At 61.6% G+C, this 54,879-nt stretch carries 57 protein-coding genes and 1 pseudogene (1 of these 58 cut by a window edge); 33 read left to right on the forward strand and 25 right to left on the reverse strand.

Annotation, left to right across the window (positions count from 1 at the left end):
* Positions 1–75: 75 nt before the first annotated feature.
* Together yghU and NCHOL11_RS04995 are read right to left on the reverse strand one after the other, a co-directional pair.
* On the reverse strand, positions 76–948 hold the full coding sequence (yghU, locus tag NCHOL11_RS04990; RefSeq protein ID WP_097091331.1) for a glutathione-dependent disulfide-bond oxidoreductase: 873 nt from the start codon (positions 946–948) through the stop codon (positions 76–78).
* A 94-nt stretch (positions 949–1,042) separates the two neighbouring features.
* Entirely contained in the window at positions 1,043–1,468 is a 426-nt protein-coding gene (locus tag NCHOL11_RS04995; protein WP_097091332.1) for a universal stress protein, read from the reverse strand.
* A 389-nt stretch (positions 1,469–1,857) separates the two neighbouring features.
* Here NCHOL11_RS04995 and groES point away from each other — a divergent pair, with 389 nt between their 5' ends.
* The 3 genes from groES (at position 1,858) to NCHOL11_RS05010 (ending at position 6,224) form a co-directional block, all read left to right on the forward strand.
* Positions 1,858–2,145, forward strand: a complete 288-nt coding sequence (gene groES / locus NCHOL11_RS05000; protein ID WP_022681207.1) for a co-chaperone GroES — start codon at positions 1,858–1,860, stop codon at positions 2,143–2,145.
* A 130-nt stretch (positions 2,146–2,275) separates the two neighbouring features.
* Complete coding sequence (groL, locus tag NCHOL11_RS05005) at positions 2,276–3,922, forward strand: chaperonin GroEL (protein WP_097091333.1); 1,647 nt, start codon at positions 2,276–2,278, stop codon at positions 3,920–3,922.
* Positions 3,923–4,232: 310 nt separating this feature from the next.
* The gene (locus tag NCHOL11_RS05010) at positions 4,233–6,224 is read left to right on the forward strand and encodes a putative bifunctional diguanylate cyclase/phosphodiesterase (protein WP_255254718.1); all 1,992 of its coding nucleotides are present in this window, start codon (positions 4,233–4,235) and stop codon (positions 6,222–6,224) included.
* A gap of 4 nt (positions 6,225–6,228) precedes the next feature.
* On the opposite strand, the gene NCHOL11_RS05015 is transcribed toward NCHOL11_RS05010, so the two are convergent.
* Positions 6,229–7,185, reverse strand: coding sequence for a crotonase/enoyl-CoA hydratase family protein (locus NCHOL11_RS05015; RefSeq protein ID WP_097091335.1), 957 nt, complete (start codon positions 7,183–7,185; stop codon positions 6,229–6,231).
* A gap of 238 nt (positions 7,186–7,423) precedes the next feature.
* Here NCHOL11_RS05015 and NCHOL11_RS05020 point away from each other — a divergent pair, with 238 nt between their 5' ends.
* Positions 7,424–7,603 (forward strand): hypothetical protein, encoded by a 180-nt coding sequence (locus NCHOL11_RS05020; protein WP_097091336.1) that lies wholly within the window; start codon positions 7,424–7,426, stop codon positions 7,601–7,603.
* Between the two features lie 64 nt (positions 7,604–7,667).
* The gene (tgt, locus tag NCHOL11_RS05025) at positions 7,668–8,798 is read left to right on the forward strand and encodes a tRNA guanosine(34) transglycosylase Tgt (RefSeq protein ID WP_097091337.1); all 1,131 of its coding nucleotides are present in this window, start codon (positions 7,668–7,670) and stop codon (positions 8,796–8,798) included.
* A gap of 3 nt (positions 8,799–8,801) precedes the next feature.
* Here tgt and NCHOL11_RS05030 read toward each other — a convergent pair whose 3' ends face one another.
* Entirely contained in the window at positions 8,802–10,352 is a 1,551-nt protein-coding gene (locus NCHOL11_RS05030) for a sensor histidine kinase (protein WP_255254719.1), read from the reverse strand.
* A 195-nt stretch (positions 10,353–10,547) separates the two neighbouring features.
* Positions 10,548–10,772 (reverse strand): NepR family anti-sigma factor, encoded by a 225-nt coding sequence (locus NCHOL11_RS05040; RefSeq protein WP_141397809.1) that lies wholly within the window; start codon positions 10,770–10,772, stop codon positions 10,548–10,550.
* 24 nt (positions 10,773–10,796) lie between these two features.
* Between NCHOL11_RS05040 and NCHOL11_RS18000 the strand changes: the two genes are divergently transcribed.
* The 6 genes from NCHOL11_RS18000 to NCHOL11_RS05060 all read left to right on the forward strand — a co-directional run bounded on the left by NCHOL11_RS18000 (position 10,797) and on the right by NCHOL11_RS05060 (position 14,767).
* Entirely contained in the window at positions 10,797–11,033 is a 237-nt protein-coding gene (locus NCHOL11_RS18000; protein WP_141397810.1) for a hypothetical protein, read from the forward strand.
* 37 nt (positions 11,034–11,070) lie between these two features.
* Complete coding sequence (locus NCHOL11_RS05045) at positions 11,071–11,865, forward strand: response regulator (RefSeq protein ID WP_097091340.1); 795 nt, start codon at positions 11,071–11,073, stop codon at positions 11,863–11,865.
* 95 nt (positions 11,866–11,960) lie between these two features.
* Positions 11,961–12,101 (forward strand): hypothetical protein, encoded by a 141-nt coding sequence (locus NCHOL11_RS18145; protein ID WP_176502184.1) that lies wholly within the window; start codon positions 11,961–11,963, stop codon positions 12,099–12,101.
* A 107-nt stretch (positions 12,102–12,208) separates the two neighbouring features.
* A complete protein-coding gene (locus NCHOL11_RS05050; RefSeq protein ID WP_097091341.1) occupies positions 12,209–12,877 on the forward strand; it encodes a sigma-70 family RNA polymerase sigma factor in 669 nt (222 codons plus the stop codon).
* Positions 12,878–12,928: 51 nt separating this feature from the next.
* Positions 12,929–13,201, forward strand: coding sequence for a hypothetical protein (locus NCHOL11_RS05055; RefSeq protein WP_369680234.1), 273 nt, complete (start codon positions 12,929–12,931; stop codon positions 13,199–13,201).
* A gap of 177 nt (positions 13,202–13,378) precedes the next feature.
* Positions 13,379–14,767 (forward strand): TIGR03013 family XrtA/PEP-CTERM system glycosyltransferase, encoded by a 1,389-nt coding sequence (locus NCHOL11_RS05060; RefSeq protein ID WP_097091343.1) that lies wholly within the window; start codon positions 13,379–13,381, stop codon positions 14,765–14,767.
* 31 nt (positions 14,768–14,798) lie between these two features.
* Here NCHOL11_RS05060 and NCHOL11_RS05065 read toward each other — a convergent pair whose 3' ends face one another.
* Positions 14,799–15,143 (reverse strand): GntR family transcriptional regulator, encoded by a 345-nt coding sequence (locus tag NCHOL11_RS05065; RefSeq protein ID WP_097091344.1) that lies wholly within the window; start codon positions 15,141–15,143, stop codon positions 14,799–14,801.
* Between the two features lie 72 nt (positions 15,144–15,215).
* Positions 15,216–15,794 carry a nitroreductase family protein gene (locus tag NCHOL11_RS05070; protein ID WP_097091345.1) on the reverse strand — a complete coding sequence of 193 codons (579 nt, stop codon included), beginning with the start codon at positions 15,792–15,794 and terminating at the stop codon, positions 15,216–15,218.
* Between the two features lie 107 nt (positions 15,795–15,901).
* Between NCHOL11_RS05070 and NCHOL11_RS05075 the strand changes: the two genes are divergently transcribed.
* Complete coding sequence (locus NCHOL11_RS05075) at positions 15,902–17,482, forward strand: peptide MFS transporter (RefSeq protein WP_097091346.1); 1,581 nt, start codon at positions 15,902–15,904, stop codon at positions 17,480–17,482.
* A 4-nt stretch (positions 17,483–17,486) separates the two neighbouring features.
* On the opposite strand, the gene NCHOL11_RS05080 is transcribed toward NCHOL11_RS05075, so the two are convergent.
* Positions 17,487–17,957, reverse strand: a complete 471-nt coding sequence (locus tag NCHOL11_RS05080; RefSeq protein WP_097091347.1) for an SH3 domain-containing protein — start codon at positions 17,955–17,957, stop codon at positions 17,487–17,489.
* 125 nt (positions 17,958–18,082) lie between these two features.
* On the opposite strand from NCHOL11_RS05080, the gene NCHOL11_RS05085 reads away from it, so the two are divergent.
* The 3 genes from NCHOL11_RS05085 to NCHOL11_RS05095 are packed head-to-tail and all read left to right on the forward strand — an operon-like array spanning position 18,083 to position 21,749.
* A complete protein-coding gene (locus NCHOL11_RS05085) occupies positions 18,083–19,081 on the forward strand; it encodes a 2-hydroxyacid dehydrogenase (protein ID WP_097091348.1) in 999 nt (332 codons plus the stop codon).
* Positions 19,082–19,098: 17 nt separating this feature from the next.
* On the forward strand, positions 19,099–20,841 hold the full coding sequence (locus NCHOL11_RS05090) for a copper resistance system multicopper oxidase (RefSeq protein WP_097091349.1): 1,743 nt from the start codon (positions 19,099–19,101) through the stop codon (positions 20,839–20,841).
* Positions 20,838–21,749 carry a copper resistance protein B gene (locus NCHOL11_RS05095; protein ID WP_097091350.1) on the forward strand — a complete coding sequence of 304 codons (912 nt, stop codon included), beginning with the start codon at positions 20,838–20,840 and terminating at the stop codon, positions 21,747–21,749. The genes NCHOL11_RS05090 and NCHOL11_RS05095 overlap by 4 nt, the downstream gene beginning before the upstream one ends.
* 1 nt (position 21,750) lies before the next feature.
* Here the strand turns inward: NCHOL11_RS05095 and NCHOL11_RS05100 are convergent, their stop codons facing one another.
* Positions 21,751–23,214: an NAD-dependent succinate-semialdehyde dehydrogenase gene (locus tag NCHOL11_RS05100; protein WP_097091351.1), complete on the reverse strand. Its 1,464-nt coding sequence runs from the start codon at positions 23,212–23,214 to the stop codon at positions 21,751–21,753.
* 138 nt (positions 23,215–23,352) lie between these two features.
* On the opposite strand from NCHOL11_RS05100, the gene NCHOL11_RS05105 reads away from it, so the two are divergent.
* Both NCHOL11_RS05105 and NCHOL11_RS05110 read left to right on the forward strand, forming a co-directional pair.
* Positions 23,353–23,538, forward strand: coding sequence for a DUF1328 domain-containing protein (locus NCHOL11_RS05105; RefSeq protein WP_062120434.1), 186 nt, complete (start codon positions 23,353–23,355; stop codon positions 23,536–23,538).
* Positions 23,539–23,542: 4 nt separating this feature from the next.
* The gene (locus NCHOL11_RS05110) at positions 23,543–23,746 is read left to right on the forward strand and encodes a DUF5818 domain-containing protein (protein WP_097091352.1); all 204 of its coding nucleotides are present in this window, start codon (positions 23,543–23,545) and stop codon (positions 23,744–23,746) included.
* A gap of 26 nt (positions 23,747–23,772) precedes the next feature.
* Here NCHOL11_RS05110 and NCHOL11_RS05115 read toward each other — a convergent pair whose 3' ends face one another.
* On the reverse strand, positions 23,773–24,051 hold the full coding sequence (locus tag NCHOL11_RS05115) for a hypothetical protein (protein ID WP_255254720.1): 279 nt from the start codon (positions 24,049–24,051) through the stop codon (positions 23,773–23,775).
* A 378-nt stretch (positions 24,052–24,429) separates the two neighbouring features.
* On the opposite strand from NCHOL11_RS05115, the gene acnA reads away from it, so the two are divergent.
* From acnA to NCHOL11_RS05130, 3 genes are all read left to right on the forward strand, one after another.
* The gene (gene acnA, locus NCHOL11_RS05120) at positions 24,430–27,099 is read left to right on the forward strand and encodes an aconitate hydratase AcnA (RefSeq protein WP_097091353.1); all 2,670 of its coding nucleotides are present in this window, start codon (positions 24,430–24,432) and stop codon (positions 27,097–27,099) included.
* Between the two features lie 143 nt (positions 27,100–27,242).
* Positions 27,243–27,500, forward strand: coding sequence for a CBU_0592 family membrane protein (locus tag NCHOL11_RS05125; protein ID WP_097091354.1), 258 nt, complete (start codon positions 27,243–27,245; stop codon positions 27,498–27,500).
* Positions 27,501–27,572: 72 nt separating this feature from the next.
* On the forward strand, positions 27,573–28,274 hold the full coding sequence (locus tag NCHOL11_RS05130; protein ID WP_097091355.1) for a glutamine amidotransferase: 702 nt from the start codon (positions 27,573–27,575) through the stop codon (positions 28,272–28,274).
* A 29-nt stretch (positions 28,275–28,303) separates the two neighbouring features.
* Here the strand turns inward: NCHOL11_RS05130 and NCHOL11_RS05135 are convergent, their stop codons facing one another.
* Positions 28,304–28,960, reverse strand: coding sequence for a glutathione S-transferase (locus NCHOL11_RS05135; protein WP_097092741.1), 657 nt, complete (start codon positions 28,958–28,960; stop codon positions 28,304–28,306).
* Positions 28,961–29,085: 125 nt separating this feature from the next.
* Here NCHOL11_RS05135 and NCHOL11_RS05140 point away from each other — a divergent pair, with 125 nt between their 5' ends.
* Positions 29,086–30,309, forward strand: a complete 1,224-nt coding sequence (locus NCHOL11_RS05140) for a polyhydroxyalkanoate depolymerase (protein WP_097091356.1) — start codon at positions 29,086–29,088, stop codon at positions 30,307–30,309.
* A 7-nt stretch (positions 30,310–30,316) separates the two neighbouring features.
* On the opposite strand, the gene NCHOL11_RS05145 is transcribed toward NCHOL11_RS05140, so the two are convergent.
* The 5 genes and pseudogenes from NCHOL11_RS05145 to NCHOL11_RS05165 form a co-directional block, all read right to left on the reverse strand.
* Complete coding sequence (locus NCHOL11_RS05145; RefSeq protein ID WP_097091357.1) at positions 30,317–30,676, reverse strand: YbaN family protein; 360 nt, start codon at positions 30,674–30,676, stop codon at positions 30,317–30,319.
* Entirely contained in the window at positions 30,676–31,980 is a 1,305-nt protein-coding gene (locus tag NCHOL11_RS05150; RefSeq protein WP_097091358.1) for a sensor histidine kinase, read from the reverse strand. The genes NCHOL11_RS05145 and NCHOL11_RS05150 overlap by 1 nt, the downstream gene beginning before the upstream one ends.
* 180 nt (positions 31,981–32,160) lie before the next feature.
* The gene (locus NCHOL11_RS05155; RefSeq protein ID WP_097091359.1) at positions 32,161–32,826 is read right to left on the reverse strand and encodes a response regulator transcription factor; all 666 of its coding nucleotides are present in this window, start codon (positions 32,824–32,826) and stop codon (positions 32,161–32,163) included.
* Positions 32,827–32,862: 36 nt separating this feature from the next.
* Positions 32,863–33,199, reverse strand: a pseudogene (locus NCHOL11_RS05160) (hypothetical protein).
* A 47-nt stretch (positions 33,200–33,246) separates the two neighbouring features.
* On the reverse strand, positions 33,247–33,978 hold the full coding sequence (locus tag NCHOL11_RS05165; RefSeq protein WP_097091361.1) for an SIMPL domain-containing protein: 732 nt from the start codon (positions 33,976–33,978) through the stop codon (positions 33,247–33,249).
* A gap of 142 nt (positions 33,979–34,120) precedes the next feature.
* Between NCHOL11_RS05165 and NCHOL11_RS05170 the strand changes: the two genes are divergently transcribed.
* From NCHOL11_RS05170 to NCHOL11_RS05185, 4 genes are all read left to right on the forward strand, one after another.
* Entirely contained in the window at positions 34,121–35,902 is a 1,782-nt protein-coding gene (locus NCHOL11_RS05170) for an ABC-F family ATP-binding cassette domain-containing protein (RefSeq protein WP_097091362.1), read from the forward strand.
* A gap of 16 nt (positions 35,903–35,918) precedes the next feature.
* Positions 35,919–36,653 (forward strand): VIT1/CCC1 transporter family protein, encoded by a 735-nt coding sequence (locus NCHOL11_RS05175; RefSeq protein WP_097091363.1) that lies wholly within the window; start codon positions 35,919–35,921, stop codon positions 36,651–36,653.
* A gap of 40 nt (positions 36,654–36,693) precedes the next feature.
* Positions 36,694–37,239, forward strand: coding sequence for a glutathione peroxidase (locus NCHOL11_RS05180; protein WP_097092742.1), 546 nt, complete (start codon positions 36,694–36,696; stop codon positions 37,237–37,239).
* Positions 37,240–37,307: 68 nt separating this feature from the next.
* Positions 37,308–37,946: a trimeric intracellular cation channel family protein gene (locus tag NCHOL11_RS05185; protein WP_097091364.1), complete on the forward strand. Its 639-nt coding sequence runs from the start codon at positions 37,308–37,310 to the stop codon at positions 37,944–37,946.
* Between the two features lie 66 nt (positions 37,947–38,012).
* On the opposite strand, the gene sppA is transcribed toward NCHOL11_RS05185, so the two are convergent.
* Entirely contained in the window at positions 38,013–39,896 is a 1,884-nt protein-coding gene (gene sppA / locus NCHOL11_RS05190) for a signal peptide peptidase SppA (RefSeq protein ID WP_097091365.1), read from the reverse strand.
* 151 nt (positions 39,897–40,047) lie between these two features.
* Here sppA and gpmA point away from each other — a divergent pair, with 151 nt between their 5' ends.
* The 8 genes from gpmA (at position 40,048) to NCHOL11_RS05230 (ending at position 47,894) form a co-directional block, all read left to right on the forward strand.
* Positions 40,048–40,734, forward strand: coding sequence for a 2,3-diphosphoglycerate-dependent phosphoglycerate mutase (gene gpmA / locus NCHOL11_RS05195; protein WP_097092743.1), 687 nt, complete (start codon positions 40,048–40,050; stop codon positions 40,732–40,734).
* An 81-nt stretch (positions 40,735–40,815) separates the two neighbouring features.
* On the forward strand, positions 40,816–41,307 hold the full coding sequence (gene purE / locus NCHOL11_RS05200; RefSeq protein ID WP_097091366.1) for a 5-(carboxyamino)imidazole ribonucleotide mutase: 492 nt from the start codon (positions 40,816–40,818) through the stop codon (positions 41,305–41,307).
* 1 nt (position 41,308) lies between these two features.
* Positions 41,309–42,379 carry a 5-(carboxyamino)imidazole ribonucleotide synthase gene (locus NCHOL11_RS05205; protein WP_097091367.1) on the forward strand — a complete coding sequence of 357 codons (1,071 nt, stop codon included), beginning with the start codon at positions 41,309–41,311 and terminating at the stop codon, positions 42,377–42,379.
* Entirely contained in the window at positions 42,376–42,876 is a 501-nt protein-coding gene (locus NCHOL11_RS05210) for a dihydrofolate reductase (protein WP_097091368.1), read from the forward strand. The genes NCHOL11_RS05205 and NCHOL11_RS05210 overlap by 4 nt, the downstream gene beginning before the upstream one ends.
* Positions 42,877–42,919: 43 nt before the next feature.
* Positions 42,920–43,861 carry a bifunctional riboflavin kinase/FAD synthetase gene (locus tag NCHOL11_RS05215; RefSeq protein WP_097091369.1) on the forward strand — a complete coding sequence of 314 codons (942 nt, stop codon included), beginning with the start codon at positions 42,920–42,922 and terminating at the stop codon, positions 43,859–43,861.
* 113 nt (positions 43,862–43,974) lie between these two features.
* Positions 43,975–46,827, forward strand: a complete 2,853-nt coding sequence (gene ileS / locus NCHOL11_RS05220; RefSeq protein ID WP_097091370.1) for an isoleucine--tRNA ligase — start codon at positions 43,975–43,977, stop codon at positions 46,825–46,827.
* A 141-nt stretch (positions 46,828–46,968) separates the two neighbouring features.
* A complete protein-coding gene (gene lspA, locus NCHOL11_RS05225; protein ID WP_176502251.1) occupies positions 46,969–47,481 on the forward strand; it encodes a signal peptidase II in 513 nt (170 codons plus the stop codon).
* Positions 47,481–47,894 carry a DUF3035 domain-containing protein gene (locus tag NCHOL11_RS05230; protein ID WP_097091371.1) on the forward strand — a complete coding sequence of 138 codons (414 nt, stop codon included), beginning with the start codon at positions 47,481–47,483 and terminating at the stop codon, positions 47,892–47,894. Before lspA ends, NCHOL11_RS05230 begins: the two co-directional genes overlap by 1 nt.
* 11 nt (positions 47,895–47,905) lie before the next feature.
* Here NCHOL11_RS05230 and NCHOL11_RS05235 read toward each other — a convergent pair whose 3' ends face one another.
* The 8 genes from NCHOL11_RS05235 to purT all read right to left on the reverse strand — a co-directional run.
* Entirely contained in the window at positions 47,906–48,235 is a 330-nt protein-coding gene (locus NCHOL11_RS05235; RefSeq protein ID WP_097091372.1) for an ArsR/SmtB family transcription factor, read from the reverse strand.
* Positions 48,222–48,677 (reverse strand): SRPBCC family protein, encoded by a 456-nt coding sequence (locus NCHOL11_RS05240; protein WP_097092745.1) that lies wholly within the window; start codon positions 48,675–48,677, stop codon positions 48,222–48,224. The genes NCHOL11_RS05235 and NCHOL11_RS05240 overlap by 14 nt, the downstream gene beginning before the upstream one ends.
* A 65-nt stretch (positions 48,678–48,742) precedes the next feature.
* Entirely contained in the window at positions 48,743–50,668 is a 1,926-nt protein-coding gene (gene dxs / locus NCHOL11_RS05245) for a 1-deoxy-D-xylulose-5-phosphate synthase (RefSeq protein ID WP_097092746.1), read from the reverse strand.
* 58 nt (positions 50,669–50,726) lie between these two features.
* The gene (locus NCHOL11_RS05250) at positions 50,727–51,191 is read right to left on the reverse strand and encodes a Fur family transcriptional regulator (RefSeq protein WP_097091373.1); all 465 of its coding nucleotides are present in this window, start codon (positions 51,189–51,191) and stop codon (positions 50,727–50,729) included.
* 46 nt (positions 51,192–51,237) lie between these two features.
* A complete protein-coding gene (locus NCHOL11_RS05255; protein ID WP_097091374.1) occupies positions 51,238–51,564 on the reverse strand; it encodes a DUF423 domain-containing protein in 327 nt (108 codons plus the stop codon).
* A complete protein-coding gene (locus NCHOL11_RS05260; protein ID WP_097091375.1) occupies positions 51,561–53,381 on the reverse strand; it encodes a cation:proton antiporter domain-containing protein in 1,821 nt (606 codons plus the stop codon). Before NCHOL11_RS05260 ends, NCHOL11_RS05255 begins: the two co-directional genes overlap by 4 nt.
* Positions 53,381–53,800, reverse strand: a complete 420-nt coding sequence (locus NCHOL11_RS05265; protein ID WP_097091376.1) for an iron-sulfur cluster assembly scaffold protein — start codon at positions 53,798–53,800, stop codon at positions 53,381–53,383. Before NCHOL11_RS05265 ends, NCHOL11_RS05260 begins: the two co-directional genes overlap by 1 nt.
* A 46-nt stretch (positions 53,801–53,846) precedes the next feature.
* Positions 53,847–54,879, reverse strand: the 3' portion of a protein-coding gene (gene purT / locus NCHOL11_RS05270; RefSeq protein WP_097091377.1) for a formate-dependent phosphoribosylglycinamide formyltransferase. The gene runs 134 nt beyond the window's last position; 1,033 of the gene's 1,167 nt are visible here — the last part of the coding sequence; the start codon falls outside the window, past its right edge; it ends in the stop codon at positions 53,847–53,849.

A 54,879-nucleotide genomic window follows, 5' to 3' on the forward strand; every position in this document is an offset into this window, starting at 1 on the left:
CATCTCAGGAGGGTAGGGCGCAGGGCGAGGGAGACCCCAGCTTTCGCTGGGGTGACAGAATGGATGCTGTCGGAGTCAACCCGCCGCCTCAACCTTGTCCTGCGTCTTGGTATCGAAATCGCTCGCATCATGCCGCTCATGCAGCTGCTCTTCCAGCGGCCCATTGGCGCGATTGACGATCCTGCCCCGCTTTACCGCAGGCCGGGCATCCACCTGCTTCGCCCAGCGCTGAACATTGGCATAGCTCTGCACGTCCAGAAATTCGCCAGCGCCGACATAGGTGCGGTCTAGCGCCACCCCGCCATACCATGGCCAAATCGCGATATCGGCGATCGTGAACTCATCCCCGGCGACATATTCATTCTCGCCAAGCTGCCGGTCCAGCACGTCGAACTGCCGCTTCACCTCCATCGTGTATCGGTTGATGGCATATTCGATCTTTTCAGGCGCATAGGCGAAGAAATGGCCAAAGCCGCCGCCCAGCAACGGTGCGCTGCCTATCTGCCAGAACAGCCATGACAAGGTCGCGGTGCGTTTGGCCGGTTCGGTAGGCAGGAACGCGCCGAACTTCTCGGCCAGATAGACCAGGATCGCGCCCGACTCGAACACCCGCTGGGGCGGCGAAACGCTGTGGTCCATCAGCGCCGGGATCTTGCTGTTCGGATTGACGGAGACAAAGCCGCTTCCGAACTGGTCGCCTTCGCCGATGTTGATCAGCCAGGCGTCATATTCCGCGCCGTGATGACCCGCCGCCAGCAGCTCCTCCAGCATGATCGTCACTTTCTGCCCGTTGGGCGTGCCCAGCGAGTAGAGCTGCAATGGATGCTTGCCGACCGGCAACGCCTTGTCATGGGTAGCGCCTGCGACCGGCCGATTGATGTTGGCGAAGGCGCCACCATTATCCTTGTCCCATGTCCAGACCCGGGGCGGAGTATAGCTGTCGGTCATTAGGCGATTTCTCCCACGGTGCGATGTCGCCTCGCAGGTAGGAAGTTGAACGGCGCGCCGCAACCGCTCGTCCCGCCCGTTTTACCGATCCGGTCTATGCCCGCACGACCAGCACGCTGACAGGCGACTGGTGGACGATGGCCGACGCGTTCGATCCCAGCAGCTTTGAGGATAGCGATGGTTGATGCGATCCGATGACGATCAGGTCGGCGCCTTGCCGTTCGGCCTCCGCCAGCACTTCGTCGCGAACACGGCCCCGCCGCGTCGCTATTTCCACCTGATCATCGCCGATGCCAAGATCGCCGCACCATTGTCGCATGGCCGCCAAAGCGTCCTCCTGTTCCCGCGCATCGAAATCGCCCGCCAAAAGGTCTGAATAGCGGGAGGGCAGGTGATAGCGGACATAGAGCAGCCGCAGCCGTCCCTGCGGTCCTGCAATCGCGCTGGCCCGCGCCAACGCCGCCCGGCCATTGTCGGGATCGCTGACGTCTATCGCAACGATGATCGTGGAAAACTGCATCCTTCGCTCCTGTTTCTGCGGTCTGCTAGCCAAGGCAACGTTGGCAGAAGGGTGGGGATGCGGCCGACATGAAAGAACGCGCACCGGCAACGGCAAGGCGATAGTCGCAACAATCCCGCAAGCTGGCGCTCCGCGCGTGACAAAGCCGTCGATCAGGCGCAACAACGCCGCCGGGCTCTGAAGGGGCCTTCAATCCTAAAAAAATATGCCTCCTTGTCTTGACGGTTATTTTCACCGCTCCATATTCCGCAGCGCTGGCACTCTCTAACCAGGAGTGCTAACAGCAACTGGTTCATACGGGAGAAGGAACGGCATCAGGCAGATTCGCTGGGGGATTTTCCCGCGATCGCCCGCCCGACCAATCCCAAAAAGAGGGAAAGGTACTCAACATGGCATTTCGTCCGTTGCATGACCGCGTTCTCGTCCGTCGCGTAGAGGCGGAAGAGAAGACGGCCGGTGGCATCATCATCCCCGACACCGCCAAGGAAAAGCCGCAGGAAGGCGAAATCGTCGCTGTCGGCACCGGCTCGAAGGCTGAAGATGGCAAGGTGACGCCGCTGGACGTCAAGGCTGGTGACCGCATCCTGTTCGGCAAGTGGTCGGGCACGGAAGTGAAGGTCGACGGCGAAGACCTGCTGATCATGAAGGAATCGGACATCCTGGGCGTTGTCGCCTAAAGGCGACGGGCTCGGGTTCGTTGCGTAAAGCTGCGAACCGGACCGCTATTCCAATTTCCCGCGGATTTCAGCCACTCAGAACGGTGTGAACTTCGCAAGATTTGCAATTCTCAAAGAGAGGTAAAAGATCATGGCAGCGAAGGACGTAAAGTTTTCGCGTGACGCTCGTGAGCGCATCCTGCGCGGCGTCGACATCCTGGCCGACGCGGTCAAGGTGACCCTGGGCCCCAAGGGCCGCAACGTCGTCATCGACAAGAGCTTCGGCGCGCCCCGCATCACCAAGGACGGCGTCAGCGTCGCCAAGGAAATCGAACTGAAGGACAAGTTCGAGAATATGGGCGCCCAGATGGTCCGCGAAGTCGCTTCGAAGACCAACGACATCGCCGGTGACGGCACCACCACCGCGACCGTTCTGGCTCAGGCCATCGTTCGCGAAGGCATGAAGTCGGTTGCTGCCGGCATCAACCCGATGGACCTGAAGCGCGGCATCGACCTCGCCGTCTCCAAGGTGATCGAGGACGTCAAGGCCCGTTCGAAGCCGGTCGCCGGTTCGAACGAAGTCGCTCAGGTCGGCATCATCTCGGCCAATGGCGACGTCGAAGTCGGCCAGAAGATTGCCGAAGCCATGGACCGCGTCGGCAAGGAAGGCGTGATCACCGTGGAAGAGGCCAAGGGTCTCGACTTCGAACTGGACGTCGTGGAAGGCATGCAGTTCGACCGTGGTTACCTGTCGCCCTACTTCGTCACCAACCCGGAAAAGATGCAGGTCGAACTCGCTGACCCCTACATCCTGATCCACGAAAAGAAGCTGTCGAACCTGCAGTCGATCCTGCCGATCCTCGAAGCCGTGGTGCAGTCGGGCCGTCCGCTCCTGATCATCGCTGAGGACATCGAAGGCGAAGCGCTGGCGACCCTGGTCGTCAACAAGCTGCGCGGTGGCCTGAAGGTCGCTGCGGTCAAGGCGCCTGGCTTCGGTGACCGCCGCAAGGCCATGCTGGAAGACATCGCCGTCCTCACCAAGGGCGAAGTCATCTCCGAAGACCTCGGCATCAAGCTTGAGAACGTCACGCTCGGCATGCTCGGCACCGCCAAGCGCGTCACCATCGACAAGGACAACACCACCATCGTCGATGGCGCCGGTGATGCCGAATCGATCAAGGGCCGCACCGAGCAGATCCGCGCTCAGATCGAGACGACCACGTCCGACTACGACCGCGAAAAGCTGCAGGAGCGTCTCGCTAAGCTGGCTGGCGGCGTGGCCGTCATCAAGGTCGGCGGTGCTTCGGAAGTCGAAGTCAAGGAGCGCAAGGACCGCGTCGATGACGCGCTGCACGCAACCCGCGCAGCCGTTGAAGAAGGCATCGTCCCCGGTGGTGGTACGGCTCTTCTCTACGCGACTAAGGCTCTCGAAGGCCTGAAGGGCGCCAACGACGACCAGACCCGTGGTATCGACATCATCCGCAAGGCAATCGAAGCGCCGCTGCGCCAGATCGCCCAGAATGCGGGCGTTGATGGCGCCGTTGTCGCTGGCAACCTGCTGCGCGAAAATGACGAGACCAAGGGCTTCAACGCCGCGACCGACACCTATGAGAACCTTGTCGCCGCTGGCGTCATCGATCCCACCAAGGTCGTTCGCGCTGCTCTGCAGGACGCGGCTTCGGTCGCTGGCCTGCTGATCACCACCGAAGCGACGATCGCTGAACTGCCCGCCGACGACAAGGCGCCGATGGGCATGCCCGGCGGCGGCATGGGTGGCATGGGCGGCATGGACTTCTAAAGCGATCGTAGCAGTCGGGCTTCGGCCCGGCTGTGGTTCGATCGCGATGGCAAAGTCCCTCGCTCAAGCGAACAGGGAAGGGCCGGGGAGCAATCCACCGGCCCTTCCATTGTAGGCTGGAGAAATTTTCAGCCTCCGATCGCCCCCCGCCTCCGTCATGCCAGCGGAAGTCGGCATCTCAAGCGCAAAGCTCGGCCCAAACCTGAACTATCGACCCCCATCGGGCGGCCACCCGATAGCTCCATTTTGGGCATCTTCCCCTTCCAAATTTACCAAATGGAAATCATGTTTAGCCAAAGGTGGCGGAGACGTGTCGTGCCTCTTCCATCATTGGAGCGCAAAACTGCGCGCGCATCTTGCGCCCGATACTCAGCAAAGCGCTGAGGTGCAGGACAGCCTTGTCAAATCGCTCTACGCGTCACCTGCATCACTGATGATCGGCGCTTTGGCTGGCGGCGCGCTTAGCTTCGTCGTCGCCTATCATGCTGGCCGCGCCGAAATCACGACGATCGCGACCTTGATTTTCCTGGTCGCGGTCAGCCGATCCATCTCTGCCGTCTACTTTCTGCGACAACTGGCTCATCATGAGGGGCCAACGCAGCAAGCCTGGGGACTGGCCTATGAACTGGGCGCGTGGGGCTATGCCGCATTGCTCGGTCTGCTCGCTTTCTCGACGCTCATCTTAACCGGAGACGCGTCGCTGCATATTTTAAGCGTCTGCCTTGTCGCGGCCTATTCAGGTGGCATCGCCGGACGCAATGCCGGGCGCGTGCATATCGCGGTTGGCCAGACCTGCTTTGCGCTGCTTCCGACCTCGCTCGGCCTCTGCATCGCGGGTGGGCTGGGCTATTGGGTGCTGGCGACGATGTTGTTCCTGATGATTTTCGCCATGGCGGAAATCACCCGCACGACCCACCGGATCGTCGTCGAAGCGTTGCAGGGCAATTACGAAAAATCGCAGCTGGCCACCAAGTTCGAGAGGCTGGCGCGGTTCGACAGTTTGACCGGCGTGGAAAACCGCATGGCGATGCAGATGCGGTTGCGCGAACTGTTCGACAAACGCCGGTCCGATCAGGATTCGATGGCCGTCTTCTGGATGGATCTTGATCGCTTCAAGGAAATAAATGATTCGCTGGGGCACATCATCGGCGATCAACTGCTCTGCACCGTTGCGGCGCGTCTTTCGCACGCGCTGGACGGTCGCGGCCATGTCGCTCGCTTCGGCGGAGATGAGTTCATCCTGATATGCCCCGGGACCGATCGCGCCGTGGCCGGGGAGATTGCGCACGATGTGATGGCTGAGTTCGGCCATGACTTCGATGTCAGCGGCTATCATCTGACGGTGACGGCATCGATGGGCATCGCTGTCGCGCCCGAAGATGGGTGCGACAGCGAAGAGTTGCTGCAACATGCCGATATGGCGCTGTATCAGGCAAAGCGTGCGGGACGGAACCGCCATGCCCATTTCGACTGGGCCATGAAAGAGCGGCAAAATCGTACCTATGAGCTCGAGATGGGCCTTCGCAGCGCCATGGCAAATGGCGAACTTTTGTTGCACTACCAGCCGATATTCGACACGGTCACTGGCAAGATCGCCATCTGCGAAGCGCTGATGCGGTGGGATCATCCCACCATGGGCCGCATTTCGCCGGCCGAGTTCATTCCGGTGGCGGAAAGCTGCTCTCTCATCGAACCGATAACCGCCTGGGCGCTGGAACAAGCGTGCCGGGATGCGATGCAGTGGGAGGAACATGTCCGCGTCGCCGTCAATATCTCGCCCGCGCTCATCAAGAGCGACGGGCTTCCGCGCGCGGTCATCGCTGCGCTCATGGGATCGGGCTTGAAAGCCAAGCGGCTCGAACTTGAAGTGACCGAATCGATCTTCCTGGAAGATAGCGGCCGCACCAGCCTGATCCTGTCAGAGCTGCAGCGTATTGGACTACGCCTTGCCTTGGACGATTTCGGAACAGGCTATTCCTCGCTCGGCTATCTGCGTGATTATGCGTTCGATACGCTCAAGGTCGATCAAAGCTTCATGCGAAGCGTCGGCGAAGAAGGGCGCGACCGCGCCATCGCCCAATCCGTCGCATATCTGGCGCACTCACTTGACGTGGAGACGGTGGCAGAGGGCATCGAGACGGAAGAACAGCTACGCTATGCGCGCGAGCTGGGCTTTAGCAATGTGCAAGGCTTTGTTCTAAGCCGCCCCATGCCTGCCGCAGATCTGCTCACGATGATGGCCGACATGAAACGTGAGAAAAGCAACGTCGTCACGTTGATGCAGAACCGCCGCCGAGCCTGACCGCTTACTTGGTCAGCCGTGTCTGCGCCGAGGCAAGGCGCCGCATCATCCGCAGATCCTTCGGATCGAGCTTGAGCGCCGTCGCCGCCCAATTTTCAACGATGTCCTTCAGCTCGGCATAATCGAGCGGATCGACGCGGCGTCCGGCTTCGAAGACGCCGACATGGCCGGCATGGTGCGGACGGTTGCCGGTGATATAGTCACGCACGGCCTGCTCGCCTTCGCCATCCTCGGCAAGGATGGTGACGACGCCCATGTCGTACATTTCTTCGGCGGTGTAGACCTTGCCGGACAGGATCATGCGCTCTGCCATGCGGCGTCCAAGCTTCCGCGCCAGGATGGAATAGGCCCCCATTCCGGGGAAAAGGCCGAAAAGCATTTCGGGAAGGCCGAAACGGGCGCTTCGCTCCGCGACGACGACATCGAAACAAAGAAGAGCCTCAAACCCGCCCCCCAAGGCATCGCCCTGCGCCAAGGCGATGGAGATGAGCGGCATGTCGGCATTGCGCCATGCGCGATGAACCACATCGATGCACGCATGACCATATTTAACCAGGCCGGGCAGGTCGCCGCGCTCGATGCACGCCGCGAACAGCTCAAGGTCTCCACCCAGATTGAAGACGCCGGGAAAGCGGGAACCAAGTACCATATATTTGAGCGGCAATATACCCTCGTCGAACAGCCGCTTCGCCTCTGTCTGCCAAAGCCGGATGTCGCGCAGCATCGGCAGATTATAGTTCGGCCGATTCGCCGGGGTCATGAAGGCCCAAAGGGTGTCGATCGGTTCATCGAAAGTGACATCGACCTGTCCCAGGTCGAACAGCATCGAATGTCCGCTTTCGCGTGCCTGGAGCGCTGCATCCGTAGCGGCAACGGCGTGAATGTTTTCGACAGGCAGGTGCATTGGCGAAGCGTCCTCCACCTCATCGCGTGCCGGATTAAACCGTCCGGAATCAATCATCTGTGCCCCCGCATTTCGATCCATGCTGAGGAAAACAACATTGTTCCTTCGATGCAACCGTCAGTGGATCAATCGGCGCCTCGTTAACCCTTTTTATTGCGTACTGTTGCTGCTAAGTCGCCAAAAAGACGCGCCTGCCATGGTTAACGTTGCATTAATGCAACAAAGGCCGTTAAGTAAGTTTCAGGCGATTTGGTTGTCAGGTCTTTGTTAACCTTTATTAATTATGACATGGTGCATGGACAGACATCGCACCGATCCCCAGATTGTGACGCTCCTGCTTCATGATGAAGAGGGGAAAAGCTGGCGCCTCAACATCGCTGCCGATTGCCTCTGCTTCATCGGCAATTACCGCCGGGTGAAGGGCTTTGACATCGACGCGGTGGTTGCCTTCGACGGTTTGCGCAAGGCGGGCTGATCCGGGCGGCCAATCGATAAAAAGCGGTTCCCTCTTGTCCGTGCGATGTTCTAGAGCGCGCAACGTGACTCAATCCCGCTTTTCCTTCACGATCGCCGCAACCGACGGCAAGGCCCGCACGGGCGCGATTCAGATGCGCCGCGGCGAAATCCGGACGCCTGCATTCATGCCGGTTGGCACCGCCGCCACGGTTAAGGCGATGCGCCCGGCGGAGGTCCGCGCCACCGGCGCTGATATCATCCTCGGCAACACCTATCATCTGATGCTTCGTCCGGGCGCGGAGCGGGTCGCTCGGCTGGGAGGCTTGCACAGATTCATGGGTTGGGACCGGCCGATCCTGACCGACAGCGGCGGCTATCAGGTCATGAGCCTGTCCGCGCTCACCAGAATGAGCGAGGATGGCGTCGCCTTCGCCAGCCATATCGACGGTTCCCGTCACATGCTGACGCCCGAACGCTCGATGGAGATCCAGCGTCTGCTCGACAGCGACATTGTCATGGCCTTCGACGAGTGCACGAAAAACGGCTGCACCCATGATGAGGCGGCGCACAGCATGGAGCGATCCATGCGCTGGGCGAAGCGATCCCGTGATGGCTTCAATGCCGGTGGCCAGCATGCCGAACGAGCGGCGCTTTTCGGCATTCAGCAGGGATCGCTCGACGAAAATCTGAGGCGCATCTCTGCGCAGAAGCTGACCGAAATCGGTTTTGACGGATATGCCGTAGGCGGCCTGGCGGTAGGGGAGGGGCAGGAGGCCATGTTCGCATGCCTCGATTACGCTCCCGGCATGCTGCCGAGCGAAAAGCCGCGTTATCTGATGGGCGTGGGCAAGCCCGACGACATCGTCGGGGCTGTCGAACGCGGCATCGACATGTTCGATTGTGTCCTGCCGACCCGCAGCGGCCGAAATGGTCAGGCCTTCACCTGGGCAGGCCCGCTCAACATCCGCAACGCGCGTTTTGCCGAGGATCTTTCGCCGCTCGATCCCCGCTGCACCTGTCCGGTCTGCGGGATGTGGAGCCGCGCCTATCTGCATCATCTGGTGAAATCTGGCGAAATGCTCGGCGCCATGTTGATGACGCAGCACAATATCCACTTCTACCAGGCGCTGATGCAGGCGATACGGGACAGCATCGCACAAGCCCGGTTCGCAGCCTTCGCATCGGACTTCCGCCGCGATTATCAGCGGGTCTGAGAATCAGGGAATGACATTGATCGCGATGGCATAATCGCCAGCGACCGGATCATGGTTGAGCGGCGCGCGCAGCTGACGGGAAAGGCCTGTCAGTACGCGCCCATATCGTTCTTCGATCCGCGCGCTCATCAGCTCCGATCCGCGCAACGCGGGGGAACTCAGATGCAGCACGGCCCGGTCGTCACGTCCCGGTTCCAGCTGCACGGATATGCGCATGCCCGTCCGGGGATCGGACAGCATCGCCAACTCCACCAATTCCGTCAGCAGGAATGCGATCGGCACGGCCACATCCTGGCTGATATGAAGATTGTCGCTGTCGATCTGAATACCGAACCGCCGTGCTTCCGCGGGAGCCGTGCCCCGCAGGCTTGCGGAAAGCTCGCTCACCAGTGAGCGGACCCCGACACCGCGATGCTCCTCCAGCTCCGCATAATGATTGCGGTGCACGACTGAGAGGGCATCGACGCGGCGCTGGATTGATGCATAGGCCTCGACCGCTTCGGGTTCATGTGCGGCACGGGCATGCAGGCTGATGAGGCTGGCGATGATCTGGAGGTTGTTCTTGACGCGGTGATGAACTTCGCGCGTCAGTTTGCGCTGAGTATCCAGCCCCTCCGCCATCTCGGCCTCATGGGTCGCCACATCTTCGCTGATTTCGCGGAAGGTTTCGCCGAGCGCCACGATCTCCTGCGCCGGGGTACGAATGCGGCGCATGGGTTCCAGCACTTCGCCGGGATGATAGGCGGCCACCGTACGCCTCAGCACGACGAGCGGGCGGATCAGCAACCGGTTGACGACGAACCATCCGATCGCCGCCGCCGCGAACCACATGACGAGAGGCAGGAACAGCGAAAGCATGCGCGCGAGCGTCACCGGCGGGTCACGCAGCGTCATGGTGAGCAGGATATCCGGCGGATCGAGCCGAGCCGACAGACTGGTGCTTTTGCCGTGCAAGTCGTTTGACGGCTGGCTGACCACCAAGATGTGATCGCCCTGCTGAAGGCTCAGCTGCCGGTTTTGCAGGGCTGTCGTCGGGCTCGCTATCGTTTCCAGATACGTACGCGAATAATAGGCAAGCGCAACGACTTGCCTGTTGTCACTGACTACGCGGCTGACAAGATAGCCGGATGCCGGAAGCAGCATCGCTGGCGCGCCATGGAATCGAGCGGTTTTCGTGAGTCCTCGCGGTTCAGGCTGAGAAGACCCGCAAATACGCTCGCCTTCGCGATTGTAGATGTAGTAGCGGCCGCCTTCCCGATCGTGGGAGGTCAGGAAAATGGAAAGCCGCTGACACATTTCCGGCCCTTCGCTGCCGGTCGACAGCGCGTTGGCGGTCAGCATCAAAGCGGTTCGATCGGAAGCCAGATCTTCGGTTAGCTTGCGTGCGCTCTGTGTCACAGACACACGAAGCAGCGCTTCCTTCTCCAGATCGGAAGTGCGGATCGCCTGAAGCGAAGCTACAAGCGCAATAAGGCCCAGAGGTAAAAGGGCCAGCGTCAGGATGAGGAACATCTTGACGCCCGTGGACTGGATCAGGCTGTTTAAGTTGCGCATGAGCAATCAACTGGTTGGGACGCAGCCGCCCCGTTCATGCGATGATCAGATGTGCGTTGATCCGTTCGGGATCAGGAATTTCAGCGATCTCAGTCAAAGCCAAATCGCCTTGCTCCGCACCTGTGCCAGTATCGAAAAGCACCAATCTGCCCTCCGCCCGGGACACGCCAATTCGGCGACCCTCAAGGCCGATGCTTAATCCAGCTTTCTAAGAAGGTCGAGCATCTCGGCAGGAATGTCTTCGTCCACGGCGCGCTGGTATACAGAGCGCAGCACATTGGCGACGTTCCCATCCCCCTTGGCAGGGGCAGAGCGCCGCTTGCGGGAGGCGTTGCCAGTCACGCCCGAATCCGGGGTGTTGGCGCCGACATCTTTCCTGTCCCCTCCCTTCACATCCCGTTCCGTCGTTGAAGCAACCAAAATACGCCCCTCTGCAACGCTACCATGTCAACCGGCTTTTCTTTTGCGGCTTTCCCGCGTGACGTCAATCGACCGCCAGCGGAGCTTTACATCAAAATCCAGATTTCAGTTAAAAAACCGAACGGCAGTGAAACAAATCTTTTTCTCGTTGGTTCCACTCCCCGAGCATTTTTTGCCACCGTCCGCAGGGCGGCTGAAAAGGGGGCGGGGGCTTGCCACATCGGCATTGGCAATCCATCCTTCCGCGCAGCGAATGTTTAGTAGCAATGCGCCCTATGGGCTGGGAGAAGATTTACAGATGTCGCTTGGACAGCAACTGCACCCCCATCTTCCTTTCTTGCGCCGCTATGCCCGCGCCCTGACGGGCAGCCAGGGGCATGGCGACGCCTATGTGCGTGCGACGCTGGAAGCGATCGTGGCCGCGCCTGAAGAATTCCCGTCTGACGTCGATCCTCGCCTTGGTCTTTACAAGACGTTTCACGCGATCTGGTCGTCTTCCCATCTGGAAGATGGTCCGGTGCTGACGGGCAGCGATGGGCAGGAAGCGGTAGCGCAGGCGCGGCTTGCGCGATTGACGCCGCTGCCTCGCCAAGCCTTGTTGCTCACGGCATTGGAAGGTTTCACGGTCGACGACGTCGCTTACCTGATCGGTCTTGACGCCGCCGATGTCGAGGCGCTTGTGGAAGAGGCGCTCAGCGAGATCGAGGCTCAGACGCGGGCGAAGGTCTTGATCATCGAGGATGAACCCATCATCGCGATGGACATCGAAACCATCGTCCGTGACCTTGGCCATGAAGTGACTGCAATCGCCGTAACGCGCGAGGATGCGGTTCGTGAAGCGATGGCAGAGCGTCCCGGCCTGGTACTCGCCGACATTCAACTCGCGGACGATTCCAGCGGCATCGATGCCGTGAAGGATATTCTCGCGGAATTTTCCGTGCCCGTGATCTTCATCACCGCATTCCCAGAACGTCTGCTGACCGGTGAGCGTCCTGAACCGACCTTCCTCATCACGAAGCCCTTCCAGCGTTCGACCGTCAAGGCGGCTATTTCGCAAGCCTTGTTCTTTGACGAAGCTACGGCTCCGGCCTGACGATCTGCACGAGTTCCGCCGCAAAAGACTGAAGGAGCGGCGGAACCCGAGTCATGCCTCCGCGTTATTGATGCGTAACGATCGGGAGGTATTAAATGGCGGAACAGGAAAAGCACGTTGCTACCGAAGACGCCCGCTCAGGATCGACGCCACACATAGTCCGGTACATTCTGGGCATATCGCTGCCGCTGGTCATCATTGGCATGCTGATCGTGCTGTGGAGCTATTACGGGTAAACATCATTGGTTCCGTTGAACAATGAGTATAGGATGCGGACGCAAATATGGCTTTGACGGCTTCGGTTCATGAGGCGAGGGCGACAGCCAGTAAGAGGGTTGTTCCCATGAGCGAAGGGCTTGGCCAAGAGGCGGAGCACCAGGAAGTAGAGCGGCAGTCGCTCTCCGATTCGGATTTCAAGCGTGAGCTGGCTGCGGTGATCCCGCATCTGCGCGCTTTCGGCCGATCGCTTTCCGGTAATCGCGATGTGGCGGACGATCTCGTCCAGGAAACGCTGTTGAAGGCATGGGCGGCGCGCGGCCGTTTCCAGGCCGGAACCAACATGCGTGCGTGGACTTTCATCATTCTGCGCAACCATTATCTGTCGCAGATGCGGCGCTCTCGCTTCCGTGGCGATTGGGATGACTTGACCGCGGATCGCCTGCTCGCGGCTCCGGCAGGGCAGGACAAGCATGTCGAACTTTCCGACATGCAGCGCGCCCTGCTGCAACTGCCTCAGCCTCAGCGTGAAGCGCTGATCCTCGTCGGTGCTGGCGGTTTCGCTTATGAAGAGGCGGCGGAGATTTGCGGCGTAGCGGTTGGCACCATCAAGAGCCGCGTCGCGCGCGGCCGCGCGGCGCTCGAGCAGATACTCGACAGCGGCGACCTTCCGTCACGGCGGACGCAGGAAACGACTGACACGGCTGTGCTGGACGAGATCATGGATGATGTCGACCGCCTCAGCCGGGGCCGCGAGACCAGGCAGGAATCCGATCTGGATGCCAATGATGTTTAAGACCGGTTCCTGCGAACCTTCCCAGATGGGGAGGGCGATGGGAGAGGGAGGATGGTTGAGGTTGGAGGGAGAGGCGACCCTCCTCAGGACGAGGAGCGGCCGGACGATATGATCCAGGCGGAAAAATCACGCGGCAGCGGCGTGATTTTCGCGCTGGTAGCTATCGCCCTGATCCTGGCCATCGGTTTCTTCTACCTCACCAAGGAACGCGAGGACAAGGAAAGCCGCGTCATAACGGAAGCCGCTGAATCGGCGGACAGCGCCACGCGGGTCATCGAAAACGCTGCGCATGATGCGGCGAGCAGCTTGCGGCGGCAAAATTGAAACTTGTAGTCCTGCTCTCCTGACCGCGCTTTTGCTTTTGCGCCGAGCCATCTTCAGAGAATCTTTGGGAATTTCCTTCACAGTCGTGCACGATCGGTTCTTCGCAGCCGCGGTGAGCTGATCCGACTCCAACAAGGTTACCAATTCAAGGGTAGCAGCGAGAAATACGCGCGACTGATGATCAGGCTCTTCAAACATTATGTGCCGCACGCCGTCCTGCTGCTGGGCCTGCTTGACCTTGTCCTGCTTTTAGGTGCGGCCGAAGCAGGATGGATATTGAGAGCGCGCCAGATCGGCATGGATGTCGATGAGATCACGACCCGCGCTGCCCCGCTGCTAAGCTTCGCGCTGGCGATTCAAACGGCGATGATCGCGGTGGGCGTCTATGGCACTGAAGCGCTTCAGTCGATCCGCTTTGCCTTGGCACGCCTGCTCGTTGCCATTTCGCTGGGCGTCATATTCCTTTCCGTCATGCATTTTGTGCTGCCGGACCTCACGCTTTGGCGGTCCAATTCCCTTTATGCGATGGGCCTGGCGGTGACGTTGCTGCTTGCGGTCAGGCTGCTGCTGGGTTCGATGCTGGGTGGGGAAGCGTTCAAGCGGCGCCTCGTCGTACTGGGCGCAGGCAATCGCGCTAACCGCATCCGCGAGCTTGAACAGCGCAAGGGTTCCGGCTTTCTCGTGGTCGGCTACATCGCGATGAACGATGGCGCGCAGGTCATCCCTGAAGCGATCAACCGCAGCGCCATCTATAATCTCGCCGATTTTGTGGTCCGGCTGGGTGCGAGTGAGGTCGTTCTGGCGCTTGAGGAAAGGCGCAACGCATTGCCCTTGTCCGACCTGCTGCGCATCAAGACGACCGGCGTGCATGTGAACGAAATTTCGACGTTCCTCGAACGCGAAACGGGACGCGTTGACCTTGATAGCGTGAACCCAAGCTGGCTGATCTTCTCCGATGGTTTTTCCGCTGGCCGCCGTCTGTCCAGCATTGCCAAGCGCTTGTTCGACATCATCGCCAGTTCGATCCTGCTGCTGCTGACCGGCCCCATCATCCTGATCGCTGCGATCCTGGTGAAGCTCGACAGCAAAGGTCCGGCCTTCTACCGCCAACAACGCGTGGGCCTTTTCGGCGAGGAATTCTGGATCGTGAAGCTGCGCACGATGCGGCAGGATGCTGAAATCAGCGGGCAGGCGGTTTGGGCGGAAAAGGACGACCCGCGCATCACGCGCCTGGGCTACTGGCTCCGCAAGCTGCGCATCGACGAACTGCCGCAGACATGGACTGTGCTGAAGGGCGAGATGAGCTTCGTCGGCCCTCGCCCCGAACGGCGCCAGTTCGTCGAGGATCTTGAGCAGCACCTGCGCTACTATGCCGAACGCCATATGGTGAAGCCCGGCATCACGGGTTGGGCTCAGATCAACTATCCCTATGGCGCGTCTATCGAGGACAGCCGCAACAAATTGGAATATGATCTTTATTATGCGAAGAACTATACGCCCTTCCTGGACCTGCTGATCCTGATCCAGACCTTGCGCGTCATTCTTTGGCCGGAAGGCGCGCGCTAGGATGATGCGACCGGCCAGTCGTGCGCCGGAGTTAGGCTAGCCGAAGGCCCAGTTCATCGGCCGAAATTCCAAGCCGCCTGATCTGGTCGGCGACAAGAGGCCAGCATTCTTCCAGGAAGCGACGCCGTTCCGCTTCACGCAGGCGGCGGGTGGCTCCTTCGGCCACAAACATCCCGACGCCCCGCTTGACCAGGACTAGCCCGTCGTCCTGGAAACATTGGTAAGCTTTTGCGACGGTCAGCGGATTTGCGCCTTCCTGGGCAGCAAGAGCACGGACGGAAGGGAGCATGTCGCCGTCGCGATAATCGCCATCGAGTATGGAGGCCGCGATGGTATCGCGAAGCCGGAGATAGACGGGCTTTGACTCATCGGCCATGAGTGCATCAGTGCCATAACACAGCGATGCGGACAAGGTGACCGACCGATGGACGCAGTCGTTCCGACCTATCTACTTGTCCCAAATGGAAACTATCTGCTCATAGGCGGGGCGCGGCCGTTCTTCCTGTGGACGCCCAGGCGTACCGATGAAAATGAAGCCAGCCAGCCGTTCTGCGCCCACCGCGAAAGCCTGCCGGACATCTTCGTTATAAGCTGGCCATCCGGTCAGCCACCCTGCCGCAAAGCCCAGGGCATGGCTGGCATGCAGTAGATTCATGATTGCGGCGCCCGCCGACAATTGCTGCTCCCACGCTGGGATCTTGCTCCCCTCTACCGGCGCGGAGAGAGCAACGACCAAGGCGGGAGCCTGAAGCGCGAATTGCCGCATGGATTCCAATTCGAGCCGTCCCGCGTCCGGCTTCTCACGCCTGTAAGCGCTTTCGAGCAGGGCGGCGAAGGCTTCGCGCTTCTCATCCGGAACGACCACGAACCGCCAGGGCGCCAGCTTCCCATGGTCAGGCGTACGAAGGGCGATCTCCAGGATCTCGCGCAACTGTCCAGCATCCGGGCCAGGAGCGATCAGGTCGCGGGGCTTGCCGGAACGGCGCGTGCGCAGGAGCGAGAGAGGCGTGGTGGCGTCATTGAACATGGCGCTTCAAATGGCGCGGCTGGGCGCGGGGCGCAAGTGGGGCCTGCTTTGACACAGGCGGGATTTCCGATCTAGGCTCGGCAGCATCCAAGCCCGATGGGAAACAGATGGCGACCGCATCTCCTACGACACTCCCATCGGGAAAGACATGGCTGGGCCACCCGCGCGGTCTTTTCCTTCTGTTCTTCGTCGAGATGTGGGAACGCTTCTCCTTCTACGGAATGCGCGCGCTGCTGATCTTCTATCTCACGCAGCATTTCCTGTTTTCGGATCGCGACGCCGCTCATTCCTATGGCGCCTACATGTCGCTGATCTACATCTCGCCGTTGATGGGGGGCTATCTGGCCGACCGCTATCTGGGGCAGCGCAAGGCGGTATTGTTCGGCGGGATAGTGATCGCCGCCGGGCACATCATTCTTGGGCTGGAAGCGGACGGTTCAGCTGATGCGATGGGCCTTGGCCTGTTCTGGTTGGGACTGGCGACGGTCATCGTCGGCACGGGATTTTTGAAAGCCAGCGTGTCGGCCATGGTGGGGCAGCTTTATCCCCGCGACGATATGCGCCGCGACCCGGCTTATACGATCTTCTACATGGGCATCAACGTTGGCGCGACCATCGGGCCGCTGATCTGCGGTTATCTTGGCCAGCGCTGGGGTTGGCATTGGGGCTTCGGTGCTGCGTCTGTCGGGATGATCGCAGGCGTTATCGGCTTCCTGCTGTGCAAGCCGTTGTTGCAGGGCAAGGGAGAACCGCCCGATCCAGCGCGGCTTGCCGAGCGGGTCGGCGGTGTGATCAGCCGCGAATGGCTCGTCTACCTGTCGAGCCTCCTGGCCATCCTGCTTTGCTGGCTGTTGATTCAGCAGCACGCGGTAGTGGGATGGATGCTGGCGGGCGCGAGCGTCCTTATGGTGCTTTATATATTGTGGGAAGCGTTCGGGCGCATGGATCGGATAGGGCGGGACCGTATGCTGGCTGCCCTGTTCCTGCTCTTCATAAACCCGCTTTTCTGGGGCCTTTATGAGCAGACCGGATCGTCGCTCAGCCTCTTTACGGCACGCTATACCGACAGGAACATCCTTGGCTTTGATGTGCCTGCATCGATGTTCCAGTCGGTGAATGCGGCTTACATCCTGATCTTCGGCCCCGTCTTCGCGGCGCTGTGGATTGCTCTGGCGAAGCGGGGGCGGGAGCCGTCTACCCCGGCCAAGTTCGGGCTGGCGCTCATATTGGTCGGCGCGGGCTTCCTGATACTCGTCGCAGGCACAGGCGCACCGGGGACACTGACGCCCATCCTGTTCATCTTCCTTCTTTATCTCTGTCACACTCTGGGAGAGCTGTGCCTGTCCCCTGTAGGGCTGTCGGCCATGTCGAAACTGGCGCCCTCCCGGATGATCGGCCTGATCATGGGGATATGGTTCCTCGCCATGGCGCTCGGCGAATATGTTGCCGGGATGATCGCTGGGGCAACCGGCGGCTCTGATGGCGCGGCGTCGCGCGACGCGGTGCTGGCGGTCTATGGCAATATCGGTTGGTGGTCGATCGGCATCGGCATTTTCGTCATCGCCGTTGCACCGTTCGTGAAGAGGCTGATGCACGCCGGGGAACTGAGCGGAGAAGAAGGCGCGGAAGCAGGAGCGCAGCGTGACAGCTTCGCCATCGCCGATCGGGTGGAAGACAAGCCCGCCTGAGCGCTCAGTTGGTCGCTCCCCAGATGTCAGCGGCGCGCACAAAACCGCGCTGGCCGCCCACATCGAAACCGCACCAGCCATCGCCGCACGACGACAGGCGGCCTACGACGCCCTTTTCCGCGCGGAAGACCGTGCGCGCGCCTTCGCTTGCAGCCTGCCGCATCGGGGCGACTGATGCCGTGACGATCGCGGTCGGGGTATCGCTGAGCAGCCGAACGTGCATCCATCCTTGCGTGCCGCTCGGATCCTCGACCTTGCGCCAGAGGCCCAGCACCTGCACCACCTTCACGGGCAGGTCGCGGCGCCGATAGACCCAGTTCGACGGATAATCCAGGCTGGGGCCGACCCGCATGCGGGCTTCGTCCTGGTTGATCGAAGCCCAATAAGGAACAGGCTTTGACGGAGCCGCCGATGTGCCGCCTGCGAAACATAGCGCGGCTGCGACAATCGCGCCATGAGGCAGATACCCCTTCATCCCTGTTCTTTTCCCCTTTGCGTGACGCACCGTTATAGCGTCCCGCCAACTCTGCCGACAACCATTGTCTTGGCCTGAAAGCATAAGCGCTTGACCACCGTCACGGCCCGGCATAGCGGCTGTGCATGGCCAAGAAACCGCGTCCTGCCAAGCCGCGCGTCGTCGTCACGCGCCGCCTGCCTCCCAATGTGGAAGCCCGCATGGCCGAATTGTTCGACGCGGTATTCAATGTCGGCGATGTGCCCATGGACCGCACGGCGCTGACCCGCGCGATGGCGCAATGCGATGTGCTGGTTCCCTCGGTGACGGATCAGATCGACGCGGCGCTGATCGACCTTGCCCCTGAACGCCTGCAACTCATCGCGAGCTTTGGCAGCGGGGTCGATCATATCGATCTTGGCGCAGCGCGGCGAAAGGGCATCATCGTCACCAACACGCCCGGCGTCCTGACAGAGGATACGGCCGACATGACGATGGCGCTCATTCTGTCGGTTCCCCGCAGACTGGCGGAGGGTGAAAAGCTGGTCCGGTCCGGCACCTGGTCTGGCTGGAGCCCCTCGGGCATGCTCGGCCACCGCATCGGCGGCAAGAAGCTTGGCATCATCGGCATGGGCCGGATCGGGCGGGCGGTTGCGAAGAGAGCGGCGGCGTTCGGCCTGTCGATCGCATATCACAACCGTCATCGCCTGCCTTTCGAGGTCGAGCATGAACTGGAAGCAGCGTGGCACCCCGATGTCGACACGCTGCTGAGCGAATGCGACATCGTGTCCATAAACTGCCCGCTCAATGCCGACAGCCGGAGCATGATCGATGCGCGCCGTATCGCGATGATGCGGCCGGACGCATATCTCATCAACACGTCGCGCGCTGAAATCACCGATGAACCGGCGCTGATCGCGGCATTGGCGGAAGGGCGGATCGCAGGCGCAGGGCTGGACGTCTATGCGCATGAGCCTGCCGTGGATTCGCGTCTGCTCGCGCTGTCGAACGTGGTTCTGCTGCCGCACATGGGTTCGGCGACGTTTGAGGGACGCGACGCGACCGGCGCGCGAGTCATCGCCAACATCCGCAGTTGGGTTGATGGCCACCGTCCACCCAACCAGGTGCTCGAAGGTTGGATCTAGTCTGAAGTGAGCGTCTCATGAGTGGTCTTCACCGGCGCGAGCTGCTGCATGGCCTCGGCATGGCGGGCGGCGCGTTCGCGCTGAGCCGCTTCGTTCCTGCCTGGGCGCAAAGCGGCACGTCCGGGCTGGTTTCATCACCAGGAGCACTGACTGGCGAGAATATCGCCCTCACCGTCAGTGAAGGGCATTTCTCGACAGGCGGGCGATCCGCCCATGCCGTGATGATCAATGGCACTCTGCCAGCCCCGCTGATCCGGCTGAAGGAAGGGCAGAATGTCCGCCTGCATGTCACCAACCGGCTGAAGGAAGATACCTCCATACACTGGCACGGGCTGATCGTGCCTTTCCAGATGGATGGTGTCCCCGGCATCAGCTTTCCCGGCATCCGGCCAGGCGAGACCTTCATCTACGATTTTCCGGTGCGGCAGTCGGGCACCTATTGGTATCATAGCCATTCGGGCATGCAGGAGGCGGTTGGCCATTATGGCCCGATCGTCATAGATCCTGCCGGTCTGGACCCGGTTCAGGCTGACCGCGAACATGTGATCGTCCTGTCCGACTGGAGCCCGCTCCATCCCCACATCCTGCTCAAGCGGCTGAAGCAGATGAGCGGCTATTTCAATATGCAGAAGCAGACGCTGGCCGGTTTGCTCGCGGGCAAGGACCAGAGTGCAAGGGATCGCCTGCGATGGGGCGCAATGCGCATGGACCCCACCGACATATCGGACGTGACGGGATCGACCTACAGCTTCCTCGTCAACGGGCATGGGACGGCGGAAAACTGGACGGGCCTTTTCACGCCAGGTGAGAGGGTTCGCCTGCGGATCATAAATGCATCGGCGATGACGAACTTCAATGTCCGGCTGCCCGGCCTGCCGATGACCGTAGTGCAATGCGATGGGCAGCATGTGCAGCCAGTCGAAACGGACGAGTTCCAGATCGGCGTCGCAGAAACCTATGATGTCGTCATTCGCCCCAATGAGGCGCGGGCCTACGGCTTGATCGCGGAAGCGATCGACCGGTCATGCCTCGTGCGCGCGACATTGGCGCCGCGGACCGGCATGATCGCGGAAGTACCTGAACTGAGACAGCGCCCACTGCTGGGCATGAAGGATATGGGCATGGACATGTCCGGTATGGATATGGGCCATGGCGGTGCGATCGGCTACGGCGACCCTGCCACTGAAGGCAGGGCTGGGCATTCCATGAAGATGCGGGACAAGTCCGTCGCGCCGCAGGTCCGCATGGGTCCCGGCGTCGCAACGCTTTCGCCAATGCCCATGGACCGGACTGCCGACCGCCCTACGGGTCTGGAAGATGTGCCCCATCGGGTGCTGACCTATGCCGACCTAAAATCGCTGCTGCCGCACAGGGACCGGCGGCCACCGACACGCACGTTGGACATCCATCTCACCGCGAACATGGAACGCTACATGTGGTCCTTCGATGGGGTGAAGCTGTCCGACGGTGCGGAACCCATCGCGTTCCGTCACATGGAGCGGGTGAGGGTGAACCTCATCAATGACACGATGATGCCGCATCCCATCCATCTTCACGGCCATTTTTTCGAGCTGGTCACGGGCGCGGATGAGCATAATCCGCTCAAGCATACGGTGAACGTACTGCCCGGTGGCAAGGTCAGCTTCGACCTGACGACCGACGCCTTGGGCGACTGGGCATTTCACTGCCATATGCTGATGCACATGCATTCGGGCATGATGCGGGTGGTGACGGTGCGTCATGAGGGGGGGGCGCCATGAAATACGCCCTCGCGGCCCTGCTGCTGCCAGTCGCACTTCCAGCCCATGCGCAGCAGATGGATCACAGCCATATGCATCATGGCGGCATGGAGCAGGCTCCGGAGGCGAAGGACAATCCCTCTCCAGACATTGCCGATCCTCATGCGGGCCATCTCGCCGTTCCAGCCACACCTAAGGGGACAGCCCCGCCACCGCCAAGCGATCATGCCGCTGACGCATATTACAACCCTGCCGAAATGGCTCGCGCCCGGGCCGCCATGCGCAGGGAAAATGGCGGCATGACCTTCTCGCAATTGATGCTCGACCGCCTTGAATATCGCCTGGGCCAGGGCGCCGACGCCTACCACTGGCAGGGTGAAGGCTGGATCGGCGGGGACATCAACCGCCTCGCGTTCAAGACGGAGGGCGAGGGGGAGGTCGGCGGTAGGCTGGAAGAGGCGGAGGTCCAGGCGCTTTACAGCCGCGCGATCGATCCATGGTTCAATCTCGAAGCCGGATTGCGGCATGACTTTCGTCGCGGGCAGGACCGAAGCTATGCTGTGATCGGCATAGATGGCTTGGCTCCATATTGGTTTGAGGTCGGCGCGCAGGCATTCCTGTCCGCCAAAGGGGATGCGCATCTCCGGCTGGAGGCAAATTATGATCAGCGCATCACCCAGCGTTTGATCCTGCAACCGGCCGCCGAAATGAACTTAGCCGCGCAGAATGTGCCTGAACTTGGGCTTGGATCAGGATTGTCGGACGTCGAACTGGGTCTACGGCTGCGCTATGAATTTGCCCGCGAATTCGCGCCCTATATTGGCGTGAATTGGGAGCGGAAGCTTGGCAAGACCGCCCGGATCGCGCGCGCCGGGGGCGATGATGCTTCCGGGACGAGCTTGGTGATGGGCATCCGTTTCTGGTTCTAGCCTAAAGCTTCAACCCGCCGACGTGGAACGTCTTGGTCCCAAGATATTCCTCGATCCCCATATGCGCGCCCTCGCGGCCAAAGCCTGACATCTTGACCCCGCCAAAGGGCGCCATCTCCATCGATATGCCGCCCGTGTTCAGCGCGACCATGCCAGCCTCCAGGCGCTCGGCCACGCGAAAGGCGCGATGCAGGTTCTCGGTGTAGAAATAGCTGGCAAGGCCATAGCTGGTGCCATTGGCGATTTCGATGCCTTCATCTTCATGGGTGAAGCGGAAGAGGGGTGCTACGGGTCCGAAAGTCTCTTCGTCCGCCAGCCGCATGTCGCGCGTCGCTCCGGTCAGCACCATGGGCGTCGCGAAGCGCTCGCCCTTCGCGCCTTCCGGCGCCTGGGCATAGATTTTGGCGCCATGGTGCAGAGCGTCGTCCACATGCTCCTTCACCTTGTCGACGGCAGCGCTGTTGATGAGGGGCCCGATCGTGGCACCTTCCTGATCGCCGGGCGCGACCTTGAGGGCGGAGACCGCCTTGGCCAGCCGCTCGGCAAACGCGTCGTGAATGCCGTCCTGCACCAATATGCGGTTGGCACAGACGCAGGTTTGCCCTGCGTTGCGGAACTTGCTCGCCATGGCGCTCGCGACGGCGAGGTCGAGGTCCGCGTCATCGAACACGATCAACGGCGCATTGCCGCCAAGCTCCAGGCTTAGCCGTTTCAAGGTGCCGGCGGATTGCTGCATCAGTTGCACGCCCACGCGCGTAGAGCCGGTAAAGGACAGCTTCCGCACGATCGGACTCGACGTCATGACCCCGCCGATAGCTTTTGCATCCCCGGTGACGATGCTGAAGACGCCTGCGGGAAAGCCCGCCATTTCCGCCAGCTTCGCCAGGGCGAGCGCGGAGTAGGGCGTCAGTTCGGACGGCTTGATGACGACCGGACAACTCGCTGCGAGGGCGGGGGCGCATTTCCGCGTGATCATCGCGGCGGGGAAGTTCCACGGCGTTATCGCGGCCGACACACCCACCGGTTCTTTCATGACCAATATGCGGCGATTGGTTTCGGGTGCTGGTATGATGGCTCCATCGACCCGGCGTGCTTCCTCCGCGAACCATTTTATGAAGGTCGCGGCGTAGCGGATTTCCCCCTCTGCTTCGGCCAGGGGCTTCCCTTGTTCAGCCGTCATGATCCGTGCGAGGTCCGCGATATTTTCCAACACAAGCGCATGCCAGCGTTCCAGCAGCGCGGCGCGGTCATTGGCCGTGCGCGCGCGCCAGGCAGGATAAGCCCGCTCAGCCGCCAAAATGGCCGCGCGCGTATCCTCTTCACCGCAATCTGGGACCGTGCCGATGACCGCCCCGGTCGCAGGATTGTCGACGGGCACGGTCGCGCCGGATTTCGCACTGATCCATTCGCCGCCTATGAAGGCGCGGTCGGTCAGCAATGCGGGATTGTCGAGCGAAAGGGTCATGGATGCCTGCACCGCTGAGAGGAGTTTCTGGCGTCAGTAACGGCTCAGGGCCGGAAAATCTCCGGCCATAACGGATGCGGAACCTGCAAGCGGCGTCATCCGTTCAGCCCGCATCTGTTTATAGTGAAGGATTTCATCATGATCCGCCTGGCAATCATATCGCTGGTCATCGCGGCAGTGCTCGCGATCCTGGGTTTTGGCGGCGCTGCCGGCACCTTTGTCGGCATCGCCAAGATACTGTTCTTCCTTGCGATCGCGCTGTTCGTGATCTTCCTCGTTCTGGGCCTGCTGGCTGGAAAAGGGATCAAGAACGCAATAGATTGATCGCATGATAGAGATTGGCGCTGGAATCGATGAAACGGGCAGGCTGATACGGGACGAAGCCGGTTTCCTGCTCCAGCGCGATCTCGGCGGCACCTTTCGCCTGGTCCTCCTGCGCGTACCCGTCGATCATGTCGAAAAGCGCGTACGCGTGCAGGGCTATTATGCGGGCGAGGGAATAGTCGAGGTCGAAGGCGTCGCCGCCGCCTGAATTGCTTCAGCGGCAGCGATGATATGTCAGGCGGTCACGGGATCGCCGGGCGTGATCGGATTGTTGGTCTGCACGAAGCGTGCGCACGCACCTACGCCACGGTTATTTTCCAGCGGCAGGGCGGTTTCGCAATAGGCGCATTCAGCCATAAGGCGGCCGACGATCCACTGGCTCCGGCCGCAGCTGGGACAATGGTTGGCCTCGCCAAGATGATAATGAATGATATATCCCCTTAGGGCCGGGTCAAATGACTTGCCGGTCGCGAGGCTCGAAACTGGGCGCATCGTCTCTTCCTCCTCAGACATATATTATCGAGCACCCAGTGAAAAATATCATCGATATTTCAAAACACTGCGATGCGACGATTTAAGTCAGAGCGCGCGACCCGCTTTATTTCATGGTAACCCGCTCCGACTGCCAGAACGCGGCTACAGCTCAATGTATCCCGTGCCGTCGGACCCCGTCTATAATAAAGATTGGTGACATGTCTCATTTCGCGCCTTCGCATTGACTTGACGGGTGCAGGCGCTATGGCGGCGGCCATCAAGGGACATACCCGCTTCGGCCATCGGTTGGGGCGCATCCCGCCACTGTGAGGCCGCCATGATGTGGGGGCATGCGCCGGCGGAATGTCGTTATCCTCCTAGCCCCTTGGCCGGGCATTGCGAGGAGACGCACGACTCATGACCGCCATCGGACAGGATACTCTCGGCACGCGCGACACGTTGAAGGTCGGCGGCAAGGACATTGCCTACTACTCGCTGAAGAAGGCTGCGGCCAAGCTGGGCGATGTTTCGCGTCTCCCCTTCTCGATGAAGGTGCTGCTGGAAAACCTGCTCCGCTTCGAAGATGGCGTGACCGTCACTACCGACGATATCAAGGCGATCGTCGAGTGGCAGAATGACAAGGGCAAGGCCGAGCGCGAGATTCAGTACCGTCCGGCCCGCGTCCTGTTGCAGGACTTCACCGGCGTTCCCTGCGTCGTAGATCTCGCCGCCATGCGCGACGCGATGAACGCGCTCGGCGCCGATGCCAGCAAGATCAACCCGCAGGTGCCCGTCCACCTCGTCATCGACCACTCGGTCATGGTCGACGAATTCGGCACGCCCAAGGCGTTCGAGCAGAATATGGAAATCGAATATCAGCGCAACATGGAGCGCTACGACTTCCTGAAGTGGGGCAGCAAGAGCCTCGCCAATTTCTACGCCGTTCCCCCGGGCACCGGCATCTGCCACCAGGTGAACCTGGAAAATATCGCGCAGGCCGTCTGGTCAAGCGAAGGCCCCGACGGCGTTACCGTCGCCTATCCCGACACCTGCGTCGGCACTGACAGCCACACCACCATGGTGAATGGCCTGGGCGTGCTCGGCTGGGGCGTGGGCGGCATTGAGGCTGAGGCCGCCATGCTGGGTCAGCCCGTTTCCATGCTCATCCCCGAAGTCGTGGGCTTCAAGTTCACGGGCGAACTGAAGGAAGGCGTGACCGCCACCGACCTCGTCCTCACCTGCACCCAAATGCTGCGCGCGCGCGGCGTGGTGGGCCGTTTCGTCGAATATTTCGGCCCAGGCCTCGCTTCGCTGACTCTGGCCGACCGTGCGACGCTCGCGAACATGGCGCCGGAATATGGCGCGACCTGCGGCTTCTTCGGCATTGACGACAAGACGCTCGACTATATGCGCCTCACCGGCCGAACCGAGGAGAATATCGCGCTGGTCGAAGCCTATGCCAAGGAGCAGGGCTTCTGGATCGATCCTTCGGTGGAGCCGATCTTCACCGACACGCTCGAACTTGATCTGTCGACCGTCGTCCCCAGCCTCGCCGGTCCCAAGCGTCCGCAGGACCGCGTCTCGCTGCCGGAAGTCGATGACGTGTTCAATGCCGACATGGAGAAGGTCTACAAGAAGGCGCAGACCCGCGTTCCTGTCGAAGGCAAGGATTTCGACATTGGCGACGGTGACGTCACGATCGCCGCGATCACCAGCTGCACCAACACGTCGAACCCCGGCGTTCTGGTCGCTGCCGGCCTCGTCGCCAAGAAGGCGAACGAACTCGGCCTGAAGCCCAAGCCCTGGGTCAAGACTTCGCTCGCCCCCGGCAGCCAGGTCGTCACCGACTATCTTGAAAAGGCCGGGCTCCAGTCGCACCTTGACGCCATCGGCTTCAATCTGGTGGGCTATGGCTGCACCACCTGCATCGGCAACTCCGGCCCGCTGGCCGAGCCGATCAGCAAGGCGATCAACGACAACGGCCTGGTCGCCGCTGCCGTCATCTCGGGGAACCGCAACTTCGAAGGCCGCGTGTCGCCCGACGTGCGCGCCAACTTCCTCGCCTCGCCGCCGCTGGTCGTCGCCTATGCGCTCAAGGGTACTGTGGTCGAGGATTTCATCACGACCCCGATCGGCACGAGCAAGGATGGTCAGGCAGTCTATCTGAAGGACATCTGGCCGACGAACGACGAAGTCGCCTCGACCATGGCGGGCTGCATGGATCGCCAGATGTTCCAGGCGCGCTATGCCGACGTCTACAAGGGCGATGCCCACTGGCAGGCGATCGACGTGACCGGTTCGGCCACCTATAGCTGGCGCGCCGGATCGACCTATGTCGCCAACCCGCCCTATTTCGAGGGGCTGACCATGACCCCGGCCGCGGTCACCGACATTGTCGAAGCCAAGCCGCTGGCCATCTTCGGCGACTCCATCACCACCGACCATATTTCGCCCGCCGGTTCGATCAAGGCGACCTCGCCCGCAGGCAAGTGGCTGTCGGAGCATCAGGTCGCCCAGGCCGACTTCAACAGCTATGGCGCGCGCCGTGGCCATCACGAAGTGATGATGCGCGGCACCTTCGCCAACATCCGCATCAAGAACCTTATGCTGGACGGCGTCGAAGGCGGCATGACCCGCTATGAAGGCGAAGTCATGCCGATCTATGACGCAGCGATGAAGCACAAGGCGGACGGCACCTCGCTGGTCGTCATCGGCGGCAAGGAATATGGCACCGGATCGTCGCGCGACTGGGCGGCGAAGGGCACCAACCTGCTGGGCGTCCGCGCCGTCATCGTCGAAAGCTTCGAGCGTATTCACCGTTCCAACCTGGTCGGCATGGGCGTGCTGCCGCTGCAGTTCAAGAATGGCGAGAGCAAGGACACGTTCGGCTTCACGGGTGATGAGACCTTCACCATCCAGAATGTCGCTGGCCTGAAGCCGCGCCAGGACGTGGAGGTGATCGTGAAGCGCGCCGATGGCTCGACCTTCACCTTCACGGCTCTCTGCCGCATCGACACCGTGAACGAGCTCGAATATTTCATGAATGGCGGCATCCTTCAGTACGTCCTGCGCAAGCTGGCCGCCTGATCCGCTGCAATGCCGAGCTAAGACGAAAGGCTCTCTCCGGCAGGAGGGAGCCTTTTGTATGTCGAGATGGGCTGCAATTTCCTGCGCCGAAAACTCTTAACTGCTCACCCGCACACCAGTAAGACGCACGCCGAAAGGACCGCATGGCAATCATCGTGGAAATCGTCGGCTGGGTGGGCGCTGTCCTGGTCCTGGGCGCTTACATCCTCGTCTCGATAGGCCGCCTTTCTGGCGGATCGGCGCTTTTCCAGTGGATGAACGCGTTGGGCGCCGGTTTCTTCGTGCTGAACACCTGGTGGCACGGCGCCATACCTTCGATGGTGCTGAATATCGTCTGGAGCGCGATCGGTTTTGCGGCGCTCTGGCGCATCTGGCGCGCCAAGGCGACAGATAGCCGATAGGAGGGTTATCGGCTCCTCAAGAAAGCCTGGGGTGGCGAGCGTCCGTCCAATCCGTTAGGCATCCCATCAGCAATGAAAAAAGCACTCATCGTCCGTCATGTGCCGCGAGAGGGAGCGGCCGGGTTTCTCCAGCCGATCGAAGCCGCAGGCTTTCAGATCGAGAGGATCGACGTAGCGAGCCCTGAATTTGCCGATGTCGATCTGTGCACGCCTGACCTGCTGATCATGATGGGCGGGCCCATGGGCGTCTATGAGCATGACATCCATCCGTGGATTCCGGTGCAGGTCGGCAAACTGGCCGCGCGGCTGGAGCAGGATCTTCCAACCTTGGGCGTCTGCCTTGGCAGTCAGATGATCGCGGCAGCACTGGGCGCACGGGTCTATCCCGGCGAGGTGATGGAACTAGGCTTCGCGCCTGTCACTCTAAATGGGGCAGGGGCCGATTCGCCCTTGAGGCACATCCGGGATGTGCCCGTTCTCCACTGGCATAGCGATACCTTCGAATTGCCGCGTGGCGTCGAACTGCTGGCATCGACGGGTGCCTATGCGCATCAGGCTTTTCGGCGCGGACGCAACCTTCTGGCGCTGCAATTCCATGCCGAAATGGGCGAAGACCCGCGCTTCGATGACTGGCTGACCCATTTCTGGGCGGACCTCGACGTGGCTCGGCAGTGCGGCGTGGCGCTGCGCCGGGACCATGACGAACATGGTCCTGCGGCCGTCGCAGCGGGCCGTGCGATGATCGGTGATTGGTTGGCCCAGCTGAAGGCCTGACCAGTCCAGCCGCGTCAAAACTCCCAGCGTCAAAATTCTACGTCGAGTTCCTCCACCTCGTCAGGCTCCTTGCGCGCGTCATCGATCCACTCGCGCATCAGGTCCCAGCTGTTCACCGTATCGCAATAGGCAGCCGCTGGACCCTGCAACTTCACGGCATAGGTCAGGAAGCGCTGCACGACCGGCGCGAACATCGCATCCGCCACGGTGGGGCTGTCGCCGAACAGCCATGGCCCGCCATAGGACCCAAGACATTCGGTCCAGATCGCCTCCACCCGTTCGATGTCGGGCTTGGCGCCAGAGAAGATCGGGAATTTCTTGTGCCGGACCTTGAGGTTCATCGGCAAGGCGGATCGCAGGTTCGCAAAACCGGAATGAATCTCGCCCGAAACCGACCGGCAATGCGCGCGCGCGATCCGGTCCTTCGGGTACATGCCGGCGTTCGGATAAAGCTCATGCAGATATTCCGCGATCGCCAGCGTGTCCCAGACACTAGCCCCTTCATGCGTCAGTCTCGGCACCAGAACGGACGGCGTCAGCAGCAGAAGTTCGGCGCGGTTTTCCAGATTTTCCAGCGCCACCATCTTCTCCGTGACGCGCAGCCCGGCCAACCGGCACAGCAGCCAACCTCTCAATGACCAGGAGGAATAGATCTTGCTCGATATCGTCAATTCCGTAGCGGCCATGGCGATCCTCCCGATATTCCCACATTTTTCCATCAAACATGATGCAGTGCAATACGCAAAAACAGTATATCGAACGGAGGGGGCCGAATCGGCCTGGGGGAACATTTTGGGGCGCCGTTCATATTATGACGATGCTGTACACTGGCTATCAAGCTCTTGAAGACATGCTGGCTCCGGCTCGTTTCGGTGCTGAACTCGCCTTGGGTCTTCGGGACAAAATGGGACCGGTAGCCGATTGGCCCATGCCCCGCCGCGTGTTCGCGCTCATGGATGTGTTCCAGGGGGCGCGCCTCACCCACAAGCGGCCGTCCTACGGAATAGACGAAGTCCGTAGCGGCAATGCCCTTGTTGCAGTGCGGGAAGAAGTGCTGCTCGACCTGCCTTTTGGCAATCTGCTGCACTTCGCCAAGGATGATGTCGAAACAGAACAGCCGCGCATATTGCTCGTCGCTCCGATGTCCGGCCACTTCGCGACACTGTTGCGGAGCACCGTTCGGACGCTGTTGCGCGACCATGACGTCTACATCACCGACTGGAAAAATGCGCGCGACGTGCCTTTGTCGGCCGGACGGTTCGGGTTCGACGATTATGTCGACTATGTGATCACCTTCATGCAGGAACTGGGGCCGGGCGCGCATATGCTGTCGGTCTGCCAGCCCTGCGTGCCCGCCTTCGCTGCTGTCGCGCTGATGGCGGAGGATGACGACGCGGCCACTCCGCGTTCCATGACCTTGATGGGTGGGCCGATCGATCCGCGCGCCGCGCCTACCGTGGTCAACGAACTGTCGAACGAGCGTCCGATCCAATGGTTCGAACGAAACCTCATCACATCGGTCCCGCTACGCTATGCCGGTGCGGGCCGCCGCGTCTATCCCGGTTTCCTGCAGCTATCCGCTTTCCTGTCGATGAATTTGGAGCGCCACGGCGCCCAGCATCGCGAGCTTTACCAGCTTCTGGCGGACGGGAAGGAAGCAGAGGCAGCGAAGATCAAGGATTTCTATCAGGAATATTTCGCCGTCCTCGACATGACCGCCGAATTCTACCTGGAAACTGTCGATCGGGTATTCCAGCGGACCCTGCTGGCCAAGGGCGAACTCAAGCATCGCGGCCGCCCGGTCAATCCCGGTGCCATTCGGAAAACGGCGCTGCTGACCGTTGAGGGTGAAAAGGACGATATCTGCGCGGTCGGGCAAACCGCGGCCGCCCATGCGCTCTGCACCGGGCTGCGCCCCCACTTGAAACGTCATCACCTGCAAATCGGCGCGGGTCATTATGGCGTCTTCTCGGGCCGCAAATGGGAAAAGGAAGTCTTCCCGCAAGTCCGCAACATGATCCTGGCGATGAACTGACGCCGCTTCAGGCGTTATCTTCCGGACGTGTCCATATCCAGGTGCCGCCGATCAGCGCGGCCGCCAGCGGCATGAGGAACCAGGGAAAGGGCGCGAGGAGCAGCGCCAGCAGGGCGCTGAACGCGAAAGCCGCCAGCGCCGCCCGCTTCCCCTTCCGGCTGATGGCGCCCTTGTCCCGCCAGCGCCGGATATGCGGTCCGAAATGGGAATGATCCAGCAGTCTCGCTTCCAGTGCCGGGCTCGACCGGGCAAAGCAGAATGCCGCCAATATCATGAAGGGCACCGTAGGCAGCAGAGGCAGGAAAATGCCGATCGCACCTAAGCCGAGCGATAGAAACCCGGCGGAAAGATAGAGCGTCCGCCGCATCAGGCCGCTGGCAGACGCAACCGCATGAGGAGACCGCCCAGGTCCTCGCTTTCCTCCATGCTGATCGACCCGCCATAAATTTCGGCCACATCGCGCACAATGGCGAGGCCAAGACCGGTGCCCGGCTTTCCTGAATCCAGCCGCACGCCCCGGTCGAAAATGCGGGTACGTTCCTCTTCGGGAATGCCCAGGCCGTCATCTTCAACCAATATCTCGACCATGGACCCAGCGCGGTTGACGGTGGCAAAGACGCTGCCTCCGCCATATTTCGCGGCATTTTCGATGAGGTTGCCAAGCATCTCGTCCAGGTCCTGACGCTCCACCCGAACCGCGACCTCCTTGTCGCCATCCATGTCGATCCGCGTTTCGGGATAGAGGCGCTGCACGGCGCGCTCGACCGCCTGCAAGCTCGCCCATACCTCCGCGCGGCTCTGCGCGGCTCCGCGCCGCCCGACGGCACGAGCGCGGGCGAGATGGTGATCCACCTGACGCCGCATCGTCGTCGCCTCGCGGATCACGGTCTCGCCCAGGTCGGCCGACTGGGCCGTCGCCGCATTCATGATGACGGTCAGCGGCGTCTTCAGCGCATGAGCAAGATTGCCCGCATGGGTTCGCGCCTCTTCCGCCTGCCGCTCATTATGGGCGAGCAGCGCGTTCAGTTCCTCGACCATCGGCAACACTTCGGATGGCATGGGATCGGTGACGCGGTTCTTTTCGCCCGCACGCATCCGCACGATCTCCTTGCGCACCCGGCGCAGCGGCCGCAATCCATAAAGCGTTTGGAGGGTCGTCAAAACGATCAGGCCAAGCGCCAGCAGCGCGAAGCTCTGCGTCAAGGTTGATCGCAACGTCCTGATCTGATCATCCAGCCCCGCGCGGGCGGCGGCGACCATGAACATCCACCGCGTATCGGAGCCCGGCAGGACGATGGTCCGTTCCATGATGCGCAAATCCTCGCCCGGAAACTGCTTGCTGTCATAGGCGTGGAAGCTGCGATCATCATGCTCGGGCAGCACCCTCAGCGCGCGGTCCCACAGCGAACGTGACCGCCAATCCTCATGCCCTTTGGCGCTGATCTGATAATAAAGGCCGCTATTGGGCTCCAGAAAGCGCTGGTCGGCGAGGGGGCGATTGAACAGCACTTCGCCATCCGGGCCGATCTCGGCCGACGCGATCATTGCGGTCAGCACATAGTTGAGGCCATCGTCAAAATTGCGGGTGATGGCTTGCGACAGCACCCGATCGAGCGCCAGCCCGCCGCCCAGCAGCAATATGCTGATCCACAGCGCCGCAATGCCGATCATGCGGCGGCTGATCGACCCGGTGGAACGAACCGGGGGAGGGGCACTGGACTCGCTCATTGGTAATTGCCGGAACCTCCCTGTCCGTCCGCCACGAGGGTGTTGAAGGTTCTACCTTCTTGCGGGAAGTAAAGCGCGCAATGGGTTCGATCAGGGGAATAAGCCGTCCGAACCCGCGAAGGATCAGCGGCCCGGCTCGTCCAGACTGTAGCCCAGGCCGCGTATCGTCGTGATCACGTCCGCGCCCAGCTTCTTGCGGATGCGGGTGACGAACACTTCAATCGTGTTGGAATCGCGATCGAAATCCTGGTCGTAGATATGTTCGATCAACTCGGTACGGCTCACCACCTTCCCCTTGTGGTGGAGAAGGTAGGACAGCAGCTTATATTCTTGCGCGGTCAGCTTCACCGGCTCGCCTTTCAGCGTCACCTTGCCCGAACGCGTGTCGAGCCGCACATCGCCCGCGATCAGTTCGCTAGACGCGTTGCCCGAAGCACGACGGATGAGCGCGCGCAGCCGGGCGATGAGTTCCTCGCTTTGGAAAGGCTTGGCCAGATAATCGTCGGCGCCCGCGTCCAGCCCAGCGACCTTGTCGGACCAGCTGTCCCGTGCGGTCAGCACCAGCACCGGGAAGCTGCGCCCTTCCTTGCGCCACCGGTCGAGCACGGTAAGCCCATCGATCGTCGGCAGGCCAAGGTCCAGCACGACCGCGTCATAGCTTTCCGTCGCGCCAAGGAAATGTCCGTCCTCGCCATCGGTCGCGAGGTCCACGGCATAGCCCGCGCCCTCCAGCGTGTTGCGGAGCTGTTGCCCAAGGCTTGGTTCATCTTCGACGATCAGCAGACGCATATGGCTCCGTTTCTTTGTATTTTGCCCTTTGGCGCGTCAGTGCGCCCTGCCCATTATATTGCCCGTGCGTCCATCCGCATCAACCCAAACCACCTTGCCGTCCTTCACATATTTCAGCCGATAGCGGTTCGAAGCGGGATTGAATTCCGCGCCAAGGTAGGTTGCGCCACCCATGTCCGCGTCGACCCGCCGCTTGATGAGGGAAAATGGCATGGTCTGCCCTTCCAGCATCGCTCGGCGCGCGGCATCCTGTTCGCCGCGCTGACCGGCCTCGGCATAGGAGGGTACGGCCACCATCGCGGCGATGGCGGCCATACCGGCAATCAGGCTGCTAAGCTTCATCGTCATGTGGCATGCCATAGGCGATAAGCATTGAACAGGTGGTGAATGGTGCTGTCAGCGGGGCGACAGGCTACCGGATCAGCGTTCCAGCGCATATTGGACGGTGAGCGTCACCGACGATCCCACCTGGCCCGGCTCCACCGGCGTCGCTTCGGCTGCGTCTGCCTTGAAACGGGTGGTGAGCATTGGCATGGGCGGGCGGCCACCGCTGTTGTTTTCCGAGATCGAAATGAGCCGTGCCGAGCGATAGCCCGCCGCCTGCGCATAGAAGTCGGCCTGCGTCTTGGCGCTCTTCAAGGCTGCCGCGCGCGCCTGAGCCAGCATCGGGGTCGGGTCCTCGATCGCGAACGACGGCCCGCTGACATTGGTCGCGCCTGCTTCGACCAGCGTGTCCAGCAACTGTCCGGTCTTCTTGATGTCGCGCAGCTTGATCGTCACCTGGTTCGACGCTTCATAACCGATGAAGCGCGGCCCGGCGGGCTGGCCGTTCTGATTGCTGTAGTCATATTGGGCGTTCAGGTTGATGCCGCTGGTCTGTATGTCCTTCTTGGCGATCCCCGCCTTGGCGAGGGTGGCGATCAACCGGTCCATCTTCGCCGCATTTTCCCGCATCGCCTGCGCAGCAGTCGGCGCACGTGTCTGAACGCCAGTGCCGACCACCGCCTGATCCGGCGCGGCTTCCACCGTCTCGGTGACGTTCAGCGTCACCACGGGCGCCGTTTCGGCAATTGTCACATTGGTCTGCGCGACGGCCAGGGCGGGAATCGAGACAGCGGCAGCGGCGGCCATCAGGGCCAGGGCGGACTTCATGAGCGTATCTCCTTGAAAAAGCGATGCAGCTCATTTGTAACGGCTGCGATGAATGGGGGCTGACGCGCGTTGAAAACATTGAGGCGGCATGTGGTTCCACGCGCTCTTGCCCCGGCGCGTTGGAAGTCCTAGCTGCACGGCCATGGCCGCACCCATATTCTCGTTCGAAAATCTTGGTCTCAGTCAGGGCTCCCACTGGCTTTTCCGTCACCTCGACATCTTTGTCGGGGAGCGGGATCGGCTGGCACTGATCGGCCGCAACGGCGCAGGCAAGACGACGCTGCTGAAGCTCATCGCCGGGCAGGTCGAGCCTGACGAAGGGACGCGTTCCGTTCGACCAGGCGCGCGCGTCATCATGCTGGAGCAGGACCCGGACGTCGCAGGCTTTGCCACCCTGCGCGATTTCGCGCTGGCAGGCCAATATGCGCCGCCCGCGCATGAGGTGGAGGCGATCGCCAGCCAACTCGGCATTGATCTCTCACGCGAAGCAGCGACCGCCAGCGGGGGCGAGCGCCGCCGCGCCGCCATCGCCCGCGCGCTCGCCAGCGAGCCTGACCTTTTGCTGCTGGACGAGCCTACCAACCATCTCGACATCGACGCCATCGACTGGCTGGAAGGATGGCTCGGCCGCTATTCGGGCGCCTTCATCGTCATCAGCCATGACCGCGCCTTCCTGACCCGGCTCACGCGGCAGACCTTGTGGCTGGATCGCGGCTCGATCCGGCGTAATGAAATCGGCTTCGGCGGCTTCGAAGAGTGGATGGAAGCGGTCTATGCCGAAGAGGCGCGTGCCGCCGAAAAGCTCGACGCCAAGCTCAAGATCGAGGCGCATTGGCTGGAGCGCGGCGTCACCGCCCGGCGCAAGCGCAATCAGGGCCGCCTCGCCAAGCTCTACGAGATGCGTGAACAACGCGCGGCAATGGTGGGGCCGCAGGGCGTCGCGAAGATCGCGGTCGCTGCCGACGACAGCAAGACCAAGAGCGTCATCACCGCCGAGCATGTGACGAAGAATTTCGGAGATCGCACCGTCATCAAGGATTTCTCGCTGCGCATCCAGCGTGGCGACCGCATCGGCATCGTCGGCGGCAACGGCGCGGGCAAGACCACGCTCTTGAAGCTGCTGACGGGTGAACTCGCGCCGGATAGCGGCGTGATCAAGCAGGCAAAGTCGCTCGACATGATCTTCATCGATCAGCAGCGCAGCCTGATGCAGCCCGACAAGCGCGTCCGCGACGTGCTTGCGGAGGGCGGCGACTGGATCGACGTGCGCGGGTCACGCAAGCATGTCCACGGCTATCTCAAGGAATTTCTGTTCGACCCCTCGCTTGCCGAGGCGCGCGTCGGCACCCTGTCGGGCGGCGAGCGGTCGCGCCTGCTCTTTGCCCGGGAATTCGCCCGCGAATCGAACCTGCTGGTGCTGGACGAGCCGACCAACGATCTCGACCTTGAAACGCTCGACCTGCTGCAGGAAGTGATTGCCGACTATGACGGCACGGTCCTGATCGTCAGTCACGACCGCGACTTCCTCGACCGCACGGTCACGGTGACGCTTGGTCTTGATGGATCGGGTCAGGTCGACGTCATCGTCGGCGGCTATGCCGACTGGGTCGCCAAGCGCCAGCCCCGGAACGGACCCCGCCCGGAAAAGAAAGCGCCTGCCGCTCTCCCGCCGCCGAAGACGGCATCGACGAAGCTCAGCTACAAGGATCAGCGCGATCTCGACATGCTGCCCCAGACGATCGAGAAGCTGGAGCAGGATATCGCACGGGATGAGGAGGCACTCGCCGACCCATCGCTCTACACGCGCGATCCCAAGCGGTTCGCCGCCCTGACGAAAGCGATAGAGCAAGCCCGCGCCGACAAGGACGCAGCGGAGGAACGCTGGCTGGAACTGGCCGAAAAGGCCGAAGGCCTGAGCGGCTGAACAGGAGGGGGCGACCATGGCGGCGGTGGAAGGATCAGCTTCAGGCGCACTTGAGCATGCGCGTGCGCACCATGCCGTCCATTATGTCAACCGCGTCGGCTGGCTGCGCGCAGCGGTTCTGGGCGCGAATGACGGTATCGTCTCGACCGCCAGCCTGCTCGCCGGTGTCGCTGCGTCGGGTGCTGCGCGCGACACGATCCTGCTGTCGGGCATAGCCGCTCTATTCGCGGGCGCGATGTCGATGGCGGCAGGGGAATATGTTTCCGTCAGCGCGCAGTCGGACACGGAGCGGGCCGACCTTGCGAAGGAAAAGCATGCGATCGCGCAGCAGCCAGAGGTGGAATGGCAGGAACTGCGCAACATCTATGTGGAACGTGGCCTGACACCCCAGCTGGCGGGAGAAGTCGCGCGGCAGCTGATGGACGCCGATGCACTGGCGGCCCATGCCCGCGACGAACTGGGCATTTCGGAGATCAGCACGGCTCGTCCGGTGCAGGCGGCGCTGACGTCGGCCGCCACCTTTTCGGCAGGAGCACTTGCGCCCCTTCTTGCAGCGGTCGCCAGCCCGTCTTCGCTGGCCTTGCCAGTCATCGTGCTGGCGTCGCTCCTGTGCCTTGCACTCCTGGGCTATGCGGGCGCGCGGCTCGGCGGGGCGAACACAGGCCGTTCCCTCATGAGGGTGCTATTCTGGGGTGTGCTCGCCATGGTGGTCACGGCGGGTGCGGGCAGGCTTTTCGGCGCGGCGATATAATGGCAAGGTCCGCGCCATCCGGATTCTCAAGGAGATGATCATGACTGCTATCCAGCAAATTCCGCTCAAGACGATCAAGGGCGCCGACGCCAGCCTGGCCGACTATGCGGGGAAGGTGGTCCTGGCTGTCAACGTCGCCTCCAAATGCGGCCTCACCCCGCAATATGAAGGGCTGGAAAAGCTGTACCGCGACTATAAGGACAAGGGGCTGGTGGTCGCCGGATTCCCCGCCAATGATTTTGCGGGCCAGGAACCGGGCAGCAATGACGAGATCGCTGAATTCTGCACGACCAATTTCGGGGTCGAATTCCCGATGTTCGAAAAGATCGTCGTGACAGGCCCGGAAAAGCATCCGCTCTACGCCGCCCTCACCAGTGAGCAGCCCAAGGCTGACGGCGATGGCGATGACTTCCGCGAAAAGCTGCGCGGCTACGGCATGACGCCGACGGAAGAGCCCGAAGTGCTGTGGAACTTCGAAAAATTCCTGATCGCCAAGGACGGCTCGGTCGCCGCCCGCTTTGCACCCGGCACCACGCCCGACGATCCGGCCCTGGTTTCCGCGATCGAGGCTGAACTCGCGAAATAGGAAGCGAGCATCCGGGCCGGCGCTGTTGACCCTGCCGGCCCGAATGTTTTTATTTGGCTAATTGCTTCATGCTTTCGCCTGCCACCGCTTTCCAGCAAATCGGCCCGGTGCTGGAAACGCTCAGCATCGTCGGCATTTTCGTGTTCGCCGCATCCGGCGCTTTGGCCGCCGCTCGCTTGGGTCAGACGCTCGTCACCTTCGCTTTTTTCGCGCTGGTCACGGGGGTAGGGGGTGGCACCGTGCGCGACCTGTTGATCGGCGCGCCGGTCTTCTGGGTGCATGATCCGGTCCCGGCAATAACCTGCATGGTCGCGGCCCTGCTCATCTGGTTCACGCCGCGCCGCTTTTGGAGCGACCGGGCGCTCGACTGGCTCGACGCGATAGGCCTTGCCGCCTTCGCCGTGTTCGGAGCCGCCAAGGCGATGAGCTACGGCATCCCGCCGTTCGTCGCTGCGATGATGGGCGTCGTCACCGGCTGCGTCGGCGGCATATTGCGCGATCTGCTGGCGCATGAGCCCTCCATCCTGTTGCGCCCGGAACTTTATGTGACCGCCGCCGCCTTCGCCTCCGGCCTGTTCGTCATGCTACGCTGGTGGGGTCTGGATGTCCCCGTTGCTGGCCTGATCGCAGCCGTTCTAGGCTTCCTGCTTCGCGCAGTCGCGATCTGGCGAAGCATCGGCCTGCCCACATATCGAGGTGGCCGGTGAGGAGAGAATGACGGTCAGAAGAAGCGCCATGGGCGCGACCCGCAGTCTATAGCTAAGCCGTCCGCCTCACCGCCACAGACTGGTCAGCAATGCCAGCAAGCCACGCTCATCCGCAGCACTCGCCCGCCGTGGCGCACCATATCCACGGCACTCCAGGCAATCCGCCCGCACGCCGGCCCCGCTGATGAGGCCGCGCACGTCTGCAATCGCCTGCATTGCCCAGCGCCGCTGGATCATCGCCTGTCGGCTCAACATGTCGCGGGGAGCATCTGCATCCTCATCATCCCGCTCCGTCATCGACTGGAGGAACTCCGCAAATTTGTCCGGTTCCTTTTCGATGCGATAGGCTTTTGCCTTGGCGGGATCGATCTTGGCCAGCTTCGCTGCCTCGGCAATCGCGTCCTCCAGCCCGCCGAAGCGATCGACAAGGCCGATCTGCCTCGCCGTGCCCCCATCCCACACGCGGCCTTGAGCGATCGTGTCGATCTGCTCGGGCGATTTGCGCCGCGCCTGCGCCACCAGCCCGACAAAGCGGCCGTAAATATCTTCGATCCCCATCTGCATGATGCGGTCGAACTCAGGCGTCGTACCGCCAGCAAGATCCGGCTGCCCTGAAAGCGGCGTGGTCCTCACCCCGTCGGTCGTGATGCCGAGTTTGGCGAGTGTGCCTTCGAAGCTTGGCAAGATGCCGAACACCCCGATTGACCCTGTGATCGTGCCGGGTTCCGCAAAGATGAGGTTGGCGGGCGTGGATATCCAATAGCCGCCGCTCGCCGCGACATTGCCCATCGATACGACGACCGGCAGGCCCTCTCGCTTGGCTTCCATGATGGCTTGCCGGATCTTCTCGGACGCCATCACCGACCCGCCAGGAGAATCGACGCGCACGACCAGCGCCTTCAGGTCCTTTTCCGACAATGCCTTGTAGAGCAGGGCAGAGATGGTGTCGCCGGCAGCGCTGCCGGGGCCACCATCACCATCCACGATGTCGCCAGCCACGGTGATCACGCCGATCTGCCCGTCATTGGCGGGTCGGTGGGCCTTGGCATAGCTGCTAAGGTCAATGCTCGCAAAATCCCCGACGCGATCGTCGGACGGCTCCCCTGCGACCTGCGCTACGCGCTTGCCGAACGCGGCCTCGTCGCCCAGCTTGTCCACGAGGCCCGCATTTTGTGCCGCCCTGGCAAGATTGCCCCGCGCCGCCTCCGCCGCACCCGCCGGGTTCGCGACATAGGCAGCCAGCTTCGCGCGCGGGCGAGCCTTGGTGACTTCCTCCTGCCAATCCTGCCACAATGCATCGGCCAGCGCCTGATTGGCCTGGCGTGCTTCGGGCGATTGTTCCGTGCGGATGAAGGGTTCGACGAAGCTCTTGTACGTCCCGACGCGATAGACATGCGTGTTGACGCCCAGCTTGTCGATCAGGCCCTTGTAGTAAAGGCCGGATCCGCCGCGCCCCAGGATGGCCACGCCGCCAAGGGGATCAACCCATGTCTCGCTGGCGTGCGCGGCTAGCTGGTAGCTGTCATCGCTATAGATGGTCGCGAAAGCGAAGACCGGCTTGTTGGCGGCACGCACCGCATCCAGCGCCTTGCCTACGCGGGAAAGCGCGACCTGACCGCCGCCAAGGAACCCGTCGAGGTTCAGGACCACCGCCTTGACCTTGCCGTCGGTCTTTGCCGCCTCCAATGCGGTGACGACATCGGACAGGCGATATTCTTTCGTCTGCGGCCCGGATGATGTCAGCAGCGAAAAGGGGTCGGCTTCTGCCGGTTGCTCGACAATGGTGCCGTCCAGCTTCAGCAGCAGAGCGCCACTGCTCACGCTGCGCGCGGGCTTGGGCGACCAGGACAGGGCAGCATAGAGCAGGCCGAAGAAGCCGAGCAGGAATAGCAGAACCAGCCCGTCCTTGATCGCGACCAATATGCGCCAGACGCCCTTTACAAATGCCAAATGCCGCTTCCTTATGCTTGCTTGCCCGGAGCTATCCGATCGCCCGGCCCACTGCAATGTGGGACGGCCGTCTGGCCGCGCAAGCTTGCGCCCGTCATTTCCGGCGTTATGGGAAGCGCCATCATCGCTCTTAGTGCAGGAGATGCGTTACATGTCCACCCTTGTTCTCATCCGTCATGGCCAATCGGCCTGGAATCTGGAAAACCGCTTCACCGGCTGGTGGGACGTGGACCTGACGGAAAAGGGCGTGGAGGAAGCGCGGGCCGCTGGCCAGCTGATGTCGGCAAAGGGCCTCGACTTCGACTGCTGCTTCACTTCGGTCCAGACCCGAGCGATCAAGACGCTGAATCTTGCGCTTGAGGAAATGGGGCGTCTCTGGCTGCCGGTGGAAAAGGACTGGCACCTCAATGAACGTCATTATGGCGGCCTCACCGGCCTCAACAAAGCGGAGACGGCCGCCAAGCATGGCGACGCGCAGGTGAAGATCTGGCGCCGCAGCTTCGACATTCCGCCGCCGGTGCTGGAGCCGGGCGGTGAGTTCGACCTGTCGAAGGATCGCCGCTATGACGGCATCGCCATCCCCTCGACGGAGTCCCTCAAGGACACCATTGCCCGCGTGCTGCCCTATTGGGAGAGCCGCATCGTGCCGGAGCTGAAGGCTGGCAAGCGCGTCCTCATCTCAGCTCACGGCAATTCGCTCCGCGCGTTGGTGAAGCATCTGTCGGGCATTCCCGACGACGAAATCACGGAGCTGGAAATCCCGACCGGTCAGCCCATCGTCTATGACCTTGCCGACGATCTGACGGCCAAGGACCGCTATTATCTGTCGGAGCGTTAAGCGCGCAAATCTCGCATTGCCCCCTGCCGGTCGCCCGGCTAAGGGGCTTTGCTTTCCGCGCCATCAGGGGAAGTCAGGCGAATGACCGGAGAGAGCGCCGCCAGCGTCGGCATTATCATGGGATCGCGATCCGACTGGGAAACCATGCGCCACGCGGCCGAAACGCTGAGTGCACTTGGTGTTCCGCATGAATGCAGGGTCGTGTCCGCTCACCGGACGCCGCAGCGCCTCTATGATTATGCCACCGGCGCGGTGGGGCGCGGGCTGAAGGTCATCATAGCGGGGGCAGGGGGCGCGGCTCATCTTCCCGGCATGGCGGCCTCGATGACGCGTCTGCCGGTCCTTGGTGTGCCTGTCGAGTCAAAGGCGTTGAAGGGCATGGATTCCCTTCTATCCATCGTCCAGATGCCCGGCGGTATTCCGGTCGGCACTCTCGCCATCGGCAAGCCCGGTGCGATCAACGCGGCCCTGCTGGCCGCTTCGATCCTCGCCACGACCGACGAAGAACTGGCCGAGCGGCTGGACATGTGGCGCGAAAAGCAGACGGACGATGTCGCGGAGACGCCTGAATAAGATGACGACCATAGCGCCCGGTTCCACCATCGGCATTCTTGGCGGCGGCCAGCTCGGCCGCATGATCGCGATCGCCGCCGCGCAGCTTGGCTATCGCACGCATATCTACGCGCCGGAAGAAAGCGGTCCCGCCGCAGACGTGTCCCGCTGTTGGACCCGAGGCGCTTACGAAGACGCCGCCGCGCTGTCCGCCTTCGCCGACAGCGTCGATGTCGTTACCTACGAGTTCGAGAATATCGACCCCGCCGCCGTCGAGGTCCTCTCCACCCACGGCCTCGTCCGCCCCGGTGCGCAGGCTCTCCGCGTGGCACAGGACCGGCTTGCCGAAAAGAATTTCGTTCGCGATCTTGGCGGCCTCACCGCGCCTTTCGCCTCGGTCGAAAGCCTGGATGATCTGGAGCGAGCAATCGCCACGGTCGGCAACCGCTCGATCCTGAAGACCAATCGCATGGGCTATGATGGCAAAGGGCAAGCGCGCCTGAACGGGCCAGCGGATGCTCCTGCGGCATGGGATGCCATCGGTCGGCAAAGCGCCATCCTGGAAGGCTTCGTGACCTTCGAGGAGGAGTTTTCCGTCATCCTTGTACGCGGCGCGAATGGCGAAGTCCGCTTCTGGGACTCGCCCGCCAATGTCCATGTCGACGGCATCCTCTCTACCTCCACCGCTCCCGGCGGCCCTCGCATCGAGGCGCAGGTGCAAGCGGCGCGCGCTCTCGCCGCGCAGGTTGCCGAAGCGCTCGGCTATGTCGGTGTCCTGACGCTCGAATTTTTCGCCAGCGCCGATGGCCCCGTCTTCAACGAAATGGCTCCCCGCGTCCACAATAGCGGTCACTGGACGATCGAAGGCGCGGTCACCAGCCAGTTCGAAAACCATGTTCGCGCCATCTGCGGCCTGCCCTTGGGCGACACCAGGCTGGCAGCGCGGCGAGTGCAGATGCACAACCTCATCGGCGAGGAAGCTGACGCCTGGCAAGCGATCCTGTCCGATCCCTCCGCTCATCTGCATCTCTACGGAAAGCATGAAGCCCGCCCAGGCCGCAAGATGGGCCATGTTACCCGGCTGACCCTGTGACCGACCGCCAGGAAGTCGTCCTCGTCCTCGCCCGCGCCGACAATGGCGTTATCGGCAAGGATGGGGGGCTGCCCTGGCGGCTTCCTGCCGACCTCAAGCATTTCAAGGCGTTGACCCTCGGTCACGCGATGATCATGGGCCGAAAGACGTTCGACAGCCTGCCCGGCCTGCTTCCAGGCCGCCGCCACATTGTCCTCACCCGTGACAAAGGCTGGAGTGGGGAGGGGGCGGAGGTCGCCCATGACGTCACGTCCGCCCTGCGCCTGGCGGGCGGTCCCGCTGCCATGGTGATAGGTGGGGCAGAGGTCTACCATCTCTTCCTGCCCCATGCCGACCGCATCGAATTGACCGAAGTGCATATCGACGCACCCGGCGACGCAGCGATCCCTTATCCTGATGTCGCGCAATGGCAGGAAACCGCCCGCAGCGATCATCCGGACGAGGGCACATATCCCGCCTACAGCTTCGTCACCTTCCGCCGCCGGGCTGGCTCTTGAAGCCGCATTGCCAGCGCCCGGCCATCTCCCTATAGCCACCGCCATGGAGCGGCTGGAAAGCGGCGTCCCGATCCCTGCCCATCTGCGCGGGAGCATCATGGCGCTGGGCAATTTTGACGGATTTCACCTCGGTCATCAGGCGGTCGTCGGCCGCGCGGTGGAGCGTGCCCGCGCGGAGGGGCGTCCCGTCATCGTCGCGACGTTCGACCCGCATCCCATGCGCCTGTTCCGCCCGGAAAACCCGTGGTTCCGTCTCACCAGCCTCGACCAGCGGCAGCGCCTGTTCGCCGCAGCCGGTGCCGACGCGATGCTCGTTTTCGCCTTTACCCGTCAACTGGCCGCCTTGAGCCCGGAGGATTTCGTCGATCTGCTGGTCGACGGCATGGGCGTCGCGGGCGTGGTGACGGGTCAGGACTTTACCTTTGGTCAGGGCCGCACCGGCACGGTGGGCACGCTCGCCGAACTTGGCGCCGCGCGGGGCATGAGCGCCCAAGCCGTCGCGCCAGTAACGGACCAAGGCGGAGAGGTGGTTTCCTCCAGCCGTATCCGCGCCGCACTGAAAGCCGGTGACTGCGCCACGGCAACGCGCCTGCTGACGCGCCCCTTCGCGGTGCAAGGGCTGGTCCAGCATGGCGACAAGGTTGGCCGCACGATCGGCTTCCCCACCGCCAATGTCGATCTTGGGCATTATCTTCGCCCGGCCTATGGCATTTATGCCGTGCGAGGGCTGTTGTCCGATGGCCGTATTCTCGACGGTGCTGCAAACCTTGGCACCCGGCCCAGTTTCGACCCGCCAAAGGAGTTGCTGGAGCCGCACTTCTTCGATTTTTCCGAAAGCCTTTACGATCAATGCATCGAGGTGCAGTTGATCCAATTCCTTCGGCCAGAGGCGAAATATGAAGGGCTCGATGCCCTCACGGCCCAGATTGCGAAGGACTGCGACGCCGCACGGCAAATCCTTGCGGGAACGCCGCGCCTCGCCTAATGCACCGGGCACATTTTCTCACCCGTTCGGGCTGAGCCTGTCGAAGCCCTTTCCCTTTTCTTAATGGGGCGCAGTCTTGGGCCGAATGGCAAGGCAAGCAGATACCAGATCAGATGACCGACCAGCCCGACTATAAAAGCACCGTTTTCCTCCCCGTAACCGACTTTCCCATGAAGGCCGGCCTGGCGCAGAAGGAACCGGCAATCCTCGCCCGCTGGGAGGAAATGGACCTATACGGCAAGCTGCGCGAGCGGCGGAAGGGCCGCGAACGCTTCATCCTCCACGACGGCCCGCCCTACGCCAATGGCGACATCCATATGGGCCATGCGATGAACAAGGTGCTGAAGGACATCATCGTCCGCAGCCAGTCGCTCCTCGGCAAGGATGCGCCCTATGTTCCCGGTTGGGACTGCCACGGCCTTCCGATCGAATGGAAGATCGAGGAGGAATATCGCAAGAAGAAGCAGAACAAGGACGAGGTTCCCGCACAGGAATTCCGCGCCCAATGTCGTGCCTATGCGGACAAATGGGTCGGCGTGCAGAAGGAGCAGTTCAAGCGGCTTGGCGTGATGGGCGATTGGGATGATCCCTATCTCACCATGAAGTTCGACGCTGAAGCTACCATCGTGTCTGAACTGCTGAAGTTCGCGGAGAGCGGCCAGCTCTATCGCGGCGCCAAGCCGGTCATGTGGTCCCCCGTCGAAAAGACCGCGCTGGCCGAGGCGGAGGTCGAATATGAGGATATCGTCTCGACCCAGATCGACGTGGCGTTCGAGATAGTCGAAGCTCCGAACGCGCCGGAACTGGTCGGCGCCCATGCGGTGATCTGGACGACGACCCCATGGACGATTCCGGTCAATCAGGCTTTGGCTTATGGACCGGAAGTTGATTATGTGGTTTTCGAGGAAGTGGGGCGTGGTCGTCGCTATCTGATCGCTGGACAATTGGAAGACGCCTTCTTCCAGCGCGTTGCCGCAGGGCATGATAATTTCGCTTTGAAAGCAGTGTGGAAGGGCAAAGGCACCGACCTCGCCGGAGCCGTCGCCCGTCACCCGATGCACTCTCTCGGTGGCTTCTTCGCCAAGCCGCGCCCCTTCCTCGCAGGGGATTTCGTCACCACCGACGCGGGCACCGGTCTCGTCCACATGGCGCCCGACCATGGCGAGGACGACTTCGCGCTCTGCAAGGCGAACGGCATCAACCCGGTGTTCGCCGTCGAGAATGACGGCAAATATCGGGAGGATTGGGCTTGGCTCGGTGGTCAGGGCTCCGTCATCAACCCCAAGTTCGTCAGCAAGGACGGCCCGATCTGCACTGACCTGCGCGAAGCAGGCGGCCTGCTCGCCGCATCCGACGACTTCAAGCACAGCTATCCGCACAGCTGGCGCTCCAAGGCGAAGATCATCTTCCGCTGCACCCCGCAATGGTTCATCCCTATGGACCGGGCGATCAACGACGGCATCATGCCCCGCTGCGCCGAGGAAGAGGCGATCCTTGCGCGCCAGGGCAACGGTGCAACTCTGCGCGGTACGGCCCTCGATGCGATCGAGAAAACCCGGTGGGTGCCCGAACGCTCGATCAATCGCATTCGCTCGATGGTGGAGGGGCGCCCCGACTGGGTGATCAGCCGTCAGCGCGCGTGGGGCGTCCCCATCGCCCTCTACGTCCATCGCAAGACAGGCGAATATCTTGTTGATAAGGCGGTAAATCAGCGCATCGTCGAAGCCTTCAAGGCTGGCGGAGCCGATGCCTGGTTCGGCGCGGACCACCAAGCGCTGCTCGGCCCCGATTACGACCTCAACGACTATGAGGTGGTCAACGATATCCTTGATGTCTGGTTCGATAGTGGCTCGACCCACAGCTTTGTGGTCGAAGGCCGCTATGGCGAAGGCGTTCGCGCGGATCTCTATCTTGAAGGGTCCGACCAGCATCGTGGCTGGTTCCAATCCTCGCTCCTGGAAAGCAGCGGCACCCGTGGCCGCGCGCCCTATGACGCCGTTCTGACCCACGGCTTCGCGCTCGACGGGCAGGGGCGGAAAATGTCCAAGAGCCTCGGCAATGTCGTTGACCCGCTGAAGGTGATTGCCGAGTCCGGCTCAGACATCCTCCGCGTCTGGGTTGCCAGCACCGATTATTTCGACGATGTCCGTATCGGCAAGGAAGTGCTGGCTGGCTCTTCCGACGCATATCGTAAACTTCGCAATACTTTCCGATATTTTCTCGGTGCTCTTTCCGATTTCTCCGAAGAAGAGCGCGTTCCGGTCGAGGAAATGCCGGAGCTGGAGCGATACATGCTCCATCTGCTGGCTAAGCTGGATGCCGAACTCAAGGCGGTCGTCGAGAAGGCAGCGGGCAGCGAAAACTGGCTGGAGTTCAGCCGCTATACCCGCGCGCTGTTCGACTTCGCCAACAGCGACCTGTCGGCCTTCTTCTTCGACATTCGCAAGGACTGCCTCTACTGTGATGCGAAGAGCGATCCCAAGCGCCGCGCCTACCGCACGGTGCTCGACACGCTCTTCCACGCGCTGGTCCGCTACGCCGCCCCGATCATCCCCTTCACGGCTGAAGAAGTGTGGCAAAGCCGCTATGCAAACCACGCAGAAAGCGTCCATTTCCTCGAATGGCCCGAGGTTGAGGCTGCATGGCTAAACCAGCGCTTGGATGATAAATGGACCGAAATCCGCAGCCAGCGCGATCAGGTCAACGAAGCCATCGAACCGCTCCGCCGTGAAAAGGTCATCCGCTCCAGCCTGGAAGCCGATGTAACCATGGGCATGACCGTTCCCAGCGACGGTGTGAACTTCGCCGAAATCGCCATCGTCGCCCGCATCGAAACGGGGGTCGGCGACGGCATCATCGTCAAGCCGAGCGAGTGGCACAAATGTGGTCGTTGCTGGCGATTGCTGCCGGAAGTCGAGGAAGACGGCACTCTCTGCAGCCGCTGTGACGAAGTGCTGGCGGGGTAAAAACGTCCTGTCCTACAAGCTCAGCCTTAGGCTATAGCCGACGGCCTGCGCTTGGCAGAAAATGAACCGGATCATGATGGCGCTCTTCAGGAATATGCTCGTGTCACCCTCATCTCCCAAAACGCATATGGCCCGCCGCTGATGGTGGCTGTCAATCACCGCCCGCTCGGTCTCACCGTCGCGATCGTTACGCTGGCACTCGACCAGCTCATCAAATATACCGTCACCTATCCGCTCGCGCTCAAAAGTCGGATGGATGAGGGCATCGAGCTGTTGCCGATCTTCCGTCTTCGCTGGCTTGAAAATCGTGGCGTTTCCATGGGCTTTCTTCATGCCAGTACGGACATGATGCGTTGGCTGCTTGTCGGCATGACCATATTGATCGCCACTTTTGTCGGTGTCTGGATGTGGCGCGAAAAAGCCCGGCAGGATGTTGCGGCGCTTGGGCTGGTGCTTGGCGGTGCGATCGGAAACATCGTCGACCGCGTTCGGCTCGGCTATGTCATCGACTATGCCGATCTGCATTTTGGGGAATGGCGGCCCTTCCTGATATTCAACCTGGCCGACGCCGCCATAACGATCGGCGTGCTGATCCTGCTTGCGCGGGCGTTGCTGCTGCGCGAGAAGGGCGCAAAGACGGAGTCACTGAACTGATGCGTAAACTGATCCTCGCCGCTGGCCTCATTTCCATGCTGTCCGCTTGTGGCGGTGGCGGCGGCCTGTTCAATCGGGAGCGTCCTGACGAATTTGCCGTCTCCCGCCAGGCGCCCCTTGTGATCCCGCCTGACTATGCGCTCGTTCCTCCTGCTCCGGGCACCCCGGCAGCCGCTTCGGTCGATTCCAGTCGTGCCGCGATGGAAACCATGTTCGGTGGCCCCGCCCAGCGCAGCGCGGCGGAAAGCGCGGCCTTGACCGAGGCCGGGCGCGCCAATGCAGCGGCCGGTATTCGGTCGTCCGTGGGTGATCCGGCGACGGAAGTCGTCGACAAGGGCGCCGCGACCCGCGAAATCATAGCCGCGCCGGAGGGTGATGGGCAAGACGCCCGCGCCGCGATCCCCGAGCAGTAACAAGCATGGGTTTAGGGCTGGCTCTCGACAAACATCTTGAGCCTGCCCAACGCGTCATCCCACTGAGCGGAGACTTGCGTGAGCCAACGACGCGCTTGCGCGACCGTCTTTGGCTCCAGAACAAATAATACCTCACGACCTCGCCGCGTTCTCCTGACCAGGCCGACGCTCTGCAGAACGTCTAGATGCTTCGCCACGGCTTGGCGGCTGATGGGCAATTCCTCGCCCAGTTGCGCGATGGATTGCTCCGCACCATTTGACAGGCGCTTGATCAGTCCCAATCGTGTGGCATCGCCTAATGCGGCGAACAGCCGCGCGGGCGATTCCTCAAGGTTCAACATAGCGGCGAATATTCTGAACCTGTTCCGTCCAACCCCCGTCATTGGATCGCATGACGTTGCTCCGACGCGGTTCCGGCACCTTGTCAAATCCGCTTTCGATGACTGTCAGCAAGGTGCCTTGGCCCGCAGGCTCAAGCAAAAACTCGACCAACGTCCATTCCGCTACCCGCGTGCCGTTTTCGATCAGCTGCTTGTCACCGCCAGTCGCCGGCCACTCAAAAGAAAAGCGCCGCATTGGCTCGATCGCAATTACCCGCGCTTCCCAACGATAATCTTCATAGCCAGGATAGGTCATATGACCGGTCGATGCCCCACCCACCGCAAAAGGCTGATCCAGAGCCACGCGGAACCACGCGCCGAACTTTTCATGGTCGATCAACGCATCCCACACCCGCTCGACAGGTGCAGCGATTTCGACGGTCTTCGTGATTGAGTCAGTCATATGAGCAACCTCCTGGTTGCTCATATGCGCCCCATTCTGCTTTTATGCAACCATATGGTTGCTGATTAAGCGCGTGCCTCTGTTGCTACACCACCGCTGTTATGCCGTAACGCAGTCAATACCGTATCGATGATCGCAGCTGCATCCAGCTTTGCATCGGCATATTGCTGCTCCGGCTTGTCCTGATCCTGGAAGATGTCAGGCAGGCGCATCGTCCGTAGCTTCAAGCCATTGTCGATCAGTCCGAGGTCACTTGCCAGTGTCAACACATGCGCGCCCAGACCGCCAATCGCGCCTTCCTCGATCGTCACTGCCACTTCATGCGTAGTCAAAAGGCGGCGGATCATCGCTTCGTCGAGCGGCTTGGCAAAGCGCAAGTCAGCAACGGTGGTGGACAAACCCCGAGCTTCCAATGCCTCCGCAGCGTGCAGTGCTTCCTCAAGTCGCGTCCCGAGTGAGAGGATCGCAACCTGCCGTCCGTCCTTTACGATCCGACCCTTGCCGATCTCGAGCTTTTCAGGCGCCGCTGGCAACAAGACACCGGTGCCGTTGCCGCGTGGATATCTGACGGCGATCGGCCCGCTGTCGTGAACCGCGCAGGTGTGCACCATGTGCACCAGTTCCGCCTCGTCAGCCGCAGCCATGACCACCATGTTGGGCAGGGTCGCGAGATATGTCACGTCAAAGCTGCCTGCATGCGTCGATCCGTCCGCACCTACTAGCCCCGCCCGATCGATGGCAAAGCGTACCGGCAGGTTTTGGATCGCGACGTCATGCACCACCTGATCATAGGCGCGCTGCAGGAAGGTGGAATAGATGGCGCAGAAGGGCCGCATGCCCTGCGCCGCAAGGCCTGCGGCGAAGGTCACAGCATGCTGTTCGGCGATGCCTACGTCGAAGGAGCGATCCGGGAAGGCTTGCGCGAATTTATCAAGGCCAGTGCCCGAGGGCATCGCGGCGGTGATCGCGCAGATGCTGCTGTCGCGTTGCGCTTCGGCGATGAGGGCGTCGGCGAACACGGCTGTGTAGCTCGGCGGCCCCGGAGGCGCTTTTGCTTGGGTCCCCGTGATCACATCAAATTTCTGAACGCCGTGATATTTGTCCGCCGCCGCTTCCGCCGGAGCGTAACCCTTGCCCTTCTGCGTCACGACATGGACCAGGCAAGGCCCCTCTGCCGCGTCCCGGACATTCTCCAGTACAGGGATGAGCTGTTCAAGATTATGCCCGTCGATCGGACCGACATAATAGAAGCCCAATTCTTCGAACAATGTGCCGCCCATCGCCATGCCGCGAGCAAATTCGTCAGTCTTGCGGGCGGCATTGTGCAGCGGACGAGGCAGTTTGCGGGCCAGACGCTTGGCAAGGTCGCGTAGTCCAAGGAATTCACGGCTTGATACCAGGCGCGCCAAATAGGCGGAGAGACCGCCTACCGGCGGAGCGATCGACATGTCATTGTCGTTCAGGATGACGATCAGCCTGTTTCCCGCCTCCCGCGCGTTGTTCATCGCTTCATAAGCCATGCCAGCCGACATCGCTCCGTCGCCAATGACGGCGATGCCCTTGCCCGGTTTACCTGCAAGCTTGCTCGCAACTGCAAAGCCGAGAGCCGCGCTGATGGAGGTCGAGCTATGCGCCGCGCCAAAGGGATCATATTCGCTTTCGGCCCGCTTCGTGAAGCCCGACAAGCCTCCACCCTGGCGCAGCGTGCGAATGCGATCGCGCCGCCCGGTCAGTATCTTATGAGGATAGCATTGGTGGCCGACGTCCCAAACCAGCTTGTCATTGGGCGTGTCGAAAACATAATGGATGGCGGTAGTAAGCTCGACCACCCCCAGTCCGGATCCCAAATGGCCCCCGGTCACGCCGACGGCGGAAATCACCTCCTGCCGCAATTCGTCAGCCAGCTGAGGAAGCTGCTCAGGCTTGAGGGCGCGAAGATCTTGCGGCCAGATCACCTGGTCGAGCAGCGGAGTGGAGGGGCGATCATTCATGAAAGACATAGACTCCCAAGCGCGCTAGGCCGTTCCTGATCAAAGCGCAACGGCCGCGTCACGCCACGCACTTGGCGCACGTTCCCAATATTTCGATTACCGGCCGTTCGGCCCGGAATCCCTGATGTTCTGCAACGGCGCGAACATCGCCTGTCACCACGTCATCATCGACATGGGTCGCTTCCTTGCAGTTGCGGCAAACAAGGAAGATGCAGTCGTGATGGCAACCAGGATGAGCGTTGGCGATATAGGCGTTCGCACTCTCAACGCGCATCGCGATATTGTTCGCGACGAACAGGTCGAGGATGCGATAGACGCTGTTTGGCGCAACCCGCTTGCCCCGCAATTTGGAGACATTGTCAGCAATGTCATAGGCGGACGTCGGTTTTTCTTCAGCCGCGAGGGCATCGAAGATGGCAGCGCGCATTGGCGTCCACTGCTCATTCTGAGCCTCCAAAGCGTTGCGGGCTGCGTCTGCCAAGTTCGCGCCGGTCGGTTCGTGATGATGATGGTGTTCGGCCATATATGTTAATCTATGCGTGGGTGAGGTTCGGGGCAAGGGTGGGCTGTCACCCGCGCCAATAGGTCCAAGCTGCCCACAACCAACCGGCTATCATCAATGAACCGCCGATCGGCGTCACCGCACCTAGCCAGCGCGGGCCGCCAGCCGCCATGATATAGAGGGTGAACGCGAAGATCGCTGCTCCGATGAGGAGCAGCAGTGCCGGGCCTTGCCCACTCTTCGCCAGCGTCAGTGCGGCCACGGCATGGATAAGCTGATAGAAGCCGCCTGTCCGTAACCATTCCGCTGCTTCGTGGTTGGATGCGCCGTGTGCTCCAAAAGCGCCCGCCGAAATGGCGAGGGCTGCCGACAATGAGGCAAGTAGCGGGATCATGCTCTTTCCTCTTCTTCTCCGCGGGTCAGCAAGCGCATCCTTCTGCCAGGTCTGAACATGAGTTCCTTGGCGGCGAGGAGCGTTCCTTGTTCGCCCTGGACGGTGAGGCGCTGATCGTCATTTTCGCGATATTTGCGCTCGACTTCTTCGATTTCCGCCTGGGGCACGCCGAGCGCTTCCATTGCCTGAACCCCCATGCAAATCGCGGATTCGAATACTTCGCGTACGACGCCGGTTATGTCCATGTCCTTCAGGGCCAGCAACTGCCGCCGGTCAAAGGCCCGGACAAGCAATGCAGCCTGAGGAAAGGTTTCGGCTATCGGCTCCAATACGCGGCGATCGAACGAGGGATCGTCGTGACAAAAGGCGATCAGGCGCGCTTCATCAGCGCCCGATCGGCGTAACAGATCGATCCGCGTGCCATCGCCATAATAGACTTTCATGTCGAATCGGCTCGACACCTCGATTTGAGCGGGCTTTTTGTCGATCAGTACGACTTCGAATCCGTGTCCCATCAGCATTTGGGCGACAGTTTGGCCAAAACGGCCGTAGCCGACGATGATCGCGGTCCCGCGTGTCGCCTCATCAGGGCCTTCCGGGTTCCGCTGACCTTTAGGCTGCGCGAATTCCAGTCTCCGGGCGAAGAGCATGAGGAAGGGGGTTGTGGCCATGGAGAAGGTCACGATTGCGCTGAACAGGCTCGCGCCCTGCGGAGCGATCAGCAAGGCGTTTTGCGCTTGGGCGAACAGGACGAAACCAAATTCGCCGCCTTGGCTGAGTAACAAACCAGCCCCGATGGCTTGCGTCCATTCCATGCCGAATAGCCTGGCGAGGCCGGTTATCAGCAAGGCCTTGGTGATGACTAGCATTGCAGCCATGCCGATGACGAACAAGGGATTCGCCGCAACTGCTTGCAGGTCAAGCACCATGCCGACAGCGAGGAAGAACAATCCGAGAAGGATCGACCGGAACGGCTCTACGTCCGCCTCTATCTCATGCCGATAGGGGGAGTCGGCAAGCATCACACCTGCAACGAAAGCCCCGAGGGCAGTGGACAGGTGAAGCGCATGCATGATTGCCGCTGCCGCGAGCACGGTGAAGAGGCCGACCGCTACGAACAACTCGCGCTCGCCTAGCTTTCCAACCAGTTGCAGCAGAGGGCGTAGGATGAACCGGCCAGCCAATACGAGCCCCGCGATCGCGGCCACCGTGTAGCCGGCCAGCTGGATCCCCGGAGGACCTCCAGCATCAACCGGATTGCGCGATAATGCTGCCACGATGGTGATGAGTGGAACAATGGAAAGATCCTGGAACAGCAGGATCGAAAAGACTTTTTCGCCAAAAGGGGAGTTGATGCGGCCACTGCTTTTAAGACTGGGCAGTACCTGCGCTGTCGAGGAGAGGGCGAGCGGAAGGCCGAGGGCGATGGCGGCGCCCCAAGTGAAACCAGTCAAATAATAGATAAGCGCGGTCAGGGCCAAGCCGCAGATCACGACCTGAGCAAGGCCAAGAGCGAAGATGTCGCGCTTCAACCGCCATAGCCGCGCCGGGTGAAGTTCAAGGCCTACAAGGAAAAGCAGCAGCACAATGCCGATCTCGGCGATCGCAAGCTTCGATTCTGCGCCACCTACAAGGCCGAGACCCTGCGGTCCGACTAGCGCACCCGCGACGAGATAACCAAGTACGGCGCCCAAGCCGAAGCGGCGGAAGAGCATGACGAAGAGCACGGCGGCACCCAGCAGAATGACGCCTTCGGACAACAGGACATCGGTCGCGGAAAGAGGCGCGTGGGACACTGCTGTTGGCGAATTCGGCATCAGGCGGCCGCCATTCGGGCAGCTTCGGCAACGGCCTCGAAACTCAGGCGGATGGAAGCGTGGCGGGCAGGATATGCGCGCGCAGGAGCAAGTATGGCGAGTCCCGGCCAGAATTCCAGGTCATCGCCTTCGCCCGCAAGATAAGCCGCCAATCTGTCGCGAGCTTTCTCGAGTTCAGAGACGGTCATGCCGACTGCCTGAGCAGCCATCAGCGCGGCCGAAGCCTGCCCCAGCGCGCAGGCTTTGACGTCCAGCCCGAGTTCGGCGAGATTTCCTTCCTCCATTCGAACATCCGCAATCACGCGCGATCCGCAAGTTGGAGACCTTCTTTCCACAGTGGCTTGCGGCTGCGCGAGGCGCTGATGATGCGGAATGCTGGCGGCAAGGCGCAATATATCCTTGTTGTAGAGGGCGCTCATGCTCTCGCTTTAGGACAGCCGAAGCGCTTGAGGAAGGCTGCACATATTATTTGTAGATGATCTTGAGCTTGGCTGCTGCGCTCGCAGCCAATTTGCGCGCGCTGTCCGTATTATCAGCCAGCGCCAACGCCACGCCCATCCGCCGGTACGGGCGGGTTGATGGTTTGGCAAAGATGCGGAGATCCACTTCTCCGCCCGATGCGTCCAGTGCATCGGCGGCACCTTCAATTGCGAAATGTTCCGATGCGCGGTCAGCCAGCAGCACGGCTGAAGCAGATGCACCGTTCAACCGCACCTGGGGTACGTGCAAGCCCAGGATCGCTCTGGCATGCAGATCGAACTCGCTCAGATTCTGTGAAATCAGCGTCACCATCCCGGTATCGTGAGGCCGGGGGGACAGTTCGGAGAAGATGACATCCTCTCCCTTCACGAAGAACTCGACGCCAAATATCCCATAGCCGCCTAGATTATCGACGACGGCACGGGCCATATCCTCTGCCTTGGCCAAAGCAGCCGGATGCATTGGCGCAGGTTGCCAGCTTTCCTGATAATCCCCGCGTTCTTGCCTATGCCCGATCGGCGGACAGAAGCTGACCCCATCGCGGCTTCGAACGGTCAGCAGCGTGATCTCATAATCGAAATCGATAAACTGTTCGACGATTACCCGGCTGCGGTCGCCGCGCATGTTGGCCACGGCATAGTCCCAGGCCTGTTCCAGCTCATCTGTAGAATGGATCGTGCTCTGTCCTTTTCCTGAAGACGACATGACCGGTTTGATCACGCATGGAAAACCGGTGTGCTCAGCGCCCTGGCGCACCTCTTCCAAACTTTCCGCATAGCGATAGCGGGATGTGCGGAGGCCTAGCTCCACCGCTGCCACCTCCCTGATGCGATCGCGGTTCATCGTCATGATGGTGGCACGGGCGGATGGAACGACCGTCAAACCCTGCGCTTCGACTTCCGCCAGCACCTCGGTACGGATGGCTTCGATTTCCGGCACGATATAGTCCGGTTGGTGCCGCTCTATCGCATCGCGCAGCAAGCTCTCGTCGAGCATGGAGAAGACTTCAAAACCGTCC

Source organism: Novosphingobium sp. Chol11, assembly GCF_900218065.1.
Taxonomy (GTDB): domain Bacteria; phylum Pseudomonadota; class Alphaproteobacteria; order Sphingomonadales; family Sphingomonadaceae; genus Sphingobium; species Sphingobium agri.

Coding starts and splice junctions, on each gene's coding strand:
- NCHOL11_RS05015 (WP_097091335.1), bottom strand. CDS start 7,185: ATGATTGATTCCGGACGGTTTAATCCGGCACGCGATGAGGTGGAGGAC.
- NCHOL11_RS05095 (WP_097091350.1), top strand. CDS start 20,838: ATGAAATACGCCCTCGCGGCCCTGCTGCTGCCAGTCGCACTTCCAGCC.
- NCHOL11_RS05110 (WP_097091352.1), top strand. CDS start 23,543: ATGATAGAGATTGGCGCTGGAATCGATGAAACGGGCAGGCTGATACGG.
- groL (WP_097091333.1), top strand. CDS start 2,276: ATGGCAGCGAAGGACGTAAAGTTTTCGCGTGACGCTCGTGAGCGCATC.
- NCHOL11_RS05205 (WP_097091367.1), top strand. CDS start 41,309: ATGACGACCATAGCGCCCGGTTCCACCATCGGCATTCTTGGCGGCGGC.
- NCHOL11_RS18145 (WP_176502184.1), top strand. CDS start 11,961: ATGGCGGAACAGGAAAAGCACGTTGCTACCGAAGACGCCCGCTCAGGA.
- NCHOL11_RS05140 (WP_097091356.1), top strand. CDS start 29,086: ATGACGATGCTGTACACTGGCTATCAAGCTCTTGAAGACATGCTGGCT.
- NCHOL11_RS05235 (WP_097091372.1), bottom strand. CDS start 48,235: ATGTTGAACCTTGAGGAATCGCCCGCGCGGCTGTTCGCCGCATTAGGC.
- NCHOL11_RS05215 (WP_097091369.1), top strand. CDS start 42,920: ATGGAGCGGCTGGAAAGCGGCGTCCCGATCCCTGCCCATCTGCGCGGG.
- NCHOL11_RS05075 (WP_097091346.1), top strand. CDS start 15,902: ATGGCGACCGCATCTCCTACGACACTCCCATCGGGAAAGACATGGCTG.
- NCHOL11_RS05265 (WP_097091376.1), bottom strand. CDS start 53,800: ATGAGCGCCCTCTACAACAAGGATATATTGCGCCTTGCCGCCAGCATT.
- acnA (WP_097091353.1), top strand. CDS start 24,430: ATGACCGCCATCGGACAGGATACTCTCGGCACGCGCGACACGTTGAAG.
- NCHOL11_RS05030 (WP_255254719.1), bottom strand. CDS start 10,352: ATGCGCAACTTAAACAGCCTGATCCAGTCCACGGGCGTCAAGATGTTC.
- NCHOL11_RS05090 (WP_097091349.1), top strand. CDS start 19,099: ATGAGTGGTCTTCACCGGCGCGAGCTGCTGCATGGCCTCGGCATGGCG.
- NCHOL11_RS05105 (WP_062120434.1), top strand. CDS start 23,353: ATGATCCGCCTGGCAATCATATCGCTGGTCATCGCGGCAGTGCTCGCG.
- NCHOL11_RS05100 (WP_097091351.1), bottom strand. CDS start 23,214: ATGACCCTTTCGCTCGACAATCCCGCATTGCTGACCGACCGCGCCTTC.
- NCHOL11_RS05065 (WP_097091344.1), bottom strand. CDS start 15,143: ATGGCCGATGAGTCAAAGCCCGTCTATCTCCGGCTTCGCGATACCATC.
- NCHOL11_RS04995 (WP_097091332.1), bottom strand. CDS start 1,468: ATGCAGTTTTCCACGATCATCGTTGCGATAGACGTCAGCGATCCCGAC.
- yghU (WP_097091331.1), bottom strand. CDS start 948: ATGACCGACAGCTATACTCCGCCCCGGGTCTGGACATGGGACAAGGAT.
- NCHOL11_RS05115 (WP_255254720.1), bottom strand. CDS start 24,051: ATGTCTGAGGAGGAAGAGACGATGCGCCCAGTTTCGAGCCTCGCGACC.
- gpmA (WP_097092743.1), top strand. CDS start 40,048: ATGTCCACCCTTGTTCTCATCCGTCATGGCCAATCGGCCTGGAATCTG.
- NCHOL11_RS05125 (WP_097091354.1), top strand. CDS start 27,243: ATGGCAATCATCGTGGAAATCGTCGGCTGGGTGGGCGCTGTCCTGGTC.
- NCHOL11_RS05055 (WP_369680234.1), top strand. CDS start 12,929: ATGGTTGAGGTTGGAGGGAGAGGCGACCCTCCTCAGGACGAGGAGCGG.
- NCHOL11_RS05050 (WP_097091341.1), top strand. CDS start 12,209: ATGAGCGAAGGGCTTGGCCAAGAGGCGGAGCACCAGGAAGTAGAGCGG.
- NCHOL11_RS05060 (WP_097091343.1), top strand. CDS start 13,379: ATGATCAGGCTCTTCAAACATTATGTGCCGCACGCCGTCCTGCTGCTG.
- NCHOL11_RS05155 (WP_097091359.1), bottom strand. CDS start 32,826: ATGCGTCTGCTGATCGTCGAAGATGAACCAAGCCTTGGGCAACAGCTC.
- purE (WP_097091366.1), top strand. CDS start 40,816: ATGACCGGAGAGAGCGCCGCCAGCGTCGGCATTATCATGGGATCGCGA.
- lspA (WP_176502251.1), top strand. CDS start 46,969: ATGGTGGCTGTCAATCACCGCCCGCTCGGTCTCACCGTCGCGATCGTT.
- NCHOL11_RS05165 (WP_097091361.1), bottom strand. CDS start 33,978: ATGAAGTCCGCCCTGGCCCTGATGGCCGCCGCTGCCGCTGTCTCGATT.
- dxs (WP_097092746.1), bottom strand. CDS start 50,668: ATGAATGATCGCCCCTCCACTCCGCTGCTCGACCAGGTGATCTGGCCG.
- NCHOL11_RS05260 (WP_097091375.1), bottom strand. CDS start 53,381: ATGCCGAATTCGCCAACAGCAGTGTCCCACGCGCCTCTTTCCGCGACC.
- NCHOL11_RS05150 (WP_097091358.1), bottom strand. CDS start 31,980: ATGATCGGCATTGCGGCGCTGTGGATCAGCATATTGCTGCTGGGCGGC.
- NCHOL11_RS05255 (WP_097091374.1), bottom strand. CDS start 51,564: ATGATCCCGCTACTTGCCTCATTGTCGGCAGCCCTCGCCATTTCGGCG.
- NCHOL11_RS05070 (WP_097091345.1), bottom strand. CDS start 15,794: ATGTTCAATGACGCCACCACGCCTCTCTCGCTCCTGCGCACGCGCCGT.
- NCHOL11_RS18000 (WP_141397810.1), top strand. CDS start 10,797: ATGTCAACCGGCTTTTCTTTTGCGGCTTTCCCGCGTGACGTCAATCGA.
- NCHOL11_RS05080 (WP_097091347.1), bottom strand. CDS start 17,957: ATGAAGGGGTATCTGCCTCATGGCGCGATTGTCGCAGCCGCGCTATGT.
- NCHOL11_RS05135 (WP_097092741.1), bottom strand. CDS start 28,960: ATGGCCGCTACGGAATTGACGATATCGAGCAAGATCTATTCCTCCTGG.
- NCHOL11_RS05230 (WP_097091371.1), top strand. CDS start 47,481: ATGCGTAAACTGATCCTCGCCGCTGGCCTCATTTCCATGCTGTCCGCT.
- NCHOL11_RS05240 (WP_097092745.1), bottom strand. CDS start 48,677: ATGACTGACTCAATCACGAAGACCGTCGAAATCGCTGCACCTGTCGAG.
- NCHOL11_RS05085 (WP_097091348.1), top strand. CDS start 18,083: ATGGCCAAGAAACCGCGTCCTGCCAAGCCGCGCGTCGTCGTCACGCGC.
- NCHOL11_RS05250 (WP_097091373.1), bottom strand. CDS start 51,191: ATGGCCGAACACCATCATCATCACGAACCGACCGGCGCGAACTTGGCA.
- NCHOL11_RS05175 (WP_097091363.1), top strand. CDS start 35,919: ATGGCGGCGGTGGAAGGATCAGCTTCAGGCGCACTTGAGCATGCGCGT.
- ileS (WP_097091370.1), top strand. CDS start 43,975: ATGACCGACCAGCCCGACTATAAAAGCACCGTTTTCCTCCCCGTAACC.
- NCHOL11_RS05145 (WP_097091357.1), bottom strand. CDS start 30,676: ATGCGGCGGACGCTCTATCTTTCCGCCGGGTTTCTATCGCTCGGCTTA.
- NCHOL11_RS05130 (WP_097091355.1), top strand. CDS start 27,573: ATGAAAAAAGCACTCATCGTCCGTCATGTGCCGCGAGAGGGAGCGGCC.
- groES (WP_022681207.1), top strand. CDS start 1,858: ATGGCATTTCGTCCGTTGCATGACCGCGTTCTCGTCCGTCGCGTAGAG.
- NCHOL11_RS05185 (WP_097091364.1), top strand. CDS start 37,308: ATGCTTTCGCCTGCCACCGCTTTCCAGCAAATCGGCCCGGTGCTGGAA.
- NCHOL11_RS05045 (WP_097091340.1), top strand. CDS start 11,071: ATGTCGCTTGGACAGCAACTGCACCCCCATCTTCCTTTCTTGCGCCGC.
- NCHOL11_RS05020 (WP_097091336.1), top strand. CDS start 7,424: ATGGACAGACATCGCACCGATCCCCAGATTGTGACGCTCCTGCTTCAT.
- NCHOL11_RS05180 (WP_097092742.1), top strand. CDS start 36,694: ATGACTGCTATCCAGCAAATTCCGCTCAAGACGATCAAGGGCGCCGAC.
- NCHOL11_RS05170 (WP_097091362.1), top strand. CDS start 34,121: ATGGCCGCACCCATATTCTCGTTCGAAAATCTTGGTCTCAGTCAGGGC.